Annotated in this window: 55 protein-coding genes, 1 tRNA gene and 2 pseudogenes (1 of these 58 running past the window's edge); 28 read left to right on the plus strand and 30 right to left on the minus strand. The window is 51.8% G+C overall.

Annotation, left to right across the window (positions count from 1 at the left end; all coding sequences use genetic code 11):
• The 4 genes from DXA66_RS14470 to DXA66_RS09130 all read left to right on the plus strand — a co-directional run.
• On the plus strand, positions 1-198 hold a 198-nt coding region (locus DXA66_RS14470), incomplete at its 5' end, for a hypothetical protein (protein ID WP_207664067.1).
• A 402-nt stretch (positions 199-600) separates the two neighbouring features.
• Positions 601-2772 (plus strand): anaerobic ribonucleoside-triphosphate reductase, encoded by a 2172-nt coding sequence (gene nrdD / locus DXA66_RS09120; protein WP_118528344.1) that lies wholly within the window; start codon positions 601-603, stop codon positions 2770-2772.
• 178 nt (positions 2773-2950) lie between these two features.
• On the plus strand, positions 2951-3508 hold the full coding sequence (gene nrdG, locus DXA66_RS09125) for an anaerobic ribonucleoside-triphosphate reductase activating protein (protein WP_118528346.1): 558 nt from the start codon (positions 2951-2953) through the stop codon (positions 3506-3508).
• 117 nt (positions 3509-3625) lie between these two features.
• Positions 3626-3874 (plus strand): DUF6061 family protein, encoded by a 249-nt coding sequence (locus tag DXA66_RS09130; RefSeq protein WP_118528348.1) that lies wholly within the window; start codon positions 3626-3628, stop codon positions 3872-3874.
• Between the two features lie 125 nt (positions 3875-3999).
• On the opposite strand, the gene DXA66_RS09135 is transcribed toward DXA66_RS09130, so the two are convergent.
• The gene (locus DXA66_RS09135; protein WP_147365169.1) at positions 4000-4455 is read right to left on the minus strand and encodes a hypothetical protein; all 456 of its coding nucleotides are present in this window, start codon (positions 4453-4455) and stop codon (positions 4000-4002) included.
• A gap of 181 nt (positions 4456-4636) precedes the next feature.
• Entirely contained in the window at positions 4637-4840 is a 204-nt protein-coding gene (locus DXA66_RS09145) for a DUF4367 domain-containing protein (protein WP_256372188.1), read from the minus strand.
• Between the two features lie 151 nt (positions 4841-4991).
• Between DXA66_RS09145 and DXA66_RS09150 the strand changes: the two genes are divergently transcribed.
• From DXA66_RS09150 to DXA66_RS14295, 6 genes and pseudogenes are all read left to right on the plus strand, one after another.
• On the plus strand, positions 4992-5132 hold the full coding sequence (locus DXA66_RS09150; protein WP_118528354.1) for a Maff2 family mobile element protein: 141 nt from the start codon (positions 4992-4994) through the stop codon (positions 5130-5132).
• 277 nt (positions 5133-5409) lie between these two features.
• Positions 5410-6768 carry an MATE family efflux transporter gene (locus DXA66_RS09155; protein WP_118528356.1) on the plus strand — a complete coding sequence of 453 codons (1359 nt, stop codon included), beginning with the start codon at positions 5410-5412 and terminating at the stop codon, positions 6766-6768.
• 3 nt (positions 6769-6771) lie between these two features.
• Complete coding sequence (locus tag DXA66_RS09160; protein ID WP_118528358.1) at positions 6772-7599, plus strand: MerR family transcriptional regulator; 828 nt, start codon at positions 6772-6774, stop codon at positions 7597-7599.
• A gap of 12 nt (positions 7600-7611) precedes the next feature.
• Positions 7612-7863, plus strand: coding sequence for a hypothetical protein (locus DXA66_RS14405; protein ID WP_165852921.1), 252 nt, complete (start codon positions 7612-7614; stop codon positions 7861-7863).
• A gap of 480 nt (positions 7864-8343) precedes the next feature.
• On the plus strand, positions 8344-9684 hold the full coding sequence (locus DXA66_RS09170) for an MATE family efflux transporter (protein WP_118528360.1): 1341 nt from the start codon (positions 8344-8346) through the stop codon (positions 9682-9684).
• 67 nt (positions 9685-9751) lie between these two features.
• Positions 9752-9853, plus strand: a pseudogene (locus DXA66_RS14295) (DUF6061 family protein); the annotation flags it as partial.
• Between the two features lie 395 nt (positions 9854-10248).
• On the opposite strand, the gene DXA66_RS09175 reads toward DXA66_RS14295, so the two are convergent.
• Together DXA66_RS09175 and DXA66_RS09180 are read right to left on the minus strand one after the other, a co-directional pair.
• On the minus strand, positions 10249-10947 hold the full coding sequence (locus DXA66_RS09175) for a DUF4367 domain-containing protein (RefSeq protein WP_118528362.1): 699 nt from the start codon (positions 10945-10947) through the stop codon (positions 10249-10251).
• Positions 10940-11479, minus strand: a complete 540-nt coding sequence (locus DXA66_RS09180; RefSeq protein WP_243089077.1) for an RNA polymerase sigma factor — start codon at positions 11477-11479, stop codon at positions 10940-10942. Before DXA66_RS09180 ends, DXA66_RS09175 begins: the two co-directional genes overlap by 8 nt.
• Positions 11480-11876: 397 nt before the next feature.
• On the opposite strand from DXA66_RS09180, the gene DXA66_RS14300 reads away from it, so the two are divergent.
• The 5 genes and pseudogenes from DXA66_RS14300 (at position 11877) to DXA66_RS09200 (ending at position 16555) form a co-directional block, all read left to right on the plus strand.
• Positions 11877-12041: a hypothetical protein gene (locus DXA66_RS14300; RefSeq protein ID WP_158576366.1), complete on the plus strand. Its 165-nt coding sequence runs from the start codon at positions 11877-11879 to the stop codon at positions 12039-12041.
• 258 nt (positions 12042-12299) lie between these two features.
• Positions 12300-12626, plus strand: coding sequence for a hypothetical protein (locus DXA66_RS09190; protein WP_118528368.1), 327 nt, complete (start codon positions 12300-12302; stop codon positions 12624-12626).
• Between the two features lie 639 nt (positions 12627-13265).
• Positions 13266-14451 (plus strand): annotated as a pseudogene (locus tag DXA66_RS09195) (VapE domain-containing protein).
• Positions 14452-14662: 211 nt separating this feature from the next.
• A complete protein-coding gene (locus DXA66_RS14410; RefSeq protein ID WP_165852955.1) occupies positions 14663-14827 on the plus strand; it encodes a hypothetical protein in 165 nt (54 codons plus the stop codon).
• Positions 14828-14911: 84 nt separating this feature from the next.
• Positions 14912-16555 (plus strand): recombinase family protein, encoded by a 1644-nt coding sequence (locus DXA66_RS09200; protein ID WP_118528370.1) that lies wholly within the window; start codon positions 14912-14914, stop codon positions 16553-16555.
• A gap of 174 nt (positions 16556-16729) precedes the next feature.
• Here the strand turns inward: DXA66_RS09200 and DXA66_RS09205 are convergent, their stop codons facing one another.
• On the minus strand, positions 16730-18307 hold the full coding sequence (locus tag DXA66_RS09205) for a RecQ family ATP-dependent DNA helicase (protein WP_118528372.1): 1578 nt from the start codon (positions 18305-18307) through the stop codon (positions 16730-16732).
• 248 nt (positions 18308-18555) lie between these two features.
• Here DXA66_RS09205 and DXA66_RS09210 point away from each other — a divergent pair, with 248 nt between their 5' ends.
• The 4 genes from DXA66_RS09210 (at position 18556) to DXA66_RS09225 (ending at position 22525) form a co-directional block, all read left to right on the plus strand.
• A complete protein-coding gene (locus DXA66_RS09210; protein WP_118528374.1) occupies positions 18556-19584 on the plus strand; it encodes a glycosyltransferase family 2 protein in 1029 nt (342 codons plus the stop codon).
• A gap of 311 nt (positions 19585-19895) precedes the next feature.
• A complete protein-coding gene (locus tag DXA66_RS09215; protein WP_243089078.1) occupies positions 19896-21173 on the plus strand; it encodes a cation:proton antiporter in 1278 nt (425 codons plus the stop codon).
• Between the two features lie 146 nt (positions 21174-21319).
• Positions 21320-21571: an AbrB/MazE/SpoVT family DNA-binding domain-containing protein gene (locus DXA66_RS09220; RefSeq protein ID WP_118528378.1), complete on the plus strand. Its 252-nt coding sequence runs from the start codon at positions 21320-21322 to the stop codon at positions 21569-21571.
• Positions 21572-21595: 24 nt separating this feature from the next.
• A complete protein-coding gene (locus DXA66_RS09225; protein WP_118528380.1) occupies positions 21596-22525 on the plus strand; it encodes an alpha/beta fold hydrolase in 930 nt (309 codons plus the stop codon).
• 181 nt (positions 22526-22706) lie between these two features.
• On the opposite strand, the gene DXA66_RS09230 is transcribed toward DXA66_RS09225, so the two are convergent.
• From DXA66_RS09230 to DXA66_RS09255, 6 genes are all read right to left on the minus strand, one after another.
• A complete protein-coding gene (locus DXA66_RS09230; protein ID WP_118528382.1) occupies positions 22707-24197 on the minus strand; it encodes a lipopolysaccharide biosynthesis protein in 1491 nt (496 codons plus the stop codon).
• Positions 24198-24273: 76 nt separating this feature from the next.
• On the minus strand, positions 24274-24828 hold the full coding sequence (locus DXA66_RS09235) for a M48 family metallopeptidase (RefSeq protein ID WP_097780774.1): 555 nt from the start codon (positions 24826-24828) through the stop codon (positions 24274-24276).
• A gap of 4 nt (positions 24829-24832) precedes the next feature.
• The gene (locus tag DXA66_RS09240; RefSeq protein ID WP_118528384.1) at positions 24833-25753 is read right to left on the minus strand and encodes a DMT family transporter; all 921 of its coding nucleotides are present in this window, start codon (positions 25751-25753) and stop codon (positions 24833-24835) included.
• Positions 25753-26286 (minus strand): hypothetical protein, encoded by a 534-nt coding sequence (locus tag DXA66_RS09245; RefSeq protein WP_243089079.1) that lies wholly within the window; start codon positions 26284-26286, stop codon positions 25753-25755. The genes DXA66_RS09240 and DXA66_RS09245 overlap by 1 nt, the downstream gene beginning before the upstream one ends.
• Positions 26287-26476: 190 nt before the next feature.
• A complete protein-coding gene (locus tag DXA66_RS09250) occupies positions 26477-27769 on the minus strand; it encodes a glycoside hydrolase family 10 protein (RefSeq protein WP_118528388.1) in 1293 nt (430 codons plus the stop codon).
• Positions 27766-28266: a conjugal transfer protein TraD gene (locus tag DXA66_RS09255; protein ID WP_097776283.1), complete on the minus strand. Its 501-nt coding sequence runs from the start codon at positions 28264-28266 to the stop codon at positions 27766-27768. The genes DXA66_RS09250 and DXA66_RS09255 overlap by 4 nt, the downstream gene beginning before the upstream one ends.
• Positions 28267-28389: 123 nt before the next feature.
• On the opposite strand from DXA66_RS09255, the gene DXA66_RS09260 reads away from it, so the two are divergent.
• The 7 genes from DXA66_RS09260 (at position 28390) to DXA66_RS09290 (ending at position 34113) form a co-directional block, all read left to right on the plus strand.
• Complete coding sequence (locus tag DXA66_RS09260) at positions 28390-28809, plus strand: hypothetical protein (protein WP_044953353.1); 420 nt, start codon at positions 28390-28392, stop codon at positions 28807-28809.
• 245 nt (positions 28810-29054) lie between these two features.
• Positions 29055-29131 (plus strand) — tRNA-Ile (locus DXA66_RS09265).
• Positions 29132-29387: 256 nt separating this feature from the next.
• A complete protein-coding gene (locus tag DXA66_RS09270; protein ID WP_118528390.1) occupies positions 29388-30302 on the plus strand; it encodes an AraC family transcriptional regulator in 915 nt (304 codons plus the stop codon).
• A gap of 135 nt (positions 30303-30437) precedes the next feature.
• Positions 30438-31052 (plus strand): HD domain-containing protein, encoded by a 615-nt coding sequence (locus DXA66_RS09275; RefSeq protein ID WP_055186271.1) that lies wholly within the window; start codon positions 30438-30440, stop codon positions 31050-31052.
• The gene (locus DXA66_RS09280) at positions 31049-31819 is read left to right on the plus strand and encodes a Cof-type HAD-IIB family hydrolase (protein WP_118528392.1); all 771 of its coding nucleotides are present in this window, start codon (positions 31049-31051) and stop codon (positions 31817-31819) included. Before DXA66_RS09275 ends, DXA66_RS09280 begins: the two co-directional genes overlap by 4 nt.
• A 373-nt stretch (positions 31820-32192) precedes the next feature.
• Positions 32193-33737 carry a recombinase family protein gene (locus DXA66_RS09285; protein WP_118528394.1) on the plus strand — a complete coding sequence of 515 codons (1545 nt, stop codon included), beginning with the start codon at positions 32193-32195 and terminating at the stop codon, positions 33735-33737.
• A gap of 127 nt (positions 33738-33864) precedes the next feature.
• Entirely contained in the window at positions 33865-34113 is a 249-nt protein-coding gene (locus DXA66_RS09290) for a DUF6061 family protein (protein ID WP_118528396.1), read from the plus strand.
• Between the two features lie 246 nt (positions 34114-34359).
• On the opposite strand, the gene DXA66_RS09295 is transcribed toward DXA66_RS09290, so the two are convergent.
• From DXA66_RS09295 to DXA66_RS14570, 7 genes are all read right to left on the minus strand, one after another.
• Entirely contained in the window at positions 34360-34944 is a 585-nt protein-coding gene (locus DXA66_RS09295; protein ID WP_118528398.1) for a hypothetical protein, read from the minus strand.
• Between the two features lie 45 nt (positions 34945-34989).
• On the minus strand, positions 34990-35940 hold the full coding sequence (locus DXA66_RS09300) for a DUF3883 domain-containing protein (RefSeq protein ID WP_118528400.1): 951 nt from the start codon (positions 35938-35940) through the stop codon (positions 34990-34992).
• A complete protein-coding gene (locus DXA66_RS09305; protein ID WP_118528402.1) occupies positions 35915-37897 on the minus strand; it encodes a DEAD/DEAH box helicase in 1983 nt (660 codons plus the stop codon). Before DXA66_RS09305 ends, DXA66_RS09300 begins: the two co-directional genes overlap by 26 nt.
• Positions 37898-37902: 5 nt before the next feature.
• Complete coding sequence (locus tag DXA66_RS09310; RefSeq protein ID WP_118528404.1) at positions 37903-39198, minus strand: hypothetical protein; 1296 nt, start codon at positions 39196-39198, stop codon at positions 37903-37905.
• Positions 39198-40814: a DNA cytosine methyltransferase gene (locus tag DXA66_RS09315; RefSeq protein ID WP_118528406.1), complete on the minus strand. Its 1617-nt coding sequence runs from the start codon at positions 40812-40814 to the stop codon at positions 39198-39200. The genes DXA66_RS09310 and DXA66_RS09315 overlap by 1 nt, the downstream gene beginning before the upstream one ends.
• Before the next feature lie 31 nt (positions 40815-40845).
• Positions 40846-41040 (minus strand): DNA-binding protein, encoded by a 195-nt coding sequence (locus DXA66_RS09320; RefSeq protein WP_118528408.1) that lies wholly within the window; start codon positions 41038-41040, stop codon positions 40846-40848.
• A 371-nt stretch (positions 41041-41411) separates the two neighbouring features.
• Positions 41412-41705 carry a hypothetical protein gene (locus DXA66_RS14570; protein ID WP_243089086.1) on the minus strand — a complete coding sequence of 98 codons (294 nt, stop codon included), beginning with the start codon at positions 41703-41705 and terminating at the stop codon, positions 41412-41414.
• 521 nt (positions 41706-42226) lie between these two features.
• Here DXA66_RS14570 and DXA66_RS09330 point away from each other — a divergent pair.
• Both DXA66_RS09330 and DXA66_RS09335 read left to right on the plus strand, forming a co-directional pair.
• On the plus strand, positions 42227-42673 hold the full coding sequence (locus DXA66_RS09330) for a hypothetical protein (protein WP_118528410.1): 447 nt from the start codon (positions 42227-42229) through the stop codon (positions 42671-42673).
• 18 nt (positions 42674-42691) lie between these two features.
• Entirely contained in the window at positions 42692-43453 is a 762-nt protein-coding gene (locus tag DXA66_RS09335; protein WP_118528412.1) for a DUF1829 domain-containing protein, read from the plus strand.
• A gap of 578 nt (positions 43454-44031) precedes the next feature.
• On the opposite strand, the gene DXA66_RS09340 is transcribed toward DXA66_RS09335, so the two are convergent.
• The 12 genes from DXA66_RS09340 to DXA66_RS09395 form a co-directional block, all read right to left on the minus strand.
• The gene (locus DXA66_RS09340; protein WP_118528414.1) at positions 44032-44964 is read right to left on the minus strand and encodes an ABC transporter ATP-binding protein; all 933 of its coding nucleotides are present in this window, start codon (positions 44962-44964) and stop codon (positions 44032-44034) included.
• A complete protein-coding gene (locus DXA66_RS09345) occupies positions 44965-46062 on the minus strand; it encodes an ABC transporter ATP-binding protein (protein ID WP_097777037.1) in 1098 nt (365 codons plus the stop codon). It lies immediately after the preceding gene.
• A 13-nt stretch (positions 46063-46075) separates the two neighbouring features.
• Positions 46076-47179 (minus strand): ABC transporter permease, encoded by a 1104-nt coding sequence (locus DXA66_RS09350; protein WP_118528416.1) that lies wholly within the window; start codon positions 47177-47179, stop codon positions 46076-46078.
• A 1-nt stretch (position 47180) separates the two neighbouring features.
• On the minus strand, positions 47181-48116 hold the full coding sequence (locus DXA66_RS09355) for an ABC transporter permease (protein WP_005936865.1): 936 nt from the start codon (positions 48114-48116) through the stop codon (positions 47181-47183).
• A gap of 163 nt (positions 48117-48279) precedes the next feature.
• A complete protein-coding gene (locus DXA66_RS09360; RefSeq protein WP_118528418.1) occupies positions 48280-49977 on the minus strand; it encodes a peptide ABC transporter substrate-binding protein in 1698 nt (565 codons plus the stop codon).
• Between the two features lie 430 nt (positions 49978-50407).
• Complete coding sequence (locus tag DXA66_RS09365) at positions 50408-50926, minus strand: hypothetical protein (protein ID WP_118528420.1); 519 nt, start codon at positions 50924-50926, stop codon at positions 50408-50410.
• A 112-nt stretch (positions 50927-51038) separates the two neighbouring features.
• Positions 51039-52610: a ribonuclease Y gene (gene rny, locus DXA66_RS09370; protein WP_118528422.1), complete on the minus strand. Its 1572-nt coding sequence runs from the start codon at positions 52608-52610 to the stop codon at positions 51039-51041.
• A gap of 380 nt (positions 52611-52990) precedes the next feature.
• Positions 52991-54757 (minus strand): tyrosine-protein phosphatase, encoded by a 1767-nt coding sequence (locus DXA66_RS09375; protein ID WP_118528424.1) that lies wholly within the window; start codon positions 54755-54757, stop codon positions 52991-52993.
• A gap of 125 nt (positions 54758-54882) precedes the next feature.
• Positions 54883-55611: a glucosamine-6-phosphate deaminase gene (gene nagB, locus DXA66_RS09380; protein WP_118528426.1), complete on the minus strand. Its 729-nt coding sequence runs from the start codon at positions 55609-55611 to the stop codon at positions 54883-54885.
• Positions 55612-55843: 232 nt separating this feature from the next.
• The gene (gene sdaAA, locus DXA66_RS09385) at positions 55844-56719 is read right to left on the minus strand and encodes an L-serine ammonia-lyase, iron-sulfur-dependent, subunit alpha (protein ID WP_118528591.1); all 876 of its coding nucleotides are present in this window, start codon (positions 56717-56719) and stop codon (positions 55844-55846) included.
• A gap of 19 nt (positions 56720-56738) precedes the next feature.
• Positions 56739-57407, minus strand: a complete 669-nt coding sequence (gene sdaAB, locus DXA66_RS09390; protein ID WP_118528428.1) for an L-serine ammonia-lyase, iron-sulfur-dependent subunit beta — start codon at positions 57405-57407, stop codon at positions 56739-56741.
• Between the two features lie 41 nt (positions 57408-57448).
• Positions 57449-57671: the 3' end of a dicarboxylate/amino acid:cation symporter gene (locus tag DXA66_RS09395; protein ID WP_118528430.1), read on the minus strand. It continues 998 nt past the right edge of the window; 223 of the gene's 1221 nt are visible here — the last part of the coding sequence; its start codon lies beyond the right edge, outside the window; the stop codon is at positions 57449-57451.

A 57671-nucleotide genomic window follows, 5' to 3' on the forward strand; every position in this document is an offset into this window, starting at 1 on the left:
AAGCCTTATTTTTTAGAAGCTTTTGAACTTTCTGAACTTGGCCCGCTAAGAAGTTTCTCAGAACAAACCGGAACTTTTCAGCGTCTATTGGTTCTTTTCATGGGCTTCCTGCTGAGGCTTTGGAAGTCATTCTTTTACCTCAGCGCTTGGCGCTCAAGTATAATACCATACCCCCGCCTTCTTGTCAACACTTTTTGACAACTTTTTTCCATTCTTTTTTGCGCACGACCGGAAACGGCATCTGACCGTGAGGTATATGCGCCGCAGCTGCTTTGGTACAGCTTGGCACAAATGCCTTTTCTTTTTGCTTATATAATGTATTATAAGCTTTCGCCGTATAATATTTTGCGATATTACACCTCGGAAACGGGTGTGCGTTGTCAAGAGGTCTTGGCTCAGATTTTATCCTGAAAATTATCCATGAATTTTGGCTAAAACTCCAAAACGCAAAATGTAGTGGTATTTTCCTTGACTTGCCACTAGATAGTGATAGAATAGAGCTATATTCAGTTTGTTGGATATCGTGTGCGCAAAACGGGTATCTCTTATTGTAAGAGATACCCGTTCACACTGTGCTTTATTTGTTAAGGAGGAGAGCCGATGAAGATCATCAAACGCAACGGTGCAGAGGTCCCCTTTGATATCACCAAAATCATCACCGCTGTTACCAAGGCCAGCGATTCTGTGAGCGGCCAGAGCCGTCTAACCAAGGACCAGATCACCCAAATTGCCGCTGCTGTTACCGACCAGTGTCAGGCGCTGAACCGCGCCGTCAGCGTGGAAGAAGTGCAGGATATGGTGGAGAACCAGCTCATGGACATCAAGGCACATGATGTGGCCCGGCACTACATCACCTACCGCTATGTGCAGAGCCTGAAGCGCCAGACCAACACCACCGATGAGCGCATCCTGAGCCTGATCGAGTGCCAGAACGAAGAGGTCAAGCAGGAGAACGCCAACAAGAACCCCACCGTGAACAGCGTACAGCGCGACTATATGGCCGGTGAGATCTCCAAAGATCTGACCGCCCGTCTGCTGCTGGACCCGGAGATCGTCAAGGCCCATCAGGAGGGTTTGATCCATTTCCACGATTCCGACTACTTTGCCCAGCACATGCACAACTGCGATCTGGTGAATCTGGAGGACATGCTGCAGAACGGCACCGTCATTTCCGGCACCTATATTGAAAAGCCTCACAGCTTCTCCACCGCCTGCAACATCGCCACCCAGATCATTGCACAGGTGGCATCCAACCAGTACGGCGGCCAGAGCATCAGCCTGACCCACCTCGCCCCCTTTGTGGATGTCTCCCGCAAGAAGATCGCCGCTGAGGTAGAAGTGGAAATGGCCGGTCTGGACGTTTCTGCCGAGCGCAAGAAGGAAATCGTAGAGCGCCGCCTGCGCAGCGAGATCAACCGCGGTGTGCAGACCATCCAGTATCAGGTGGTCACGCTGATGACCACCAATGGTCAGGCCCCCTTTATCACCGTGTTCATGTATCTGGGTGAGGCGCGCAATCCGCAGGAGAAGGCAGACCTTGCCATCATCATTGAGGAGACCATCCGCCAGCGCTATCAGGGCGTGAAGAACGAGGCCGGTGTGTGGATCACCCCCGCCTTCCCCAAGCTGATCTATGTGCTGGAAGAGGACAACATCCGCCCCGGCACTCCCTACTATTATCTGACCGAGCTGGCCGCAAAGTGCACCGCAAAGCGCATGGTGCCCGACTATATCTCCGAGAAGAAGATGCTGGAGCTCAAGGTGGACAAAAACGGCGAAGGCCACTGCTACACCTGCATGGGCTGCCGCAGTTTCCTGACCCCCTATGTGGACCCCGAGACCGGCAAGCCCAAATACTACGGTCGGTTCAATCAGGGCGTTGTCACCATCAATCTGGTGGATGTGGCACTCTCCTCCAAGGGCAACTTTGAGAAGTTCTGGAAGATCTTCGACGAGCGTCTGGCCCTGTGCCACCGCGCACTGCAGGCACGGCACAAGCGACTGCTGGGCACTCCCAGCGATGCCGCTCCCATTCTGTGGCAGTATGGTGCACTGGCTCGCCTGAAAAAGGGGGAAAAGATCGACAAGCTGCTGTTCGGCGGCTACTCCACCATCAGTCTGGGCTATGCCGGTCTGTATGAGTGCGTGAAGTATATGACCGGCAAGAGCCACACCGATGCCGGTGCAAAGCCCTTTGCTTTGAGCGTGATGCAGCACATGAACGACAAGTGCAACGCATGGAAAAAGGCCGAGAACATCGACTACTCCCTCTACGGCACCCCGCTGGAATCCACCACCTACAAGTTCGCCAAGTGCCTGCAGAAGCGGTTTGGCATCGTGCCCGGGATTACCGACAAGAACTATATCACCAACAGCTACCATGTGCATGTGTCGGAGCAGATCGATGCCTTCACCAAGCTGAAGTTTGAATCCGACTTCCAGCGCCTGTCCCCGGGCGGTGCCATCAGCTATGTGGAAGTGCCCAACATGCAGGACAATCTGGAAGCCGTCATGAGCGTGCTGCAGTTCATCTACGACAACATCATGTATGCGGAGTTGAACACCAAGTCGGATTACTGTCAGGTGTGCGGCTATGACGGCGAGATCAAGATCGTGGAGGATGACGGCAAGCTGGTGTGGGAGTGCCCCAAGTGCGGCAACCGCGACCAGAACAAGCTGAACGTTGCCCGCCGCACCTGTGGCTATATCGGCACCCAATTCTGGAATCAGGGCCGCACGCAGGAGATCAAGGACCGCGTGCTGCATCTGTAATTTTTGCATAAAGGAAAGCGCCCTCGCCCTCTCAGTCAAAACCTTGCGGTTTTGCCAGCTCCCCCAAAGTGGGAGCCTTTGGCAGTACGGCAAACTTTGCCGATTTGCCAAGGCCTCTCCCTTTGGGAGAGGTGGCACCGCAGGTGACGGAGAGGGCGAGCCAGCTTGAAATGAAGCTATGAACTATGCAACCATCAAATACTATGACATTGCCAACGGCCCGGGGGTGCGCACCAGCGTGTTCGTGTCTGGCTGCCGCCACCACTGCCCGGGGTGCTTCAACGCCGTGGCGTGGGACTTTGACTATGGCCAGCCCTTCGACAAACCCACCCGCAACGAAGTGTTTGCATCCTGCCAGCCGGACTATATCGCGGGCCTATCGCTGCTGGGCGGCGAACCCATGGAGCCGGAAAATCAGCGGGAGCTGCTGCCCTTCGTGCGCAACTTCAAGGCCCTGTACCCGAATAAAACGGTATGGTGCTATTCCGGCTACACCTGGGAACAGCTGACTGGCAAAGAGCCAAGCCTTGCCCGGTGTGAAGCCACCGACGAGCTGCTGAGCCTGCTGGATGTGCTGGTGGACGGCGAGTTCGTGCAGGCAAAGCACGATATCTCCCTGCGGTTCCGCGGCAGCAGCAACCAGCGTCTGCTGGATGTGAAAAAGACCCTTGCCGCCGGGGAGCCCGTGTGGTGGGAGGACGAAAAGGTGTTCGCCACCCATACTATGGAAAAATAAACATAACAGAAAAGATGTGCCATAATTACTCGTGATGAATTCAGTTGCCCTAAATTCACACGAGCAGGGACACGACCAACTGGATTTGAACAACGAATACATACAGGAGGTTTTCGCATGAACAAACTGCTTTCCTGCCGCTACAATATGGACACCAACCGGGTGGAAGCCCGGTTCGCAGATGGCACTACCCTTTCCATTGATTGTATCGCCATTGAGGACGAGTACGGCAACACTCCGGCACAGCGGGCAGAACTGGACTGGCTACTATACAACAAGCCCTTGGAGTACGCCCAGCTTGTGCTGGGTGGTGAAATCGAGCATTACCTATCACTTGGCTGTGACCATGGCAGATTAAAAGATTGATCTTTAATTAAAATATCCAAACCAAAACAACAGTCCTCTACTTGCAATTGTTGCAAATAGAGGACTGTTAGTCATTAGCGATTCAAGTTGTCAAGATAATAAATTCAAACTATGTAAAAAAAGTCCTATCCTTCAACGCTCTCTGACATTATCGATTCATATAGAGATGTACTCAACGTCTCTATATCATCGGAAAGAGGTTTTCCAAGATTGTAAATAAAACTTTGAAACAGTTCAATGGTCTGTTCACTAAATGCCGGACGTGACTCAACATTCTTCGATATTTCAATCAATTTGTTGGCAATATCGTTAAAATGAGGAATTTCATCATAGGATGTTACTTGAAGCAAAACGCTAAGTTCATCTGCATGCTCTTTGGTCTCGCCCAAATCAATGGGGTCGGAATAGTACAAGTCTGAAAAAAGCATGGACATCAAAACAGATACTTGTGTATCGATCTGTTCTTGGTTGAATTGAAGCTTTTGGTAATCTTTGTACATATTGCTAAATTTCATTCCACATAGAATTATAAGCACTGCAACGACACCTATAAAACCATAACGAACAATCCTTACTTTCATTGACGGCCTCATTTATACACCTCCGTTTTTTTGCTCCTAACAAGAGCCTTTGTATAATCAACGCAATTCGCATTCGCTTCGTTTCAATTTTCAGGAGAAATTTTTTCAAATTTTCCATCTTTGTAAGTTCAGACAAAAAGAAAGCCGGACATTTGTGTACTCTCACAAATGTCCGGCTTTCTTAACGGATACCTTCCGCAATTTTCATAATCTCATCGTATGGAATGTTTCCCATAACGGTATGTGTAATCCCCTGATATTCCCAACTTAGAGTATAAACATTCTTTCCATGTTCATCCGTACTAGTTCCAAGTACGCCATCTGCTTCTCCGACCTTTACGGTTTCGTACACTGTATGCTCATTATCAAATAGATGCCGATTCACTCCCGCCCGCCTGATAAGACGAGCGGTTATTTTTTACCCATTGACCCAACAGGTACACCGGAAAATCAGCCTTCGCCGTGGTTTTCGGCTTTTTGCAAACGGATTTCAGGTGTGTGCAGGGTCACTTTTTCAAAATAAAGGAGATTTTTCTATGGAATTCTTTAACAGCGCAGTGGACGTTCTGAAGACTCTGGTTGTGGCATTGGGTGCCGGTCTGGGCGTGTGGGGTGCCGTCAACCTGATGGAGGGTTACGGCGGCGATAACCCCTCCGCAAATGCTCATGTGCCATAAAGAAACACGCAAGAATTTGATTGACAGCATCCACTATTCCATAGCAACAGCGAGTTGCTTGTTAAAATAAGGTTTGCAGTTTTATAATAAATAATAACATATTCCTTAGGAGGGACAGACATGGAAACACGAGATATTCTCAAGAATTTGCGTGAAAAAAATAAACTTACAAAAAGTCATTTGAACGGTACTACAAAATGAGAAAAAGCGCTTGACTCTACATCTGTTGTAGATATTATAATATTGGTAGTTTAACAAAAAAGAAGGATTAGGCAATATGGAAAAAAACCTTACTACCGGCAGTGTGTTCAAAAATGTTGTATTATTCTCATTGCCGTATCTGCTCTCGTATTTTCTTCAAACGCTCTATGGCATGGCTGACCTATTAATCATCGGACAGTTCGAGGGTGTAGCCAGTACTACCGCTGTTTCTATCGGCTCACAAGTGATGCACATGCTTACGGTTATGATTGTAGGGTTATCGATGGGAACAACCGTCAGCGTCGGCCAGGCGGTGGGGGCAGGAGATCGAAAACAGGCAGCGCATAACATCGGGAATACGGTAATATTGTTTCTGGTGGTTTCCATTGCACTTACGGCCATCCTGTTATCCCTTGTTCATCCCATTGTCGTTGCCATATCTACGCCAACGGATGCGGTGAGTGGTACGGTCACCTATTTGACCATCTGCTTTATCGGGATTCCGTTTATTACATCCTACAACATTATCAGTTCTATTTTTCGAGGGTTGGGCGACAGCAAAAGCCCGATGTGCTTTATTGCCACAGCCTGTGCTGCCAACATCGCTTTAGACTATCTTTTTATGGGTGTGCTGCACCTTGGGCCTGCGGGCGCAGCCCTTGGTACAACTCTCTCTCAGGCAATCAGTGTAGTTGTTTCCCTGACCGTTATTTTGAAACGCAGGAGCATCGTTCTGAAAAAAAGCGACTTCAAGCCTTGCCGTGCGGTCATGGGGAAAATTTTGGGGATCGGCATCCCGATTGCGTTTCAGGACGGCCTGATTCAAGTTGCTTTTATTATTATCACGATTATTGCCAATCAGCGTGGACTGAATGACGCAGCGGCAGTCGGGATTGTGGAGAAAGTGATCAGTTTTCTCTTTTTGGTCCCCTCCTCTATGCTGTCTACCGTTTCTGCCTTGGGAGCGCAAAATATCGGTGCGGGCAAACCGGAGCGGGCCATTCAAACGCTGCGCTATGCGGTGATGCTCGCCGCAGGCTTTGGCGTGCTTGCTTCTATCGCGATCCAGTTTACAGCGGAAGGCATCGTTTCGCTGTTCACTGATCCCAGCACTGCGGACGGAGCGGCGGTGGTCCGTTTCGGCGGCCAGTATCTGCGTGGTTACATTTTTGACTGTATTTTTGCTGGCATTCATTTTAGTTTTAGCGGCTTTTTTTGCGCATGCAGGAAATCCGGCCTGTCGTTTTTACACAATATTCTCGCCATTGTATTGATGCGTGTGCCTGGCGTTTATGTGACCTCAAAATTATTCCCGGCAACGCTTCTCCCGATGGGACTGGCTACCGCGGCAGGCTCACTGCTATCGGTCGTGATCTGCCTAATCGCCTTTGGAGTCATACGGCGCAAATCAACGCTTGTTCTGGTGGAGGAGTAAGATATGGATCGGAAAAATCTTTTCCCAATAGGTGAAGTGTCAAAATTGTTTCATATCAGTGTTAGTAGTTTGCGGCACTATGAACATATCGGTTTGCTTACACCAGAATACATTTCCTCAGATTCTGGCTATCGTTACTATGGCACCGAACAATTTGAAGTACTCAACACAATCAGGTATTTGCGGGCATTGGATATGCCTTTGGCCGAGATTGAGGACTTTCTCAAAAATAAGGATATCAGCCGTATTGAGGAAAAGTTGTTACAGCAAAAGCATGCAGTCCTGAAAAAGCAACAAGAATTACAACGTATAGAACAAAAGATTAATCACCGCTTAAATTGGCTGCGAGACGCACAAAGTGTGCCTTTGGATACCGTTTCCTTAATAGAGCTTCCGTCCTGTCGCATTGTTTGGGTAGATGCTCCACTGAAAGTAGATGGCTCTCTTGATATGGAAGTGCCGATTAGAAAGCTGGATCAATCTGATGCCGAAGCCGTTGTATTTCTTGGAAAGGTCGGACTTGGCATTTCCGCGGAACATTTGCAGCAATCAATAGTAAATCGTTATGACAGCATTTTTCTAATACTGGATCAAGAGGACATTTATACAGGTGAAACCATTACTCTTCCCAAAACACTTTGTGTACGGCTGCGTTTTCGAGGCAGTCATATAGAAGCTCCAGCGCACTATGAAAAGCTCCTTGACTACATCACAAAAGAACAGATACAGATTGTTGGCTTTTCGCGAGAAATCACGCTCATAGACTATGGCATTACTAATGACAGTGAAAAATTTGTGACTGAAATATGTATTCCGGTCAAGTGCAGATAAGAAGGGCATAAAATGAGATTTGTTGTTAAAAAAGAAATTTTTGAAGAACTGCCGAGTGCCTGTTTTGGTGTTGTTATGGCAAAAGGCATTGATAATAATAACGCATACCCAGAGATTGAACAATTTTTAGATGAAAGTATCCAAGCTGCAATGCAGCGTTTTGAGGGAAGAAAAGTCAAGGAAGATCCGGATATTTTACCATATCGAGAAGCATTCCGAGCCTTGAATATCCTATCCAATATCGTACTGAATGAATTGGACTGATGGGTGGCCTCCCCATGGGAGAACATGCCCACTCACTACGAGTACAAAACCAGACAGAATTTCTCATGTGCCATAAAGTAACACAAAAAACAACAGACAGCCGCCACAATTCCGTAATGATTGATGCTTGACAGACTCCTTCAAGTTCGCTATAATAATAAACGCAAAACTTTAGTGGACTTTTCCGGATTCGGTCATCTTTTTGCCACACAGCTATCTTGTGATAGTTGTGTGGCTTTTTTGTTGCCTGTATCTCAGAAGTATTAGCAGAATGGAGGACTATATCTGTATGGGAAAAAATTTTTTTGTCTCTTATCAAGACGTGCCGTAGTGTACGGGCTTATAAATCGGAATCGGTCCCTTCCAAGGCTTTGGACGCTGTACTGGAAGCAGGGACTTATCCGGCCCAGGAAGTCGGTCAGCCCGCAGCACGCAAACAAAACTATATTGTTCGGACAATTTGTGGAGAAGAGGGAAAGCATGCAGACCAATAACAAAATGGCGGTCGCGCCCGTTGGAAAGCTCATCTGGCAAATGTCGATACCGCCGCTGATTTCCATGTTCCTGCAATATTCCTATAACCTGATAGACAGCGCGTTTGTGGCACGGTTGAGTGAGAATGCACTGATCGCTGTTTCTCTGGCATTCCCGATTACAACATTGATGAATGCGGCGTCTATCTGGATCGGTGTCGGCGTGAATGTGCTGATAGCAGGATATCTTGGACAGAAAAAGCAGGATGATGCAAATACAACCGTCACACATGGATTGTTACTGGCCTTTGGAATTGGTGCTTTGCTCAATCTTCTGGCATTACTGATTATGAAACCCTATTTTCGGGCATTCACCAATAATGAAGAAATTTATCAGCTGAGCATCGCCTATATGAGTGTGTGCTCCTTCATGCAAATTCCCAATATGGTGCATATCGCCATCCAGAAGATGATACAGGCCACCGGGAACATGGTCGCTCCCATGTGGTTCCAGATTGCAGGAGTGGTCGTTAATTTTGTATTTGACCCACTCCTAATTTTTGGCATTGGTGTTTTCCCACCTATGGGAATCCGCGGCGCTGCGGTGGCTACTGTTGCGGGCTATTCAGTATCCATGATTTTGGCATTTGCTTTGCTGCTGGGCAAAAAGCAGAAAGTGCAGGTAAAAATCAAAGGCTTTCATTTGCAAAAGCAGATGATCCGCCGTATTTTTGCCTTTGGCCTGCCATCTTTTATTATGAACGCCCTCAGTTCGTTTATGGTGACGTTCGTCAATCTGTTCCTGGTGGCGTATTCCGATACGGCGATTGCTTTCTTCGGTGCGTATTTTAAGGTGCAGCAGCTGATCGTTATGACAGTAAACGGCTTGATTCAGGGCTGTTTGCCTATTATGCGGTTTAACTACGGCGCAGGCAACAGCGAACGGCTGCATTCCGCTTTCCGATATGGAACTGTTTTGGTCACCGGCATGATGATACTGGGGACGTTGGCTGTCCTCCTCTTTCCGACGCAGATCCTGGGATTGTTTACGGCGTCGGAAGCTATGCGTTCCTTTGGCATCTCCGCCATGCGGATCATGGCGGCAAGCTATCTGTTTTGCGGTCTCTCTACTATGGTTTCCACCTATTTTCAGGCTACGGAAAAAGTAAGTTCCAGCATGGCAATCCAATTATGCAGGCAGATGCTTTTCCTTGTTCCCGCCTTATGGTGTCTGGACAAATTGTTCCATCTGAACGGAATCTGGCTTGCATTTCCGGTTGCCGAAACTGCCACTTTGCTCGTTGCTCTCGTGATGATGGCATGGCATCGCCGCAAAAATATCTCATAACGTGTTCCAGGGAGGAAAAATGATGAACGACACTTTCATGAAAGAGAAACCGGTATTACCGCTGATTTTACTATACAACAAGCCCTTGGAGTACGCCCAGCTTGTGCTGGGTGGTGAAATCGAGCATTACCTATCACTTGGCTGTGACCATGGCAGATTAAAAGATTGATCTTTAATTAAAATATCCAAACCAAAACAACAGTCCTCTACTTGCAATTGTTGCAAATAGAGGACTGTTAGTCATTAGCGATTCAAGTTGTCAAGATAATAAATTCAAACTATGTAAAAAAAGTCCTATCCTTCAACGCTCTCTGACATTATCGATTCATATAGAGATGTACTCAACGTCTCTATATCATCGGAAAGAGGTTTTCCAAGATTGTAAATAGATAATGTACCTCCAATTTTTTGCTCCCAATAGGAGCTTTTGCTTAGTCAACGTAATTCGCCTTGTGTTTGTGACAGCTTTTTTGAAAAATTTTCTAGGTTTTGTTGTATTTGTATACTTATACAAAAAAACTCCATGCTATTTATGAGTTCCAACAAATAACATGGAGTTTCATATTAAAATACGTTTTCAGCGATTTTCACGATCTCATCTCGTGAGATGTTTCCCATAATCGTATTTGAAACGCCTCCTTGCTCCCAGCTTAAAATATAAACAGTGTCTCCGTTTTCTCCTACGCTCGTTCCCAAAGTTGCGTCTGCATCTCCAACTTTTACATTCTCATAAGTTGTATGCTCATTGTCAAACGAGGACTGTTGCCCCGGCTGTATAATGGAGCAGCGAACAGTATATCCTTTGCCGCTTTCTTTTGACGAGTAAACGTGCAAAAAGTTTTCTGCGCTTTCAAATTCCTGCTCACGATCTCGTTCAAATCCGTCCGGCACATAATGATCGCTGTATCCATCTGGCAATCGCTCCAGCGGCTCGCCATCCACTTGATACGTCAACTGCATCTCAATGGGCAGAAATTTTTGAATCATCGTATAGACTGCTTTACGGAAATCTGCGCTGACCGCAAGCGCGCCAATGGCTAGCAACACCAGCGTCAATGCTGTAACCAGCAGTTGTTTCAGCACTGGACGATGCTTTTTCTTCTGTTGTAAGGCTGCTGCCATTCGTTCGTCCCATCGGGAGGTATCCGGGTAGCGTTCTTTAAGCTGTGCCGAAGTTGGCAGCTCGTCCAGTTCTTTCTGTGCATCTGCACGGAGTGCCATCATCAAAGCTGCATCAAAAGAGATCTCTGTCCGCTCACTCACGGCTGTTCAGCTCCTTCCACAATAGTTTTCTTCCACGGAAAAGCCGCATCCGAACCACTTCATCCGTCAGTCCAAGCGATTCGGCAATCTCCCGGTTGGTGTAGCCCATTGCCAAAAGGCGAAGAGGATCACGGTACATCGGTTTCATCTGTCTAATCAGTTCTGTCAGATGTTGGATGTTATCAGTACTGACTGCTGCATCATCCGGCACCGGGGCTCCATCTGGTGCGTCCGGGATTTCTTCCAGCAGTTCTTCCCGCTGCTTGCGAAGCATATCGTAAGCACGGCTTCTACTACAACTAACGAGATAAGCAGCGAGTTCGTGACAGTTTTCTCGATGAATTTTAGAAAAATTTTTGGCAACGTACAAAAACACCTCTTGCAGTACATCTTCTGCCAGATACGAATCGCCCATAATTTTGTAAGCGGTATGGTAGACCAGCCGTTTGTAGGTATTATATACATCTATAAATTGCTCTTCTTTGCTTTGATCGTCAAGAACAGCTAAGTACAGGGAAAGCAACCCAACCACCTCCAACTGATTCGTGTGGATTGGATGTAGTGTACCATGAACCAGCAAAAATGTCGAATATTATAACTCAAAATTGCGGAAGTCTTTTTGAGTTTTTCTCGAATCATGTCAAGAGGGCTGGCATCGTCCAGCCCTCTCTCTTTTTGCCAAAGTTTTTGATGCATTTTCTTGCATTCTGCCGAAAGTAACGTATTCTCGGATTTTTTTGTTGACAAAGCTCGATTTTTGTGGTAATCTATCCCAACAATTTAATATAACATATTTACTTAGAGTTCCAGCTCGGCTCCCGAAGGAGCCGGAGCAAGTTTTTGACTTTCTTATCGCTACATAACGAACCCGAACCAAGGCCATCCCGGAAGGGATGGTCAGGTTCAGGTTGTTGTGTGGCGATTTTTTATTGCCAAATCTGGCACTGGACCTTGAAAACCGCATGACCGTCTGCATGGGATACCCGGCAATGACCCCCAAGTGGGAGAGCCGGAAAACGCCGCTGGAAGGGGGCAGGAAATCCACGCAGGGAGAACGGCACCCCCAATATCAACTGGTCAAAATGGCCAGTTGATCTGGTGAATGACACAAAGCGTCATTCACCAGATCAACCTTATGCGTCACGGATGACCTCGACTTAACATTATGTCAAGCCACGGTGAAAAGTGCTGGGTTACGAAAACCGCAAATCACCACTCAGCCATAACAGAGAAGGTTTAGTTGGTGATCATTTTGATCACCAACCAGACAATCGTAACGCTTTATTGTGTAAAAGTGGTGGTTCCCATTTTGATAACCACCATATATCCGTAACAGCCAAAGGAGGATACCTATGACAACAGAACAATGGGAACGTGAAAATCAGGACACCCTGATGGAATATTTCATTGATGGCGACCCCAGTGTGCGCAGAATCCAATGTGAATATTGCCGCAAGGTCATCTACACCCAGACCCGAAACCGCAAATATTGCAGCTTTCAGACCTGCGGCCACAAGATGCTGAATCTGCGGAAAAGCCTTAAAAAGCGTGCCGAACGTGGAACGTATACCTGCGCTTGCTGTGGGGAGCAGTTCTTGCCGATCCGGGCAGATGCCAGATATTGCAGCAATGGCTGTCGGCAGAAAGGCTACCGCCAGCGTAAAGCGAATGCCGGATAAGTATTGATGCTGCTTTTATTTAGTAAAGTGGCACTTCCCATTTTGGGAAGTACCAAAATACCGTAACGCCTAATTGCTCACTCCCAAATCCCCACAGTGGGAATTTGGGCTGTCCTCTGAAATCAAGTTCCGCTTTCCGTAACTTGATTTTAGCCGTAACGAAGCCACCGGAGTTATCATTTTGAAAACTTCGGTTTTTCTGTAACACGCCACCCCGCTCCGTAAAAATCAGGTGATCAAAATGAGCACTTGATTCTACCTGTAACGCCTCAAGGTCGTTGAAAATCAGGTGCCGCCATCCGGCACTTGATTTCACCCGTAACGGATTCAGTGGGTCAAAATGGCCCACTGAAAAAGCCGGACGAGCTGGTGGGCAGGGATTCGCAAATCTTTGACCGCCAGCTTGCCAAAATCAACGGGCCAAAATGGCCCGTTGAAGGGAGTCAAGGGGGAACGCCTTGCCCAGTGATATGATGCCGTGCGTCATATCCTACTGGGTATTATCTGGCGCACCGCGGGCGGCAGATTCAGCAGCAAAGTTGCTGCGCACCCACCCCACCAAGACGTTGAAATGGAGGGATCGACATTGTAAAGCCTGTGGGCTGGCCCCGTTCCGGTAAAACGCTGAACGACACGGACATGAAGTATATCCTGCGGAGGATGGAGAAATACGGCATTTCCAGCGAAAAGAAAATCGAATCTGCCATCCGCATTGTTGCCAACGAGAACCGCTATCACCCCATCCGGGATTACCTGAACGGTCTGCAATGGGACGGCACAGAACGGATCTCCCACGTCCTATACCATTTTCTCGGTGCTGCGGAGGATGAGTACACTTGCGAAGCCATGAAGATCTTCCTGCTGGGAGCCATCAAGCGGGTATTCCAGCCGGGATGTAAATTTGAGACCATGCTCTGTCTGGTAGGCGGGCAGGGGTGCGGGTCGCCAGTGGCGACCTCAAAATGCTGTAAGCATTTTGAAGCACCGACCGAGCCGACAGGCGAGACCGGGGAAGTCTACCTTCTTCCGTCTGCTGGCAGTCAAGGACGAGTGGTTCTCGGACGACCTGCGGCGGCTGGACGACGACAATGTGTACCGAAAGCTGCAAGGCCACTGGATCATCGAAATGTCGGAGATGATCGCCACCGCCAATGCCAAGAGTATCGAGGAGATCAAAAGTTTTCTTAGTAAACAGAAGGAAACCTATAAAGTCCCCTACGAGACCCATCCTGCCGACCGTCTGCGCCAGTGCATCTTTGCTGGCACGACCAATCGGCAGGATTTTTTGCCCCGTGACCGCACGGGCAACCGCCGCTTTATCCCCATCCCGGTGGATGCGGAACTGGCTGAGACCCACATTTTGGACAACGAGGAGGAATCTCGCGCCTATATCAATCAGCTCTGGGCAGAAGCCATGACGATTTACAACAGCGGCGACTACAGGTTGGCGTTCAGCCACGCCATGCAGGAAACGTTGCAAGCCCATCAACAGGACTTCATGCAGGAGGACGCGCAGGCGGGCATGATCTATGCCTTTCTGGAGGACTACACGGGTGACCGGGTGTGTTCCAAGCAGCTCTATGCGGAGGCACTGGGCAACACCAACATCCCGGCAGAGTGGGAGACCCGCGCTATCTGCGAGATCATGAACACAGGAATTTCGCGCGGCGATATCCAAGGCTGGCAGGCGCACAAGATCGCCAAGCGTTACCCGAAGTACGGCGTTCAGAAAGGCTGGGAGCGCGTAACCAGCCCCGAAACCGGGGCCGAAGATTTCTCCGAAATAACAGACGCGGAGGCCAAGCAGATGGGCTTCCCCTTCTGATGGACAACGGTTACACGTCTGGTTACAGATTCGGTTACGTTCCAGTTACAGTGCAAAAGCCGCATGGCTGCTGCGTTTTCCTCTTTCTGTAACCATGTAACCTTAAAAGAATAAGAAAAAATATAAAGTGCATCGGACGCCTGCGTGCAGAAAAAGAGAGTTTTCCTGCCCGGTTACAGGCGTTCGGTTACAAGGAATTGGAGGTCTGCCTATGAGCAATACGCCTGCGCACACCACGAAGCAGCAGACGAAGAAGAAATTTATTGTTTCCCGTGAGTTTTCTGGAAACCAATCTATGAAAGAAGCCTTTGAACAGCTTATCGAGCGTCAGACGCACTCGCAGTTCGAGGAATGGCTTGAAAGAAAAGCCGGATAAACCCAATTTGACCGTTGAAAGGCTCGCAGGGACATGGTATTATAATGGTGTCGTGTCCCTGCTCATAGAATAGGAGAAAGAACTATGAGCAGAAAGAAACAGAATATCCAGAAAACCACAGCCCTCTATTGCCGTCTTTCCTTGGAAGATGGGCGCGAGAATGAGAGCATGAGCATCAGCAACCAGAAGTTGATGCTGAAAGACTTTGCGGAAAAGAACGGAATGTTCCGCTACGAATACTATGTGGACGATGGCTACACTGGGCGTAATTTCAATCGTCCGGCGTTCCAGCGGATGATTGCCGACATTGAAGCCGGAAAAATCGACTGTGTTATCACGAAAGACCTTTCCCGTCTTGGCCGCAACTATATCGAAGCTGGCAGTTATATCGAGATTTTCTTTCCTAAGCACCATGTCCGGTATATCGCCATCACGGACGGTGTGGACAGTCTGACCCGGCAGGAAATGGACATTACCCCGTTCAAGAACATCTTGAACGATATGTACAGCCGTGATATTTCCAAGAAAGTTCTGGCTGGCGTTATGACCCGTTCCCGGCAGGGCAAGTTCTGCGGCGGCACTCCGCCCTATGGTTTGATGCGTGACCCGAAAGACAACGGACATCTTATCATCGACCCGGATGCAGCACCCGTTATCCGCAAAATTTACGACTACGCCCTTGACGGGATGGGCAATATGAGAATTGCCAAGAAGCTGCTGGAAGAGAAAATCCCCATTACCCGTGTGAAAGCAAATACAGCACTGGATGCCAACTACTACACATGGGGTACAGCAAGAATCGGCCACATCCTCCGTAACCCGTTTTACAAGGGCGCACACCTTGTGTGCCGGACACACCAAACGGGCATCCGTTCCGGTTCGTTCAAGTTCATCCCCCGTGAGGAATGGGAAATTATCGAAAATTGCCATGAAGCAATTGTGACCCCGGAAGAATGGGCGAAGGTACAAGAACTGATCGACCGCCGCCCGACCATTATGACGGGCAATGACTGCCCATACTACAACATCTTCCACGGCATCATTTACTGCGCCACCTGTGGGAAATCCATGCAGGCACGGTATGAAAAAGTCGGCAGAAAGGATGTCAACCGAACTACCAAGAAGAAGCGTGAACCCATCGACAAAGCATTTTTTACCTGTCAGACCTATAACCGAATCGGCTGCAAAGTATGTTCCAGCCACAAAATCGAAGCCCGTGACCTGCATGAGCTGGTTCTGAATGATATTCAAGAGTTGGCTGCACAGGCCATGAAAGATTCGGATGCTTTTTATCAGCGGTTGAGCCGCCGCATGGAGAACCAATACCGCACGGATACTTCTGCGGTTCGGACAGAGATTCGCCGTTTGGAAGAACGGAATCAGGAAATTGATGATGTGTTTCTGAATCTTTACACGGATAAGAGCAAAGGCATCATCTCGGAACAGCGTTTTCTGAAACTGACGGATGCTATGGAACAGGAGCAGAACAGCAACAAGGCGCGTTTAAGCGAATTGAATCTTCTTCTGCACCAGTCGGATGAACAGGAAAGCGATGTTCATGCCTTTATCGAGGAAATCCGCAAGTATGCCGCCATCAAGGAGCTGGACGAAGTTGTACTGAACCGTCTTATCAAGAAAATCATGATTGGCGAGGTTCAGAAGGTCGATGGGCAGAAAATTCAGGAAGTCAAAATCATCTACAATTTTGTTGGAGAAATTTCCGCCTAATCTAAAATTGAAAATTCGCACGATATAACATTGATTATAGTGACCCTTCTCGTTTTTTTGACGAGAAGGGTCTTTTCTTTTGCGAATTCATCACTTGACTTTACGGCAGGGAGCGTCCGGTTTTCCACTTCCTGAACGGAACGTGTGGAAAACTGGACGCTTTCTTTTTTTGTTTTACTCTCTGCTGCCCACGGCATCCTCGATGATGCGCAGGAAGGCATTGCCGTAGCGGGCGGCTTTCTTCTCGCCCACACCGCTGATATTCAGCAGTTCATCGGTGCTCAGCGGCTTCTTCTCCACCATTTCCCGCAGGGTGGCATCGCTGAACACCATAAAGGCCGGGATATTCTGCTTTCCGGCCAGCCGCTTGCGCTGCGCATAGAGGGCATTCAGCAGCTTTTCGTCAAACTCGCTCAGCTCGCCTGCCACCGCCTTTGTGCGGCGCGGCTTCTCGGTCAGGCGGCGGGCATTATCCGCCGCGCGCCGCCGGGAATACTCCACCTGCAGCTGCGCTTCCTGCTCTGCGGCCAGACAGCAGGAGCAGCTGCCGCATTTCTTTGGTGCAGCTTCGCCGAAGTAATGCAGCAGAAAGCCACGCAGACAGTCCTGCGTGGTGGAATAAAATGTCATGTACTTGAGCCGTTCCTCGGCCTTGCGGGCAGCTTCGGCCTTTACATCGGCGGGCAGGCCGTTGTCTGCCTCCATCTCCTTTTCAATAAAGAAGCGGATGGTGCGCACATCGGTGCCGGAATAGAGCAGCGTGCACCGCGCAGGCTGTCCATCGCGGCCTGCACGGCCTGCTTCCTGATAATAACTTTCCACATCCTTGGGCATATTGTAGTGGATCACGAATCGTACGTTGGGCTTGTCGATGCCCATGCCGAAGGCATTGGTGGCTACCATGATCTGCACCCGGTCATAGAGGAAATCGTCCTGATTCTTCCGCCGGGTCTCCGCATCCAGCTTAGCGTGGTAGGCAGCGGCGCGGATGCCGCGGCTCTGCAGCAGACGGGCAGTCTCATCCACCTGCTTTGTGGTGCTGCAGTAGACGATGCCCGCGTTGTCGCCCTCTTTCAGCACAAGGTCCAGCAGCTCCTTCGGCTTCTGGCTGGGCAGAGCGCGCCGGGTCTCAAAATAGAGGTTGGGACGGTCAAAGCTGGTGGTCACCTCATAGGGCTTCTGCAAGGCCAGCTGTTCCCGGATATCGTCCCGCACATGGGCGGTGGCCGTGGCCGTGAACGCGCCCACCACCGGACGGCTGGGCAGGCTGTCCACAAAGGCTTTGATGCGCAGGTAGCTGGGCCGGAAGTCCTGTCCCCACTGGCTGATGCAGTGGGCCTCGTCCACCGTCACCATGCTGATCTCCCGCTCCTGTGCAAACCGCTGGAAGCCTGGCATCTCCAGCCGTTCCGGTGCCACATAGATGATCTTGTACCAGCCCTCCCGGGCGCGGTGCAGCATCAGGGCCTTCTGGTTGTCGGTGAGGCTGTTGTTCAGAAACGCCGCCGCCACGCCCGCCTGCACCAGCGCCCCCACCTGATCCTTCATCAGGCTGACCAGCGGCGACACCACGATGGTAATGCCCGGTAGCAGCAGCGCCGGCACCTGATAGCAGATGGATTTACCCGCACCGGTGGGCATCACGGCCAGCACATCCTGCCCGGCCAGCAGGCGGCTGACGATTTCCTCCTGCCCGGGGCGGAAGCTGTCGTAGCCGAATACCTTTTTTAAGATCGAGTGCGGGTTTTCCATGGGTCCCTCCGTATCATAGAATAGGTTTTTTCTGCGCAATGTCTTCAAAACCCTATCAGTATACCACAAAAGCCGGGCTTTTGCGCAGGTGCAGAGCCGTTTTTTCGGCAAAAAGCACGAAATGTCAAAAGGATTTTTTTACAAACGATAGCTTTTCAGGTGCGAAAATGATATAATAGGAGCACATAACTCCATGTCCGGCGGTTTTTTGTGCGCCGACTATTGATAGAAAAAGGAGCAATCATCTTATGCAGCAGAAACTCATCACCTTTGCCGTTCCGTGCTACAACTCGGCGGCATATATGCGTCATTGTGTCGAGACCCTGCTTTCTGCCGGAGAGCAGGCCGAGATCATTCTGGTGGACGACGGTTCCGTAAAGGACGACACCCCGGCCATCTGTGATGAATATGCCGCCAAGTACCCCACCATCGTCAAGGCCATCCATCAGGAAAACGGCGGCCACGGCGAGGGTGTGAATCAGGGCATCCGCAACGCCACCGGTCTGTACTACAAAGTCGTGGACAGTGACGACTGGCTGGACATCGATGCCCTCAAAAAGGTGCTTGCCAAGCTGACCACTCTGGTGGCCCGCGGCACCGCGCCGGACATGATGATCTGCAACTATGTGTACGAGCATGTGGAGGACAACACCACCCTGACCGTGCGCTACACCAACGTGTTCCCTCAGAACCGCCTGTTCAACTGGACCCATGTGGGCCACTTCCGCCCGGATCAGAACATCCTGATGCACTCGGTGATGTATCGCACCGAGGTGCTGCGCAAGTGCGGCATGGTGCTGCCCAAGCACACCTTCTATGTGGACAACATTTTTGTCTACCAGCCCCTGCCCTATGTCAAGAGCATGTACTACATGGATCTGGATCTGTACCGCTACTTCATCGGCCGTGCCGACCAGAGCGTGAACGAGAGCATCATGGTCAAGCGGGTGGATCAGCAGCTGCGGGTCACCAAACACATGATCGACTGTCAGGATCTGGATGAACTGAAGGATCAGAAACGTCTGCACGCCTACATGGTGCACTATCTGTCCGTGATGATGGCCGTGAGTGACATCTTCCTGCTGCTGGACGGCAGCGACGAGGCAAAGGCCAAGCGCACCGGGCTGTGGCAGTACCTCAAGGATCACGTAAGCACCGGCGTTTACCGCGCCGTGCGCTACAATCTGGGCGGTCTGACCGACCTGAAGTTCCCCGGCGGCGACAAGCTCACGCTGGGCGTGTACCGCCAGCTGCGCAAGATCTTCAAGTTCAACTGATTCTTTGGAATTTACTCCTTCCGTCACGTCTTACGCCGTGCCCGTTCCCTCAAAGAGGAGGTGGCATCGCACAGCGATGACGGAAGGAGTTTCTTTTTGTCACACGGCAAAAAATCTTTGCCAAAATGCCGTATTCCGGTTGCTTTTTGTCTGGGCGGATAGTATACTGGACGTGTATGCGTTTTTTCTGGCTGCGCTGCGTTTCCCCTTTTCATTCTTCCCTTTCGCACGCAGCCGCTGTATTTTTTATAAGGAGGAATGGGCACCGCCTGCGGTTTTGTGCGGTTCCCACACAACCAAATATGGAGCAAATGCTGATCTGTCTGTCCCTTGCGCTGATCGCGGGCCTGCTGATGTCTCGCGCGGCAAAGGCATTCAACCTGCCGGCCGTCACCTCGTATCTGCTGGCCGGTCTGCTGCTTGGCCCCTTCTTTCTGGGGCGGCTGGGCCTGAGCGGGCTGGGCTTCGGCTTTGGCAGCCTTGCTCAGGTGGAGGGCTACAGCATCCTCACACAGGTGGCGCTGGGCTTCATCGCCTTTGTCATCGGCAACGAGTTCCGGCTCAGCGCCCTCAAACGGATGGGTCGGCAGGCCGTTGCGGTGGGCATTGCGCAGGCTGCCATCACCACGGCACTGGTGGATGCGGCGCTGATCTTGCTGCATTTCCTGCATCCGGGTGTGATCTCTCTGGCATCGGCCATTACGCTGGGTTCCATTGCCGCCGCCACCGCGCCTGCCGCCACCCTGATGGTGGTCAAGCAGTACAAGGCTTCCGGCCCGCTGACCCACCTGCTGCTGATGGTGGTTGCCATCGATGATGCTGTGGGTCTGGTGCTGTTCTCGGCCTCCTACGGTGTGGCAAACGCTCTGGAGCAGGGCCGCATCGACCCGCTAAGTGTCATTGTGGAGCCGCTGCTGGAGATCCTGCTCTCGCTGGCGCTGGGCGCTGCCGCCGGTTATCTGCTGAACCTGCTGGAAGTCTACTTTCACTCCCGTTCCAAGCGCATGAGCCTCTCGGTGGCTTTTGTGCTGCTGACGGTAGGCATTTCCATGACCGAATTCGAGCTGGGCGGCACCCGCTGCGGCTTCTCCCTGTTGCTGGTGTGCATGATGACCGGCACCGTGTTCTGCAACATCTGCCCCACCTCGGAGGAGCTGATGGATCGTCTGGACCGCTGGGTATCCCCCATCAACATCCTGTTTTTTGTGCTGTCCGGCGCAGAGCTGGACCTGACCATCCTCGCCGATCCCTTTGTGCTGCTCATCGGCGTGGTGTATATCGTTGCCCGCTCTGCCGGTAAGATCGCTGGCTCCTACGCCAGCAGCCGCGCGGCCCGCTGCAGTGATAATATCCAGAAGTACCTCGGCATCACCCTGCTGCCGCAGGCCGGTGTGGCACTGGGCATGGCTGCCACAGCCGCCCAGCTCTCGGACGGCCACATGGTGCGCAACGTGGTGCTGTTCTCGGTGCTGGTGTATGAGCTGGTAGGCCCCACGCTGACCAAGATCGCACTGACTGCCGCTGGAGAGATCCGTCCCGAGGGACGCACCAGCGCCCGTGTGGAGAACAAGCCGGAAGAAGTTGCATAAAAGGGTGTTTTTTTGTCGAAATGTCACGCAATCATTGACGAACGCTGTTATTTTTTGTATACTGAGCATATCGAGATTGGAACAATTTTCCTGTTGTGTCATGGATTGGCTGCTGCAGGAAAATGAATGAAGGAGATTGGTATACTATGAAAAGTACCGGTATCGTCCGCGGCATCGACGCGCTGGGCCGCATCGTTCTGCCCAAGGAGCTGCGCACCAATATGCATCTGGACACTGACACCAAGCTGGAGATCTTTGTGGATGGCGACTCCATCGTGCTCAAAAAGCATCGGCCCGCCGGCAGCTGCGATTTCTGCGGCGAGGTGGATGAGTCTTCGGTGCAGTTTGCGGGCTACTGCATCTGCCCGGCCTGCCGCCGCAAGATCGGTGCACTGTAAAACACACAAAAAGGAGGCTCTGCTATGAGCCAGATGATCGATTTCACCGTCCCGTCCACTGTGCCGGGGCGGACTTTGCATGCCTTCCGCTGTGTGCCGGAGGGTGAAGTAAAGGCGGTTCTGCAGCTGTCCCACGGCATGGTGGAATTTATTGACCGCTACAAGCCGCTGGCGGAATATCTGACCGGGCGGGGCATCCTTGTTACCGGCCACGACCATTTGGGCCACGGCGGCTCCATCCGCACCAAAGCGGACTACGGCTACTTTGCCGAGCCGGACGGCAACCGCGCCGTTCTGGACGACCTGCACGCCATGACCGTGCGCACCAAAGAGCTGTACCCGGGCGTGCCTTATTTTCTGCTGGGGCACAGCATGGGTTCCTTTTATGCCCGGCAGTATTTGTGCGAATACGGCCATGAGCTGGATGGAACCATCATCATGGGCACCGGCTTCCAGCCCAAAGCGCTGGTACAGTTTGCCAAGACCCTCTGCCGGGTGCTGGCGGTCTTTCATGGCTGGCAGTACCGCAGCAAGTTCGTGGCCAACATGTCCTTTATGGGCTACAACAAAGGGCTGGAGGGCCGCACCACCCACGACTGGCTCAACCGCGATCAGGCCGAGGTGGACAAATATCTGGCCGACGAACGCTGCACCTTTACCTTTACGCTGAACGCCTACTACAGCATGTTCAGCGGCATCCTGCGCCTGCACGACCCGGCCTTCCTTGCAAAAATGCCCAAAGACCTGCCGCTGCTCTTCCTTGCCGGTGATGCCGACCCGGTGGGCGAACAGGGCAAGGGCGTGCAGCGCGCCATCCAGAGCCTGAAAGATGCCGGTGTGCAGAACATTGAATGCAAGCTGTACCCCGGTGCCCGGCATGAACTGCTGGTGGAAACGAACCATCAGGAAGTGTTTGAAGATATCGGCAGCTGGCTGGAAAAGCACCTGGCCTGATCTGCCGCATCCGTTTTACCGTCATTCTGAGGAATGGCGGTATTTTTTGCCCTAATGGCTGGCGGCGCTTTTGTCAGCCTGACCGGCAAAAATGCCCGGCACTGAAAGTTTTCCCGATTGCTGAAAAAGTCCCCGGAACCAGCGTTCCGGGGACTTTCTGCGTTTATTTTCAGTTATGCTGTTATGCTTTCTTGGGTGCGATCCAGCCGTCGATCACATTTACCAGTGCCTTGCCGCGGCGGCCAAGGAGTTTGGGCAGCAGGACACGGGCCATGGCCCACACACCGGCAAAGTTGTACAGGATGATCAGCGCCGTGATGATGCCAGTCCACAGGCCGTAGAGCGGCGTTTCGGCCAGCAGCACAAAGGCTTCGATCACCAGCGCAGCCGCATTCACCAGCACGCGGCCCGGATGTACCTGCATCCCGATCATGCGGTGGGCATCGATGGCACGCAGGGTGAACACCAGCGCAAGGCCAAGGAAGGACGCATAGGTAGCACCCACAGGCCCCCACCACTTGATGAAGAAGTAGTTCATGATGCAGTTGCTCACAGCGCCCGCCATCATGGTGATCATGCTGCGGGTGGACTTTTTATTCACCACATACACGCTGTTCATGAACTGGTTGAAGCAGCTGCAGGTGGAAGCCAGCACAAGGAAGGGCACAAAGTGCCATGCGTAGTAGTAGTTGGACTTCATAATGTGCATCACCGGGCGGCACAGCCAGATGATACCGGCTGCGCAGCAGAACAGCACACTGGAATAGGTGCGGAAAATTTTGGTAAAGAACTTTGCGCGGCCCTCTTCCTCGGTCACAGCGGAGAGCTGCCATGCATCGTAGAAGATCAGGCCCAGCGTAGTAAGGATGGTGGGCAGGAAATAGCCGGTGGAAAGCAGGCCGCTCCATGCATTGCCGTCGCGGCCGTCCAGGCCGTTGCACATCTCACGCACAAAGAACAGGTCGGATGCGTTGATGATCCAGAAGCTGATCTGTGCCGGGATCATGGGCAGCGAGAAACGCAGCATCTGCTTCCACAGATCCTTGTTGATGCCCTTCAGCTCCACATAGTTCCACAGCTTGCCGGTGAACATCAGGAACAGCACACTGGCAAGGTCGCCGCTGATGATGGCCAGCAGGTAGCCGTTGGCACCCCACTTGAAGCCCACCAGATACAGCACGTAGAAAGCCATGGTGGCCACGGTGCACAGCACGCCGTCTACGGCCACCAGCTTGTTCCACTGGCGGCTGCGCACGAACTGGGTGCACAGGGTGCGCAGGCAGCTCATGAGCACATAGATGTAGATGAGCAGGCCGTACTGTGCCATATCGGGCAGAAACTGCGCAATGGGCCAGCACAGCACCAGAATGCCAAAGCCGCTCAGAATGGTCAGCAGGCCGTTGGTGAACACCTGTTTTTCGCTGTTGCCCTTGTCCAGACCAAAGCGGATGATGGCGTTGGACATGCCCATGGACACGAACGGGATGAGCAGGTTCGCGTACTGGCTCAGGATCTTGGAAAGGCCCAGATCGGAGATCTCCGCCATTGCATAGGTCAGGAACGGCTGGACGATCAGGGTGAGCAGCTTTGACGAAAAGCTGGAAATTGCAAAGATCAATGTGTTGCCGGCCAGCTTTGAATATTTATCGCCGGACTTTTTTTCGTTTTCCAAGGGAACTTCCCTCCTGTTTTACAATTCGGATGCGGGCCGGTCTGTGACCGCCCGCATCCGCTTTTCCACTATTTAGTCACTTTAAAAGCGCCCGCCGGGCTTTCCAGTCCGGCAGCAGCTTTGCCACCTCGGCCCAGAACGCCGGGCTGTGGTTGGGCTGCAAAAAGTGGCAGTACTCATGCACTACCACATAGATCTGCGCCGCCGGGGGCATATGATACAGCTGCAGCGCAAAGGTGATCTGCCGCTTTGCCATAAAGCACACGCCCCACCGGCTGGTCATGCTGCGCACTTTGATAACAGGCTTGTGCCCGCCCAGCACTCCGGCAAAGGCCGGGTAGACCTTATCGCTCATGGCCGTAAAATAGGCCAGCGCTGTTTCCTTATCCGGCAGAGGCCGCGCTTCCTGCGCTGCGCGCCGCATGGCACGTTCCCGGGCCTGCTGCACCCAGTCGGCGCGTGCGGCCACAAAACGGTCTGCCGCTTCTGCACTTGTCCGCAGGGGGATGCTCACCGCCACGGTGCCATCCTCCCGCACACGGATGTTCAGGTTCTTGACCCGTTTGCGGGTCAGCTCGTATTGGATGCCGCCTGCCGTGCGCAGCTGTGTCTCCTGCTTTCTGCCCGCCATGAGGTCAGGTAGTCTTTTTTGCCCGGTGCAGCATTTCCAGCGGCAGCTGGGCCAGCACCACGGCTGCAAAGATCAGCGCACAGCCAAAGACTTCCCGCGCGGAAAGGCTCTGGCCGAGCAGCAGCCAGCCGCCCAGTGCGCTGAACACGCTTTCCAGACACATGATCAGGCTGGCAATGGCAGGGTTCAGATCCCGCTGGCCCAGGATCTGCAGGGTGTAGGCCACGCCGCTGGACATGATGCCGCAGTAGAAAATGGGCAGCGCGTTCTCGGCAAACTGTGCCGTAGTGGGCGCTTCAAACACAAAGGCTGCAATGGTGCTTTCCACCGACACCACCAGAAACTCGGCAAGGCTCAGCCGCACGCCGTCCACCTGCGGAGCAAAGTGATCCACCGCCATGATCTGGAAGCTGAACAGCACTGCGCAGCTCAGCAGGATCCAGTCGCTGGATTCAATGCTGCCAAAGCCGTTTTTCATGCACAGCAGGTACAGGCCCAACACGGCCACCACCATGCTGACCCGCAACTGCGCGCTTCCCTTGCGGCCCAGAAACAGGCCGAACACCGGCACCAGCACCACGTACATGGCGGTCAGGAAGCCAGCCTTTGCCGTGGACGGATTGATGGTAATGCCGATCTGCTGTGCAGCGGAAGCAGCAAACAGAAGGGTGCCGCACACAAAGCCTGCCGCCAGCAGCTTTTTCTTCTCGGCAGCAGTTTTGGGCTTTGCATCGGTGCCGCTTTTGCGGCGGATGGCATCAAACACCATCACCGTGGGGATCAGCACCAGTACAGCCAGCCAGCTGCGCCCGGCCAGAAAGCTGTAGGCTCCCATGCCGGAACCGGCGCTCTGGGCCACAAAGGCTGTGCCCCAAATAAAGGAGCACAGCAGCAAAAGCAGAGAGTTCTTGGTTTGTGTGTTCATCAGCCAATGCCCTCCACCTTCAGCAGGCCGTACAGGTAGTACTTGCTGGAGTCATAGGAGATGGTCACACGGTACTGCGCCGCCGGATCCAGCCCGGAGATGGTGCAGCGGTAGTTGGTGCCGTCGGTGCAGATATAATAGGTGCTGTCGGCTACATACTCTGCGCCGCCGTCCACCTTTTTCCACACGGCCACCTTGAACCGCTGGGTGCCCTCAGCCGTGCCGCAGCCCATAATGCTCAGCGTGCCGGAAGGCACAGTAAAGTAGCTGGTCTGGCGGCTCCAGATGCCGTTGAACACCGCATACAGGCAGCCATCCGCCGTGGCCGTGGCAAACTTGGCCGAGGGGTCTGCAATGCCCTGAATGATCAGCGGATCACTGGTCTGGTCGGCCCAGCGGGTAGTGTCCTCTTCCTGCACTTCGTCCGAAGTGCCCGCTGCCTTGTGCACGATGCTCTTCAGGGTGTCCTTGCAGCCGGTCAGGCCCACTGCAAGCACCAGCACCATCAGCAGCACAACGATCCTTTTTTTCATCTTCATACGTTTCCTCACGAAGCAATGCGCTTCTCTTTGTTTTTTTCATCCCTCCGCCCTGTTCTTGTACAGAGCAGATACAGATATAGTATACCGCATTTTTCGGCGCTGTACAAGTCGTTTATCCTGTGCCGTACTGCAAGAAAAGCCCCGGCGGGGCTTTTCTTTTTGTGCGGTTTGCCGCCTGATTTTACGTTTCTTTGCCAGTGACCGCCCGCAGGGCAGCACACTCGACAGCGGCCTGCTCCGGCGCACCTGCACCAAACAGACTGCCGTATCGGTACAGCGCCCAGCCGCCCGCGTTCTGACTGCGCAGGTCCTGCACCTGCCGGGCCAGCACATCGCCGGTGCTCCAGCCGCTCACGTTGTCCGGGTTCGCGCCGCCGTCACCTGCGCCCACGCGGTACGCGCCCAGCCCGAAGTATAGGGCCACGCCCTCTGCGCGCGGGTACGCCAGCCACGCGGGCACGATGTTCTCAAAGGCAAAGCGGGTGCTGCCGCTCTGCAGCGTGTAGCCATAGCCCCAGTAGATCTGCGGGCAGAGATAATCCACCACCTGTTCTTCCCCGCCTGCGGCCAGCCACGCCGTCACATCGCTGTACTGGCTGTTGAGGTCGTTGTCGGGATTCCCCTGCGGAGCGATGCCAAAGCGCAGCGTCGGGTCTGCAGTCTTCACCGTGTCGTGCACCTTCTTGACCAGAGCGGTCACGTTCTGCCGCCGCCATGCTGCAAGGTCTGCCGCACCGCTGGCCGCAAACTGCGCCGCATCGATGCTTTCTTCGGTCGCAGGGTAAAAATAATCGTCAAAGTGGATGCCGTCCACCGCGTAGTTCTGCAAAAGCTCGGCCACGCCCTGCACCACATAGTCCGCCGCTGCAGGCTCGGCCGGGTTCAGATACAGCCCGTCGCCCACTGCACACACCCATTCCGGGTGGGTGTTGGCAAGGTTGTTCTCTGCCAGATTCGGCGGCATGGCTGCAGAGGACCGCAGCCGGTAGGGATTCAGCCACGCTTCCACCGAAAGGCCGCGCCCGTGGGCCTCCTGCAAAAGGATGTCCAGCGGGTCAAAACCGGGGTCCTGCCCCTGCACGCCGGTGCACAGGTGGCTCCACGGGAACAGCTGGCTTTTGTAAAGTGCATCCCCGAAGGGCCGCACCTGCGCAAGCACCGTGTTCAGCCCAAGGCCCGCGCAGTTTTCCAGCATTTGCACGCACCCGGCGCGGAAGGCATCCGCCGAGGAAAAATCCATTGCTGCCCATTCCAGATAGCTCACCCATACGGCCCGCCACTCGCCTGCAGGCAGGGCAGGGTTCTCAACAGACTGTTTTTCCGCTTTCGTTTTGTCCCGTTTGGAAAACATTTTTCTGCGCAGCCACAGCCCCGCACCCACACAGGCAGCAGCACCGGCCCCCGCCAGAAAGGTGCGCCGGTTCACACGGCGCGGTTCCGCTTCCGTTTTTTTGGACTTGCGCCGCTGGGTCACAGGGTCTCCTCCTGGGTCTTATACAGCATCAGCGCTGCCCAGCCCCGGGCACAGGCCAGCAGCACGAACATGATGTTCGTCCAGAAGGCAAGGGCGCTCATGCCCGCATACTTCGTCAGCAGCCAGAACAAAAGCCGCAGCGCTTCCGAGATGCACACCAGCTGCAGCGGGCGCTGGATGGGCCTGCCGTGGCCGTACTCGATGGCAAGCAGGCCCGGCCACACCAGTGCCGAGCACAGGTCGCCCGCCCAGCCGCCTGCAGCCAGCTTGCTGAGCATCAGCAGCACGAACACCAGCGTGTAGCTGCGCTTATCCTTGGCGGGAGCACCCTTCTGTGCGGCCAAAAACAGCACTGCAATGCCGGTGATGCAGAACACGATCAGTTCCAGCCCCGAAAAATCCATGCCGCCCAGCACGGCAAAGCCGCCCAGCATGGACATTGCCGCTGCCGCCAGCAGGAAAAAGTACCAGGTCTTGCGTGTAAATTTGAGCTTCATTGTGTTCCTCCCGCCTGCAGCAGTGCGCAGGCTCCTGACAAAATTTTCAAAGAATTAAAAATATTATAGCACAAAAGTATGCGGGTTGTGTTACAATAAGAAAAACTCTTCAGGAGGATCTTCATGAACGCCGCAGTTTCCATTGTCCTGCTTGCCGCCGTGCTTGGCGTGATCGTTTTTCTTTTGTCCCGGCGCGAGAATACCCGCCGCAGCCAGTACGGCCCCGCCGGCCTTTCGGAGTTCCGCACCGACCTGCCGCTGGACGAGTGCTTCGACCGGCTGGACGAGCACAGGGACGCCGACGAGTTCGTGTACGAGTGCCGCCGGGAAAAGGACGGCGGCTTTCTGCTGCATCTCACCCTGCACCAGCCCACCCAGCAGCCGCTGGACACCCTGTATACCCTCCGGCTGGACCCCGGTCGTCAGACCGTAGTGACCCTGATCTTCATCCGCGAGGCCTTTGGCTACAAGGAGCCGCTGTTCCCGCAGGAAATGCTTGATCGTTTTATGCAGCAGAAGCTGGATGCCCACCGCACCAAATAAAGTTTTGTGTAAATGCTTTTCATTTTGCGCTGTTTTTGGTATACTTGTAAGTGCTGCAGCGCAGAATATGCGGGCTAGTAGCTCAGTTGGTCAGAGCTGGCGGCTCATAACCGCTTGGTCTTACCACCTCGCATTCAAAAGTTATCGAGTTATCGCATTTTTTCAAAAACCACTTTTTAACGATCTATTTTTTGGCGTTAAAGAGGCATTTAGCCATTATCCCATGGCGTTATTCCCAATTATTGGGGCCAGTAGTTCAGTCGGTTAGAACTCCCCGCTCATAACGGGGCTATCGCGGGTTCAAGTCCTGCCTGGCCCACCATACAGTTCGTACTCGAACCCGATTCTTTATGAAAAAGGGTTCGGGTACGTTTTTTGTTTATCGGAGGTTCTGCGGAAGGACTACTCGGAACGGTAAACGAGCAAAGGCAGGGTATCATCGTGGTGATGGTATCCTGCCTTTTGTTTTGCGGGATCAAGGTCGCTTTGTGCGAACTTGGTCGTCATATCAGGGATGTTCTTTCATTGGCGGGTATGGTATACTCGGCTTAATAAACTGGAATGAAGTGGTGCACCACATGAAAGACGTACATTGTATAGAATTCCATACAGGCAGCAGAGAAGAGCGCATCCCGGAGCTTGCAAAGGACTTTCCATATACTGCCTCAAGAGCCACGTTGGATCGCTACATCGGCAGCACTGTGCCATGGCACTGGCATCAGGCGGTAGAGCTTTTCTACATGGAAAGCGGCTGCGTTGAATACACCACACCAGGTGGAAAACTTGTATTCCCGGCGGGAAGCGGTGGTTTTGTCAATTCCAACGTACTTCACACCACAAGGGCGATTTCTCAGACGGAAGAGAACGTGCAGCTTCTTCATATTTTCGATGTTTCTCTGCTGGCAGGGGAACGAGGAAGCCGAATCGAGCAAAAATACATTCTGCCCATTACATCCGACCCACAACTTGAGATCCTTCCTCTTTTACCGGATCATGCGGCAGGGCGAGAAATCCTGAAACGACTCAAAGAATCTTTTTGTTTGTCTTGTGATACATTCGGGTATGAGTTGAAACTGCGAGAGATCCTGACCGAGCTATGGTTAATGCTAGTGGAGCAATCGCATTCTGTAAGCTCTTCCAATCGGAACTCTGCCGGAGGCAACGATAAAATAAAGCTGATGTTGATTTATATCCATGAGCACTACCCGGAAAACCTCTCAGTCAAGGAGTTGGCAGCAGCAGCCTACACAAGTGAACGAGAGTGCTATCGCATTTTTCGTGAACACCTTCATACGACCCCGATTGCTTACCTGACCGCATACCGCATTCAGATCGCCTGCCAGATGTTGGCGGAAAGCAAGGCTTCTATTACAGAGGTCGGGACTGCTTGCGGTATAGGAAATTCAAGCTATTTCGGAAAAGTTTTTCGGGAGGTTGTCGGCTGCACGCCACGTCAGTACCGATACAAACGGCAGAATAACAACACCATCTGACAGCATCAAGATATTATTTTTAGGCTGTAGGCGTTATAATGATAGTAGCAGAAGTGCACGATCCGTAAGTGCATATCATATTTGAAAACCTTTGATCTTCGGATGCGTTTTGCTATGAGAGAAAGGACGGTCCCCTTGGAGCTGAATTGCAATACAGCAGAAGCCGCTCTGGCTTGGGCAGGGCAGCAGAATCCCGGAAATTGGATCGGACATTCCCGTTTTGTAGCCCTTGCCTGTAAAAATATAGCAGCCAAATGCAACAATATGGATGCAGATCAGGCATACTGCTTTGGGCTGCTGCATGATATCGGGCGTTATGCAGGGGTAAGTTCTGAACGTCATTTGATCGACGGATACCGTTTCTGTATGGAACGAGGATGGAAAAAGGCTGGACAGATCTGTATTTCTCATGCTTTTATGATCCAGGATATCCACACTTCTATCGGAACCTTTGACGTTTCAAAAGAAGATTTCCGTTTTATGGAAAAATTCATTCAAACCGCTGTCTATGATGATTACGACCGTTTGGTACAGCTATGCGATGCCTTGGCGCTGCCCACCGGATTTTGTCTTTTGGAAAAACGTTTTGTAGATGTAACGCTTCGGTACGGTGTCCATCCGGCAACGATAGACCGATGGAAGAAAACGCTTGAGCTAAAAAATCTGTTTGAAAAACGAATCGGAGGATCGGTTTATACCCTGCTCCCCGGCGTTCTGGAAAATAGTTTTTCGCTGGAGGTAACCGTATGATAAAAATCGCTTTTTTTGATGTAGACGGAACTTTGCTCAAGTTGGGCAGTAAGGTGCCGTCATTCCAAACCGTACAGACCTTACAGCAGTTGCAGGCAAAAGGGATCTTACTGTGCATGGCGACAGGCAGAGGCTACCTCTCCGTCCCACATTTTGAAGGCGTTGATTTTGATCTCTGGCTGACCTTCAACGGCTCTTATGTCCGTAGCAAGGATGCAGTGATCTCGAAGAACCCACTGGACGCTGACGACAAGCGCAGAATTTTGCATAATCTGAAGCAAATGCACCGGGCGGCTGCCATCAGCAACGAACACTTTATCGTGACAAATGGGACAGACCCGGACTTGGAGCAGTATTTTTCCTTCGGCAACGAGAAGCTGATGATCTCCGAGCATTTCGACAAGCTCTGTGAGGAGGATATCTATCAGATCATGTGTTCCTGCAGCCCTTCTGAATACGAACGCATCCTGTTGGGAACCCACGCCACACAGATAACCGCATGGTGGGACAAGGCAGTGGATATCATTCCGCTGTCCTGCGGAAAGGGAAATGCTGTAAGAGCTGTTTTGGCGCATTACGGCTTTTCAAAAGCAGAAGCAATCGCCTTTGGGGACGGCCGAAACGACATTGAAATGCTGGAAGCAGTCGGCACAGGCGTTGCCATGGGAAACGCCCTCGATGAAGTCAAGGCAAGGGCAACAGATTGCTGCCGTTCTGTGGATGAGGAAGGCATCTATCATTATTGCCTTGAAAAACACCTCATCTAAAGGAGCTGTAGGAGCTGTTTTCTGGGTTTTTGTATCCGTCTACAGCAGGGTTTGGGGCAGGCACGCCCCAACAAGAAGCAGTCCCGAAGTGGCGAGAATTTTCAAGAATTGAAAATTTGTGGCCACGGGACGATTCTTGCTCTCAGCTAATTCGCTCAAAACAGCTTTTGCGCAATTGTTTCCAAATTGTTAAGACGCATAAAGCAAGCAAAGAACCTTTTTCTTCTGAAGTGGTGGTGTTCACGGTGAGCACCACCACTTTTCTGTTTTGTTTTTCTTGCAAACGGGTGCGAAATATGGTATATAGGTTATACGAAACATTGCTTCGATTGAATAACCTGACATTCAATGATGTGTAAAGAGAGGTGCAGCCATGACCGCCGTAATCTACGCCCGCTATTCATCCGATAGCCAGCGCGAAGCGTCCATTGAGGGACAGCTGCGCGACTGCAAGGACTACGCCGAGAAGAACGGTATCACCGTGGTCGGCACCTACATCGACCGTGCCTACTCTGCCAAGACGGATGACCGCCCGGACTTCCAGCGGATGATAAAGGATAGCGGAAAGAAAATCTTCGATGTGGTTCTGGTCTGGAAGCTCGACCGCTTTGCCCGGAACCGCTACGATGCCGTGAACTACAAGTACCAGCTGGAAAAGAACGGTGTCCATCTGGTGTCTGCCATGGAACCCATTTCGCAGGGACCTGAAGGCATTATGGTGGAGAGTATGCTGATCGGCATGGCAGAATATTATTCCGCCGAACTTGCCCTGAAAGTAGCGCGCGGTGAGCGCGAAAATGCCCTCCAGTGCAAGTACAACGGCGGTATCGTTCCGCTGGGCTTCACCATTGGCAAGGAGGACAGGCTGTACCATATCGACCCGGAAACGGCTCCCATTGTGCAGGAGATATTCACTCGGTATGCCGATGGCGAACCAGCCGAGAAAATCGCAGCATCCCTGAACGAGCGCGGTCTGCGCACCCGTACCGGCAAGCCCTTTGTCAAGAACAGCTTCTTCCAGATTTTCCGGAACCGCCGCTACATAGGCGAATACCGCTATAAGGACATCGTGACACCGGGCGGCATTCCCGCCATCGTGGACGAGGACTTGTTCAACCGGGTGCAGCAGCGTTTCGAGCAAAACAAGATCGCCCACGGTCGCCCCGCAAAAGAGGATGTGAGTTATCTGCTGACCACCAAGCTGTTCTGCGGCAAGTGCGGCACCCTGATGGGCGGTGAGAGCGGCACCAGCCACATGGGAAACACCTACTATTACTACAAGTGCGGCAACGCCAAACGCCACGGCAAGGCGCACTGCGACCTGAAAGCCATCCGCAAAGAGCCTCTGGAACGGTTCGTGGTGGAAACTGCTATTAAGGTGATTTTCAGCGATGAAATCATCGAACGGCTGATAGATTTGATTATGGAAGCCCAGCAGCAGGAGAACACTCGCCTGCCTGTCCTGAAAGACCAGCTCCGGGATACGGAGAAGCGGCTGGCAAATCTTCTGGAAGCCATTGAACAGGGCATCCTGACTCCGACCACTAAGCAGCGGCTGGACGAGCTGGAAGCCCGGAAAGAAGCCCTGAACACCAGCATTCTGGAAGAAGAGCTGAAAAAGCCCGTCCTGACCCGTGAGTGGATTCGGTTCTGGCTTGAAAAATTCCGCAAGGGTGACGTGGGCAGCACGGAACACCAGCGGCAGATCATTGATACCTTTGTCAACTCGGTCTACGTCTTTGACGACCGGGTCGTGCTCAATTTCAACTTCACGGATGATTCCAAAACCATCTCCCGTGAAGAGGTTTTAGGTTCGAGTGCTGTGGACAATGCTCCACCATTAAAAGATTATCCGAACCTTCGACCAATCGGTCAAGGGTTCGGTTTTCTTTTGTTCATCGAAGATATCATCTTATAGTCATCCGTCCTTCTATTTCGCGTTCTGCGGTTCAAAATAGGAGTAACTACCGTTTTGGAAAACAAAATTCCGCAGTCGACAAATTATACCACCAGCAGTATTGGGATGATTTTAGGAGGTATTTGACATGAATGGAATGGTATCCTGTGAGTATAACATGGACAGCGGCTGTATAGAACTCAAATTCGTTGACGGTACGGAAATCGCTATTGACTGTACCGCCGTAGAAAACCTTACAGCCAACAATATGTATGAGCGTTTTGAGCTTGATTATCTAATCTACAATGCCCCGCTCGCTTATGCGGACTTGATCCTGAATGGCAACCCGGAAACATATCTGAAAGCCGTTATAGTATGTAAACCATTTGAGAACTAAAAAGAACAGGGCGAGGTCGGAATTGCTTCCAGCTTCGCCCTTTCCATTACACCGCTTTGCGGTTTTGGCGTCTTGTGTCTTACGTTTGTATTTTAATAATACACGAGACCCGTCAATGTGTCAAAAAAACAATCTCCCGCTAAAAACCGCTAAGTTGGCAATTCAACAGGTATGTCTTTAGGAATTGGTGTAAATCTTATCTGCTTGCCTAATACACAAAGTGGCGACTCAGATTTTGGTTAAATATCATTCATAACGTTCAAATAAGACCTCAACAACATCAAAGATGTCCTCTGTGTCCCTTATAAGCCTCATGCCTTTGCTAATTACTCCAATTTCTTTTGTTGCACCAATCACCAAACTTGGAATCCCAGAACTCAAATCCGGAGCTTTATCATCAAAACTGATTTTGATCGGTTCAAGAGTGATAGTCGAATCCTTTTTTGAAAAAGGATATCTATAGTGGGTGGATGAAAAGTCTTTTTTGTCAATCTTTGAGAGAACTCGCATACAGAGCTGACGGTCAGAATCATCCATCTGAAGTTTATGTTCTTGGCATAACTGTTGATAGTATTCCCAAAGAGCTTTTACGGAATGGACAGTATTCATTTTCCCAACTGGCGTTTTAATCTCGCTGATTTTAAGAAAGCTATTATCTTTTCTCAACTCGCAAACGATAAGCCCTTTCAGCTGAAGTTCTATGGTATGGCGTAATAAATAAGAAATCGGATTGTATAAATATGGTGCACTCACGATTTGCGTCCATAGAGTTACTGCAGCAATATGGTATTCGAAAGCCATATCGTAAAAAGCCTTTACTTGCTTATGCAACACAAGCTCCTTTCAGACACTATCTTTCCTGGAGTATACTCCCCGTCAACAGTCAACTTTTTGAATATGATATGACTGTGGTTCAATAAGCCATTGGCAATTCTCCATAATTTCCTGTGCAGGATTGTTTACAATCTCTGGGGAGTAGCCATTATCAGAGATTTTCGTCAAATCAACCAAGTATAAATAGTAATTGGTTCCCAACAATTTCGCTACCGCATATTCGTTTTTAGACCAGAAAAATCCTGTTGTAGATATAGCTTTGACCTCGATAAAACGATTGGATACCACCGCCTCAGGGGTGTTGACTGACACAATATCATATCCGGCGGATACATCAATATCAGATATCCGCTTTACCTTTGTACCATCGGCGATTCCAAGCCTTCTCTTCTCATATTCTACAACAAACAACTCAGCTATTTCTCCAGCACGCTCATTGTTTTCAAGCTGTTCTTTTAGTTTTTCTAACGACATTAGCTTCCGTTTTGCTTTACAGTGTTTGGCAATCAAAAATTCATAATCTGAGGAAATATAAAACCGAGAACCTCGCGCATCCCTTAGTGGAAGAAGAAAATGCTGGCTTATCAAGACATTCCGAACGCTTGACAGCGAAAGAGGAAACAGTTCGTTTTTGAAAGAAAAACTGCATTGGAGCGAATCATAGGAAAACATTGTTGAGTCAAAAACGCCTTCAGAAAAGAGTAAATCAACCGAAGACATAACCAATTTCGTGTTCAATACGTCTTTATCGTGTAACATTTCCCCTATGGAGGGTACAACGGAAATGGCATCCTCCTCCAAATGAATCCACCCAAAAGCGAGACAATATTCGATCAAATCCCTGACAGACAGATAACGTTTTCCTGGGGCATGGGCGCATATTACTTCTGCGTCATGAATCTTAATTTGACTATTGCCAATTACATCACACAGAAAGAACAGCACCCCATCCTTGCCACCGTGATAGTTAAGATTTTTTAGTTCGTCTAACATAATCTCTTATCAACGCCTTTATATCTTCCTCACCCAAATCTTCAGAAATATTGTTAAAGAGCGGAATTGGCATACTCTCCATGATTTCGGTCATTCTCATTTCTTTTTCTGTTAATCTGGCATCAATGGTTTCATCTATCGTGTCTTGGGATAAAACATAGTAGTAGTTGGTAACCGTTCCAGCCATTAAGCCATATCGGTGAATTCGATCCTTTGACTGAACAAAGTGTGCCGCATTAAACGACCTCTCAATGTATATCGCATTATGACAAGCTTTGTGCAGGGAAATCGATTCAGCTACAGCAAAGGGATTTGCAATAATGACTTTGAACGGACAATCAGGCTCTTGGAATGCTTTTACTATTTTCTCCCTCGTGAGAATGAATTCGTCTTCATCAATTCCGTCACGCTCAACAGGAGTTGCTCCGTACAATTCCTGACATAATATCCCCTCATTTTCAAGGAAGCGTTTCAGCCTGTGTATTGTATGAATAAATGATGCCCAAATAACTACTTTCCCGTTTTCTGCAAGTATACTATCAACGATTTTTTTAACAGCTATATATTTTGCCGGTGTTTCACTATCCTCATAATCAAGGATTGATTTTAGCACAGCAGAATCATCAATTGCCTGATATGCCTCTGCCGGAAGATCTTCATTTTCAAAGAAGTCCCGTAAAGGTGCACGAAGCATTGCAGGATCTGAAGCGGCTTGCATCAATCGGATAGTACGCGCTTGAGCTAATGCTGCTTTGAAACGAGATGTCGTATCCATCGCACCGTCAGCCATAAACTCATCCATATACTTTTTTTCAATGAAATCATATATGCGCTGCTGTAATGGCCCCATTGGAACAGATACCGGGGGATGAATAGTGGCCGGAGGGATATTCAAATCACTTTTCCGAATGCGAATAAAGAAAGGCGAAATATTGTCGATTAGGCGAGCCACCCTTGCCGTGTCTCCTGTTGCAGTAATGTCTCGCAGCTGATTGACTTCAAATCCCATGACATTTTTGTTAGGCCAAATGAACTTGAACATATTATAAATATCCTCATATCCATTTGGAGCGGGAGTACCAGTCAATACGATTCGAGATTTGCTGTATTTTGACATCTCCAATACTGCCTGAGCAATGATGCCTCCTGATGAATTTTTGGCTTTATGAGCCTCATCCAAAACAACCATGACCCGATTTGTTCTCAAGAAAAATCCAATTTCTTTCTGAAGAGAAATCAATGAAGCATAGGAAATCAAGGTTAATTCAAAGGGGTGTTTCGAAATCAAATAATCTTGCTTATCAGCCTTATCTACACCGCCAACCAGTCGTTTTGAGTGTGGAGCTCTTCCAAAGCATTCTTCAAATTCTGTTTCCCATGGGCCAAATGAACTTAATGGCCCAACAATAAGGAGCTGATTAACATGCTTCGGATTATCTTCAGGCAAGTTGTGTAAATAAGCATAAGCTCCATATACAATGCTTGTCTTTCCCGCTCCAGGGACCGAAAAATTGCAAGCATTCTGGGAAAAAGCCATATGATATGCGGAGAGCAACTGTAACGGATATAAAGACCGCGAAGGTAAGTTCTCAGCAACAGATTTTGTGAACTCCGCAAATTCCTCTGTATCACACTCGTTATTTCGAATATTCAGAGCCTTTTCAGAGAATTCTTTAAAGCGACGCTCCTCTTCATAATAATCTATAACTACTTGTTCGGTGCTCTTGCTCTGGTCTTCGATGAATCCATATTTAGCTAACATGGAACTGATATTTGACATCACCGCGTATGGTTCGTTGTCTCCAACGGGAATGACTATCCGTTCAGCCTCCACGGTCGGATTCAAATAATCCCGCGCATATCTCCAAGCAAAGCGATGCTTTTGTAATGCCTTTATATCTCCAAGAAGATATATTTCATTTTTTGAAGGGTCGAAATCGATAGAGATATTCGCCATGATGCTCATCTCCGCTCCAGTTTTTTCTTCATCTCCCAAGTGATTTTATTGATTTCTTTCACCATCTCTTCGATGTGAGGATCGTCTGTAAAACTATCCTGATTACAGTCTACAGCTCTAAGAGCACTAAGCGCTCGTTCAATAAGATCAGCTGGTTTGTTTGCGTCACGTTTATCTTCTAAACGCCGTGAGAAACGGCTCAGATTGCCTTTCAGATGCCCTTTAGCCTGATCAACCCATTCGTTATCTCTTTGCTTGAGCAAGAGGCTCAAATCTTCACCGGGGCAACGTTGCCGTAATTCATCAACTGTTTCCTCGTCAGTTGGTGTATTCTCTTGATGCTGTTTTAAGAAGTCACTCCAAAGATCTTTAAAGAAGAATATGCTTCCTTCTTTTCCTGTCTTTGCAATATCACGGAATTCCTTTCCTTCGTAGCGTGCTCTTATGTAATCAAAACAAACCAACTTAAGGTCTGATATATCGGAATCTGTATAATTCCAATCCACATTGCGAACATTAGTTCCACGTTTAGAATAGGAATCCAAATAGTTTTCCAAGTCGACGAATGGGCCTTCTGTTTTTTCAAGACGCGTATAAATCCCATCATAATCATATTCTTGTAGATACTCTTCCATAAGCGTTAGAATTTCAAGCCATTGTTTTATCTGACTTTCTTTTTCGCTCATAAATTCTGCAATCTGCTTTTCTGTAAACCCAAGATGCTTCAGTTCTTTGCACTTTAAATACTTTTCTATCGGATTATAATCCAACTTATCATCCTCTCCCATTTGATAGATAGTCTCAAGCTGTTGAATGTCTTTTTCTTCTGCATCATCCGGGAGAATAATCGCAAGGAAATATTGGCATTTTTCAACTTCAGCATAAGAATAGCCGTATTCTTCATGCTTATGGAACAACCGATTCAAAAGCATGGCTCGACGGTTGCCATCGACAATAATACCGTCCGATGTCACAATACCGTACCTCTGCTGGCCAATTTTCAATAAGCTTTCCATTGTAGTTTTATTGCGATCGACCTTTGATTCGTACAAGAAGGTTTCAATGATTTCCCGATCGGAATCTAATTCCGCATTCAATTCACCATTCTGTTTCTCATACGAAAGAACATCGGAGCCGATTCTGCCGTTGTACTTGTTATAAATGAGATAATCTAAAGGAATTCTCCATACGATTTCTGTCCTCGTAGTTCCTTTATAGCGCAGGGGTATTCCTGTCATAGCTTGATTCAACTGATTGGTCTTTATTTCTTCCAGTTTTGCTTTTCTTGTAGCAGCATCCATTATTTCGACCCTCCCATAAAATCAACCATGGCTGTTAGAATGTAGTAGCCAATTACAATAGCAAGTGGTAAAGAAAAAGGTTCCTCTCCAATGACGACCACTTCCGTTTGTTCTTTTGGCGTAAGTAGCATATCAATATATTCTCTAATACTATCTAAAAGTTCGTATGGGCCTTCCCAGGGAGTGGGTTTTCTCTGCTCGGATGTCATACAATACACTTTTTGGAATGAATCCATGTCAGTGACGGTCGGTTTTATTCTTGACAAATAATCCCGAATGCTCTCATGGTACTTCTCTGGAATTTCTTTTATTTTCAGAGCAGGGGTGTATTTTTTAGCTTTCTCTTTCCCTTGACTATAGTGTATTTCAGCATCCCACTTAAAAATCTTCTGAGTAAAGTCAGAATGATAATTTGTTAATTCCACACGGTATGCATCTATTATCAAATACGGAATATGATACTTGAATTTTGCAACATCGCGCCGTGGTTTTTCAGCTCGGACAGCAAATTTTCTACCATTCAAATCGACAAATTTAATATCCTTATCATGCTTAATCTGAGGGTAATGATTTGGTATAGGTATTTGCTCTGCTTTAGCTATAGCTTTTGCAAGTGCATAGGACATTTTAGGTGGCACCGCATTACCAACAAGAGTATGCTTGATTCCTTTTGATTCGCCATAAAACCAATAGTCAATGGGAAAGCTCATCATGCAAGCTGCTTCTCTTACTGTTGGCAAGCGATAACTGTTTTCCCCATATCCAAGTATCATTGCTTCCCGTGCGCTGGCGGTCATAGTTGCCATAACAGTCCTTGCGGGTTTATTTAGGTTTTCAGGGAAAGACATTTTTCCCATATACCCTTTATCTTGTTTTAACCGTTTGGCTGTTTTACACTCAAACTCAGCAAGCTCATAGATATAATGCTGATCTGTTACTTGCTGTGCTTCCAGCTTAAGGTCTGGATAATTGATATCTGTAATCAGATTGTTATCTGTTCTCAATGGGTTTCCAAGCGAATCAAGAACTTGTTTCAAGGTTGTCACATTGTTATCGTTTTTTACTCTAATAGGCTCTGGAAATTCTCCACAGAGGTAGCGTTCCCTATTTGTAGGAGCTCCAAAATATTTTGCATTATATTTTCCCGATGCACCATCATGAGGTCTTAAAACGAAATCGCCTTCAAGTCCTAAGTCAGCAGCAGAATACTCTTCTTTAATATACTGCTTTACCGCTGGCACATTTTCCAGTATCCAATATTTTAAGACTGATTCTTGTTTGAATTTTTTACGGGCGATTATTCTTAAGTAGGCTTCAATTAGCTGAATACCAATTGATTTATCAGCATTTCCAGACTTATTGGAATGGGAAAATGACTGACACGGTGGCGATCCGATAATAACCTCACTATCAGGCACTAACGCTTCAAATTCGTCATCTGGAAGTTCAGATATCCGAATAACATCGTCTTGTATTACATTGACACTGGGCTTATTGCCTTTGTATGTTTTTACGGCAGGTCCCCATTTATCGACAGCAAATACTATTTCAAATCCGGCTTGACGGAATCCCTCTGAAAAGCCACCGCCGCCACAGAAAAAGTCAGCAACTCTCATTTCATAGACCTCTTTATCTTTAGCTCAATTCTTAATCATTAGGTTGTTTTCTATATTTTCTACTCTTTATTCGAGCGTCAACCGGCTTTTTCGCCTCTTCAAGTATCAACCACATATTTCCGGCTCGTTGAACATTTGGGATACGCCCCTCAGCACAAAGTGTTCCTATTCTCCCGGTCGAGATATTCCATTTTTTACCAATCTCTGTTGTAGAGACATATTTCATCTAAACATCCTCCGTCAAAACCACGGTATAACAGGATATAACTATTCATTTATATCATATCCCACAACCGGAATAATATCAAGATGGCAAATGTCATAAATCGACATAAAATTAAGCTTTTTCGCATCTTTCCTGGTCAAAGGATGAGCAGGCGAAATGTGAGTTCATACTTATTTGGCAAACCTGCTAACGAGTGTCAATAGGCTGAACAAAAAAATCATTGCCGGGTGCAGTTAAGCATCCGGCAACTTTAATAAGCCGACAGCACCGCTTGTCAGATGAAAATCATCGTAATAGTCCATCAGAAATCATCAACCGGCATCAGAAGATGGCTGAGGGCGCAGAAATTCGGTAACACGAGTGCAATAGATTCATAGGAACTTGGCACTTCCTGCGACGGTATAAACGTAATAATGCTTTCCCTCGGAACGCTTTTTGTCCATGAAGCAGTAAACAGCATTTTTGTTCTGTTTTTCAGTCGCGGCCTTTTCTGCTTTCGGCGGACGACCACGGCGCAGCTTTTTCGACTCCTCCGTATTGGTGGGCTGCGGTGTTTCTCCAGAAACTGCCACCTCCGGCATTTCGGGAGTTTCCGCCTTTTCGACTTCGGCGCAGGTGTTCTGTCTCTTTTCCACCATAAGCTCATTGATTTTGTCAAAGGACACAACCACATCGCTGGGCGCAGGTATGGCAGGCCCGGTCTGTTCCTACCGGGGCTCAGACGCTGCGGCCTGTTCGGGTGTAGCGATAGGCTCGGCGGCCTTCGGGGAAGTATTCTCCGCAGGGCCCGTATTCAATTTTTCATCGGCCATTTACACCCCCTTCGTTAAAGTTGCACAAATTTGAATGCTAAGATTTTGTAGTTTTTTGTGTTCCCTTTCCGTCTATCCACGTAAAAAAGCCGCCCGTTCTTCATGCCGGACGGCTTTTTTCGTAATGTGATAAATCAAATATTTTTTCTGGTTTGCAGGCTCCGAAAGGCCTTGTATTTACAGTGTTCCTAATAGGAAGCAATCATATGACTTTGATGTCTCCACCAAGCAAGAGAAGTCCGAGTCTGCTTCTGATTGAAGATGGGTTTGGACTTTTCGTTTTCTTAGGGTAAAAAACAGAAGGAACGATAAATCGCTTATTGAAAAGTGTGCTAAAGAATGGTACAATCCGTTATAGAGAGGAGGCAAGTTCAATGGGACAAGGAACTATAACAGATGACGAAGCCAGAAAGATGCTTGAGATGCTCAAAAGTCTTTTTGAAGACGAATTGAACTTTCCTCTACCCGGAAAGAAGTTGGAATTCGAAGCAGTTGGCGAAAACAAGCGGGATTTGTTTGTTGTATCTATCTTTCGTGGAAAGATTCAATCAGCAAAGGTCAACATAGGAGCTAGGATAAAGGTCAATGGAGTAATGCTCCTAGAACTTCATCTTAATCCCACAAATGTACATCAGAATCCCGATGGCAGGAAAATTACTGGAAGCCACTGGCATATATATACGGAAGAGTATGGTCGTTCCATGGCCTATGAAGCCGAAGATATAAAGTCAGATAATTTTGTCGAGAATACCTTGGCATTTTTGAAACGTTTTAACGTTGTCAAAATGCCAACAATAAGTTATCAACTAGAGTTGTGTTAAAGAAAGGAGGAATAATCTTTGGATATTCAAAAATTGATTAACGACTATGCGCAATGGTTAAAGAATGAAATTACATTTTCGAAGATTGGCGAATATTACGAGATTACTACTCCGTATTTAGATAATGCAAATGATTATTTGCAAATTTACGTTCGTCAAGATGGAAATGACATTCTCTTTTCGGACGATTCGGCAACTATCAGCAATTTGAAAGCTACGGGTTTTCAATTTACACCCAATCGAAAAAAACATCTTCAGCGCATTTTAGCACAATTCGGCGTTAATTGTGAAGGAGATGAGTTGACCGCAAAAGCTCCTATTCAGGAATTTGCAAAGAAAAAGCACCTGTTTATTCAAGCAATTTTGAGAGTAGATGATATGTTTGCGCTCTCAAAATCGAAAACAGCGTCGTTGTTTACTGATGATATTCAGCAGTTCTTTGATTCGAGAGATATATTTTATTCGGACAATGTTCAATTTACTGGAACATCAGGTTTTACTCATAGCTATGATTTTCTGTTCCAAAGAACTAAAACACAGCCAGAGCGTCTCTGTCAGGCAGTGAACAATCCAAACAAATCCAGTGTTGGCAATATCTTGTTTGCGTGGAACGACACAAAGCTCGTCCGAAAAAATAATAGCCAGTTAATTGTAATTCTCAATGATCAAAACAATGTTTCCCGTGGAATCGAGGAAGCCTTTACAAACTATGATGTGAAGGTCGTTCCTTGGAGCCAGCGCAATGCCTCTGAGAATCTTGCATTGTTCGCTGCCGGCTAAACTATTTATATATAGCAGGGCATTTCTAGCAATGGGAATGTCCTGCTGTTTTTATATGGCAAATGCAAGTGCTTGTAGTTGCGTTAAATGGTAACAGTAAGTGTCAAGTTTCGTACCCAAAAATTCTTGGGTACGGTTCTGGGTACAAAGAGCCATTTTAGACACGAAAAGATACCAAAAGCTACGTCAAAGTACACAAAGACACTTTTATGAAATTGTCAGATAGTCACAAGATTTCACAAGAAAAACGGGATTTCAAAATTAGCGACGTTCTCATAACCGCTTGGTCCCGGGTTCAAGTCCTGGCTGGCCCATAGAGAAAAGGCACCCCTAGGGGTGCCTTTTCTCTATATTCAGGGCCGCTAGGACTTGAACAGCACGGCACCGCCATGGGCGGGACAAACAACAGCCCGGTGGGCTGTTGTTTAGTGCGCGGGTCCCAGCGCATAGGAATGTCAAAAAGTGTCGGATGCCGTTCTGAGGGCCAGCCAGGACTTGAACCCAAAACTTATTCAAGTAATGATAATAAAATAAAGAAGGAGCGTTTCCATGCGGGAACGCTCCTTCTTTGTTTACTCTCATTTACACCATTTTGCAAACTCTTCGTCGGTGCACTTGACATAGTGGCTGCCGCTCACATGGTGATCGGTGCCCTTGTTGTAATCGATGCCGGAAGTGGCGTAGTCGTAGGTCTCAGCCACGCGGCGTTTTTCCACCACCGGATTCGGCAGCGGGATGGCCGACAGCAGGCTGCGGGTGTAGGGGTGGATGGGATTCTCGAAGATCTCTTCGGTCGTACCCGTCTCCAGCAGGTGGCCCAGATGCAGCACGCCGATGCGGTCCGAAATGTACTTGACCATGGAAAGGTCATGCGCAATGAACAGGTAGGCCGTGCCGGTCTCCTGCTGGATATCCTTCATCAGGTTGACCACCTGTGCCTGAATGGACACATCCAGCGCCGAGATGCACTCATCTGCGATGATGAGCTTGGGGTTCATGATGAGGGCGCGGGCAATGCCCACGCGCTGGCGCTGACCGCCGGAGAACTGGTGGGGATAACGCTCAGCATGTTCGGGCGCAAGGCCTACCTTGGCCAGAATTTTCTCCACCTTTTCGCGGCGCTCTTCGCGGGTCTTGTACATGTGGTGGATGTCCAGACCCTCGCCGATGATATCCTCCACCTTCTTGCGGGGGTTCAGGGATGCCATAGGGTCCTGAAAGATCATCTGCATCTGGGTGCGCAGGGTGTTGTTCTGGCTGTGGTTCAGCTTGCCGCTGATATCCTGCCCATCAAAGGTGATCTTGCCGGCAGTGGGGTCATACAGGCGGATGACGCTGCGGCCGATGGTGGACTTGCCGGAACCGGACTCGCCCACCAGACCATAGGTCTCGCCGGGATAGATCTCAAAGCTGACGTTGTCCACAGCCTTGACGGTATAGCTCTTGCTCACGCGGAAATACTGCTTCAGGCCCTCGACCTTCAGCAGCGGAGCAGCGTTCTGTCCTGCCATTTATTCCGCCTCCTTGATCTTTTCTGCCTCGGCACGCATGCGGGCAATGCGCTGAGCAAGCTCAGGCGGCATGTCCACCTTGGGTGCGCGGGGGTCCAGCAGCCATGTAGCTGCATAGTGGGTGTCGCTGATCTTGAACATGGGCGGGTCCACTTCGTCGTCGATGTTCAGGGCAAAATGGTTGCGCGGCGCAAAGGCATCGCCCTGCTTCTCATGCAGCAGGTTCGGCGGCGAACCCGGAATGGTGTACAGACGGTCGTCTGCGGTGTCCAGATCGGGCATGGCGGAAAGCAGGCCCCATGTGTAGGGGTGGCGCGGCTCGTAGAAGATCTCGTCGATGGTGCCGGTCTCCACGATCTTGCCTGCGTACATCACGTCCACATAATCGGCCACCTTTGCCACAACGCCCAGATCATGGGTGATGTAAATGACAGAGATGCCGCGCTCACGCTGGATGCTGCGGATCAGCTCCAGGATCTTGGCCTGAATGGTCACATCCAGTGCCGTGGTGGGCTCGTCACAGATCAGCAGGTCGGGGTCGCAGGCCAGTGCAATGGCAATGACCACACGCTGGCGCATACCGCCGGACAGCTGGTGCGGGTAGCTCTTCATGCGCTTTTCGGCATCGGTGATGCCCACCTCTTCCAGCAGCTGCACAGCCTTTTTGTAGGCGGCATCCTTGGGCATCTTGTAGTGCCACAGCATGCCCTCCATGATCTGCTTGCCGATGGGCATGGTGGGGTCAAGGCTGGTCATGGGGTCCTGAAACACCATGGCGATGCGCTTGCCGTTGATGTGGCGGCGGATCCACTTTTTGTCCTTCTGCAGCAGGTCCACCGTCTCGGGGCTGCCGTCGGCGTGATGGTAGCTGAACTGGATGGAGCCGCTGTTCACAATGGCGTTCTGTGCCAGAATGCCCATGGCGGCCTTCATGGTAACGGACTTGCCGGAGCCGGATTCGCCCACCAGCGCCACCGTTTCGCCCTTGTACAGGTCGATGTTCACGCCGCGGATGGCGTGCACCGGGCCTGCGGTGGTCTTAAAGGTGATATCAAGGTCTCGCACCGACAAGACCTGTTCTTTTTTGTTTTCAGGCATGGGGTGTTCCTCCTTACATACTCTTCATCTTGGGGTCCAGAGCCTCGCGCAGGCCGTCGGCCACGAGGTTGAAGCTCATCATCAGCAGGCTCATAACCACCATCGGCGGGATGATCTGATAAGGATGGGTGGTGAAGCTGTTGTACAGCTCGCTGATCAGAGAACCCAGCGAGCACTGCGGCACCGGGATGCCCAGACCCACAAAGGACAGGAATGCCTCGGTGAAAATTGCGGTGGGGATGCTGAACATGACCTGCGTGATGATGGGTCCGATGATGTTGGGCAGCACTTCCTTGAAGATGATGAAGAAGCTGCCTGCGCCCAGCGTGCGGGAGGCCAGCACGAACTCCTGATCCTTCAGCTTGAGCATCTCAGCGCGGGCAATGCGGCTCATACCCACCCACTCGGTGAGCATCAGGGCAAAGATAATGGTGATCATGCCGGGCTTGAGCACCAGCAGAAGCAGCGTGACGATCACCAGACGGGGGATGCCGTTGGCAACTTCCAGAAAACGCTGCATCACCATATCCACCTTGCCGCCAAAGTAGCCGGAGATCAGGCCGTAGCTCATGCCGATGACCATATCGATGATGGCAGCGGCAACCGCGATGATCAGGGACACGCGGGCACCCTCCCAGGTACGGGTCCAGATATCGCGGCCATAGGTGTCGCTGCCGAACCAGTAGTAGACATCCTCCTTGCCCTTTTCCACATAGGCATTCACTGTCTTGGAACCGGTGGTGGTGCTCATTTTCTCGTCACCGTTGAAGATGCCGAAGTTCTCCAGCACCTGCACGCGGGGCGCAAAGTTTTTCTGGCTCAGCTCCTGACCGGAGTAGGTATACTCGTTCATGCCGGGGCCAAATGCCGCCAGCAGCACGATAAAGACAACGAGGATCAGGCCGAGCACCGCGCTCTTTTTGCGGAAGAAGCGCACCCGCACATCCTTCCAGAAGCTCTGTGCGGCAAAGTTCGAGTCCATTGCGATCTCTGCGTCGTTATGCTTGAGCACAAAGTCCTTCTCGTTGAAGGTGTGCTCGGAATACATGGTATCCACTGCGCTGACGATGGCATCAGCCGTGGCTTCGCCGCCCAGGCGAATCGCTTTTTCTGCCATATCAGTCGTCCCCCTTTGCCAAGCGGATGCGCGGGTCGATGATGCCGTACAGCAGGTCAACGACCAGCATGATGCCAATGTACATGGCACTGTAGATGAAGCTCAGGCTGATGACCACATTGTAGTCGTTGGACTGGATGGCCGTCACCAGCAGGCTGCCCACGCCGGGAATGGCGAAGATCTTCTCCACCACCAGCGAGCCGGTCATCAAGTCCACGATCAGCGGGGCCAGCACGGTGATAATGGGGATCAGCGCATTGCGCAGCGCGTGGCGGAAGATCAGCGCCGGGCCGGAAATGCCCTTGCTCTCGGCCAGCAGCATATAATCGGAGTCCAGAACTTCGATCATTTCACTGCGGGTAAAGCGGGCAATGGAAGCCATGGTGAACATGGACAGCGAGATGCTGGGCAGCACACTGGAGCCGAACACGTCCTTTGCGCTGAACAGCATGGGGAACCACTTGAGCTTGAAGCCAAAGGTATAGCTCAGGGCCAGTGCGATCACGTAAGACGGCACCGACACGCCGATGACCGAGATGATGGTGGCCAGAGTGTCGAAGATGGTGTCCCGCTTGAGGGCTGCAATGATGCCGAGCACAAGGCCCACGATGGCACCCAGTGTGACAGCCATGCCGCCCACACGGATGGAAATGGGCAGACGGGACTGGATCAGCTGGGAGATGGGCGTGTTCTTGGAGATATTGTAGCTTACGCCGAAGTCACCGCGCAGCATGTTGGTCACATAGCGGAAGAACTGCACATAGATGGGCTGATCCAGACCGTACTTTGCGTACAGGGATGCGCGCATTTCCGGCGTCAGCTTTTCATCGTTGAAGGGCGAACCGGGCATCAGCTGCATGAGGATGAACAACACCAGCAGGATGGCCAGCAGCGTAAACAACGAAGTGATGATACGCTTGAGCGTGTATTTTTTCACGTTGGGTAGACCCCCTTAAAGTTTCTTCTCCGCCCTGCACGGGGCAGAACGGCTCCCGCCTGCCGCGGTCAGCCGTGCACCGCACGCGGACAGTGCAAAAGCCAAAAAGTCGCACAGCGGCATTTTCGCTGCCACTGTGCGGCATTTCAGTTCTCGATCAGGATCAGACGCTCTTCTTTGCGTCCTTGTAGACGCGGTTCAGAGCAACCGGGTGGAAGTCCACGCCGGTCACGGCAGAAGAGATCATCTCGGCGTTGCACTGACCATACAGCGGGAAGATGGCGGCCTGCTCCAGCACGATGGACTCAGCGTCATACATGGCTTCCCAGCGACCCTCGGGATCGGTGCACAGATCACCGGTAGTGCACTCTGCGATGATGGCATCGTAGTCAGCGTCGCTCCACAGACCGTAGTTGTTGGAGTTGCCGGTGACCCACATGCCCAGATAGGTCATGGGATCGGCGTAGTCGGGGCCCCAGCGGGTCAGGCCGATCTCAAAGTTGCCGTCCTGCATATCCTGCACGCGCTGCTTCTTGGGCTCTACCTTCAGCTCCAGAGTAAAGCCGGGCAGAGTGGTCTGCAGCTGCTCCTGAACGACCTGAGCGACCTTCTGAGGAGCATCGTCGGCATCGACGACCATGGTGAAGGAGAAGGAATCCTTGCCCAGCTCAGCCTTGGCCTGCTCGTAGTACTCTGCAGCCTTGTCGGGATCGTATGCGCAGAACTCTGCAAACTTGGTCTGGTCGGCGCTGAAATCGCTGCCGTCCGGGCCGGTGGCGAACTGTGCGGGCACTGCGGTGTAGGCGGGAGAAGAGCCGTCCTTCAGCACGTCATTGGTGATGGAATCACGATCCAGTGCAAAGGTGATGGCACGGCGCAGGTTCAGGTTTGCCAGCTCCGGCACAGCGTCCATGTTGGGGCTGATGTACCACAGGTAGCCGGCGCCCACGCTGGTGAACTCGGGGTCGTCCTTGACCTGCTCCACCTGCTCGCCGTTCAGCAGGGTGATATCCAGATCGCCGTTCTGATAGCTCATCAGAGCCTGCTGGCTGTCCTTGATGACCTGATAGTTCAGGCCGTCCAGCGCAATGCGGTCGGCATCGTAGTAATCGGCGTTCTTCACCAGCTCAAAAGCGGTGGCGGCCGGCTCATAGCTGGTCAGCACGAATGCACCATTGGACAGCACGGTGTCTGCGCTGGTGCCGTAGGTATCGCCGCAGCTCTCAAAGAACTTCTGGTTCATGGGGTAGAAGGTGGGGAAGTACATCAGGCTCAGGAAGTAGCTGACCGGAACATTCAGCTCCACCTTCAGGGTCTTGTCATCCATAGCGGTGATGCCCAGATCGGTGACGGGCTTGTCGCCTGCAATGATCTCGGCGGCGTTGACCACCTGACCGATATCGCTCAGCATGTAGGCATACTCGGATGCGTTTGCGGGGTCAACAGCACGCTGCCAGCCAAACACGAAGTCTGCTGCGGTAACGGCATCGCCATTGGACCACTTTGCGTCCTTCAGGTGGAAGGTGTAGGTCTTGCCGTCCTCGCTCAGCTCATAGCTCTCTGCCAGAGCCTCCACGGCTGCACCGTTCGCATCCATCTGCATCAGGCCGTCGGTGTAGCATGCGATGACCTCAAAGGAGGTGCCATCGGTAGCCAGCTGGGGGTCCAGAGACTGGACTTCGGTCTCCAGCATGACGTTCAGCACACCGCCCTCAGCAGAGGCGGCTGCACCAGAAGCAGCGGTGGAGCCGGAAGCAGCGGTGCTGGAAGAGCCGCCGCAGGCAGTCAGAGCCAGTGCAGCAGCCGATACGCCTGCAGCAGCCAGGAAGCTGCGGCGAGAAATACGACGATCGAATTTCATATTTTTTCCCTCTCTCTTGCCTCAATGCTTTATTAAAGTAAAGCATTGAATGGTGAAAAATGCACAAAGGTTTTTTGCTCCTCCTCTGGAGCACTGCACACCTTTGTGCGATATCCGCATTATACGCTGTTCCACCTAAAAAAGAAAGGCTTCCGGCTGTTTTTCTGTGCTTTGACCAATGGTCAGTGAAAAATATGTTTTTATTTTTGTGCAGATTTGAAGATGTACTGTATTTTCGCAAAATACAGTTTCACGAAAACATGAGTTTTTTGTGTTTTTCCCGGAAACAGATGAAGAGATTTCACCTGTTTATTTTCATTTTTTGTGCATAAGTCGTACTTTCAACCCGTTTTTTGTGCACATACCAGACTCAAAAAATCCCTGCTGAAAACGCACCGTTCTCAGCAGGGAAACACCGTTTTTTCGTTTTTCAGGCAAACATCGCCACTACGTAAATCTCGCCGCCGTATTCAATGAACACCGCGCCCATCTGTGTGCGGCCTGCCGCATAGCTGCGCAGTGCACTGCCCGCCTCGCTCAGCGGCGGAGCATACAGGTAGCCGGTAAAGCCCCATTCGTTGTTCATTGCAAGGCCGATCACCACGCCTCTGGGCAGGAACAGAAAGCTGGTGGAATGATCGATAAAATCGTACACATTCTTGTCCAGCATGGCACCGGAGCCGGTGGTCATGGGCACCTTGCGTGTCAGCAGGCCGGACTGGGTGGTCAGCTGGGTGGAGTCCTCCACCAGCCAGTCTGCCAGACGGCTGGCTGCATCTTCCAGATCGGTATTATAGGTCAGGCTGGGGTCTACCTCTTTCATCAGGGCCTTGGCCTGTTCTGTATCCTTCTGCACCGTGCCGTCCATCAGTGCACTGCATCCGGCCAGCACCGCCAGTGCCAGTGCACCCGCCAGCAGGCAGGCCAGCCATTTTCTTGCATGTTTCATAGAGTGGTTCTCCCCTTTCGGTCTGTTTTTCTCCATGATACCTTTTTTGCCGCCGGATTACAAGCAGAAAAAAGCTGCTGTGCATCTGCACGGCAGCTTTTTGGGCAAAACTTTATTTTGCGTACTCCACAGCGCGGCTCTCGCGGATCACATTGACCTTGATCTGGCCGGGGTAATCCAGCGTGTCCTCGATCTTCTTGGCAATGGAGCGTGCCAGCAGGATCACCTGATCGTCGCTGATGACATCGGGCTTGACCATGATGCGCACTTCGCGGCCTGCCTGCACGGCAAAGGCCTGCTCCACGCCCTCGAAGCTGGAAGAGATCTCCTCCAGATTTTCCAGACGCTTGACGTAGCTTTCCACGTTCTCGCGGCGGGCACCCGGGCGTGCAGCGCTGATGGCGTCGGCAGCCTGAATGATGAAGGCCAGCGGAGTCTTAGGCTCCACGTCGCCGTGGTGAGCCTCGATGGCATGGATGATCTGGGTGTTTTCCTTGTACTTGCGGCAGATGTCCACACCGATCTGCACATGGCTGCCCTCGATCTCGTGATCCAGCGCCTTGCCGATATCATGCAGCAGGCCGGCACGGCGTGCCATGGTCACATTCACACCCATCTCGCCTGCCAGCAGACCGGCCACCCATGCCACCTCCATGCTGTGGTTCAGAGCGTTCTGGCCAAAGCTGGTGCGGTACTTGAGCCGGCCGATCAGTTTGATGAGGTCCGGGTGCAGGCCGTGGATGCCCAGCTCCATCACGGCACGCTCGCCCTCGCGCTTCATCTGCAGCTCCAGCTCGTGGCGGCACTTTTCCACCGTCTCCTCGATGCGGGCGGGGTGGATGCGGCCATCACCGATCAGGCGTTCCAGCGTCATGCGGGCCACCTCGCGGCGGGTCTGGTCGAAGGAGGACAGCGTAATGGCCTCCGGGGTATCGTCGATGATCAGGTCCACGCCGGTCGCGGTCTCCAGAGCGCGGATGTTGCGGCCTTCGCGGCCGATGATGCGGCCCTTCATTTCGTCGCTGGGCAGCGGCACCACGCTCACGGTGGTCTCGCTGCAGTGGTCGGCAGCGCAGCGGCTGACGGCCTGACCGATCAGGTTGCGGGCAATGTTGTCGCAGTTTTCCTTCAGGTCGGTCTCATAGGCGGCAACGCGCACAGCCTTTTCGTGGGTCAGTTCCTCGTCCACCTTGTGCAGCAGCACTTCGCGGGCATCCTCCTGACTCAGACCGGCCAGCGTTTCCAGCCGCTCCATCTCCTTGGCGCGCAGAGCATCGATCTCGGCCAGACGCTCCTCGGCCTCAGCGGCGCGCTTTTTCAGCTCCTCTTCCTTCTTTTCCAGTACCTCGGTCTTGCGGTCGAGGGCGGTTTCCTTCTGGTCGATGCGGTTCTCCTGACGGCTGATCTCCGCACGGCGCTGCTTGATCTCCTTATCGGCTTCTGCCTTCTGGGCATCCACCTCGGCCTTCAGCTTGAAGGCCTCGTCCTTTGCTTCCAGAACCGCTTCCTTGCGCTTCTGTTCTGCGGTCTTGATCGCTTCGTTCACAAGGCGGGTCGCCTCGGCTTCTGCGCTGCCGATCTGGGCTTCGGCGGTCTTTTTACGGTTGTTGTAGCCAATAAAATAGCCCGCACCAACGCCGATCACAGCAACGATCAGGGCCACGATCACTCCAATCGCGGTCATCGCGTTTCACTCTCCTTTGTTAGAATTCAAAATTCTGAATCATAAGCAGGAGACGCTGTAGGGCAGGTGTAGGCTGCAAACATTTTTATAAGCGAGCTTTCAATGCAAAAAGTGGCAACAAAACCACACGCACGGCCAATGCCGCACGGACAGGCTGCAAGCTTTTCTATCTACGGTTCTATCTTATATAAAAACAGGCAGGCTCTGCCTGTAAGGGACACGGGTCACGGGAACGACCTGCACACAGCGTCTTTTATTCCATACTACTAATTATAGTACGAAACATTTGCCCGCTTGTCAAGAGGAAAACCCTGCCCCGCAGAACATTTTGTGCAGAAAACAGGGACAGTATCCGCACCGGATGCCGTCCCCGTTCCCGTTTATTCCAGATACATCCTGCGCAGGCGCATCAGGCGCGCAGGGGTCAGGCCGTATTCGGCTTCCAGATAGTTCTCGGCGCTGCCGTATTTTGCGCGGATGGTGCGCAGCACAAAGGGTGCGGCTGCCGGGTCCACGCCCGCCTTGCGGTAATAGCGCATCCGGCAGGCCGGGTTTGCCGCGATCTCTTCGGCGTGCTCCGCCAGCACTGCGTCGATCTCAGCCTTGCGGCAGAGGTTCGTGCGCTCATAGTCCGCACAGATCGTCTCATCCGAAGCGCCCAGTGCCAGCAGAATGAGCATGGCCGCCACGCCGGTGCGGTCCTTGCCGGCCGAGCAGTGGAACAGGATGGGGGTCTCGCCTGCTTCCAGCGCACGGAACAGCTCCTTGAACGCCTTGTTGCCAAACAGCATCCGCTCGTACATCGCCTGCATGAAGGTGCTACCGTCGGCGCTTTCTTCATGGCCCTTCATCAGGGCGGCGATACCATCCGGCGCAAAGGAGATCTCGTGGCCGTCCTCGGCGCACAGGCCGCAGATCTGCACCAGACGTGCACCGTCCGGTACGTAGTCCGGTTCTTTCTGCACTTCCCCGCTGCTGCGCAGATCAAGGATCAGGCGCAGGCCCAGCGCGTCCAGCTTCGCGCGGTCGGCTTCACCGGTGAGCTTGCAGGTAGGGATGCCGCGCCAGATCTGGCCCCACTTGATATGCTTGCCCTCGTCGGCTTCGTAACCGCCCAGCTCCCGGAAGTTGGTGCCGCCGGCAAAATCCAGCTGGGTGCCGGGCACCGGGTGGGCCGGTGCAGCCTTTGCCGCAGCACTGGACAGCACCGGGAAATTGTAGAACGGCTTTGCGGGCCGTCCGCGGCGAGGCGGCAGGCTGGCCGAACCGCCCAGCACCTCCATCAAGTAGCTGCGCAGCAGGTCGATGTAGGCAGAGGAATGATCCCGCCGCTGCACCAGTGAGACGCACAGCGGGGGCAGATCTTCCAGCAGCACATCCCGCACACGGTCCAGTTCCCGTCTGGCTCCCGGTTCATAGCGGGTCAGACAGGTGCAAAGCTGCTCCTGCACAAGATAATAGGCCTGATAAAAGCTGGGGCCGATCTCCGCATTCGGCGCAAAGCCCGACCGGGCGCAGGCCGACCACAGCGGGCTGAACAGATCCTGCCGCAAGCTGGGCAGCAGCACCCGCTGACCGCGCAACTCTGCCAGCGGGATGCTCTCCTTATCCCAGAACGCGTGCCCCCGAGGCACCAGCAGGCAGGCAGGGTCCGCCCGCAGGGTGGTGCGGGCCAGTACCGGCGCAGCACAGCCCAGATCGATGACCAGACCCGCGTCCAGCTCCCCCTGCTCCACATCGTCCGCCACCGCATCGTTGTCCATCATGCGGAAGCGCATCTCCACATGGGGGTACTGCTGGCGGAACTTGTCCAGCTGGGTCTCCAGCCCGGGCAGGTAGTCCGGCACCAGCGACACGCTGATGCCGATGCGCACCGGCTGCGCCGACTGGATCTCGGCCCGCAGGGATGCCTGCATCTGCTGGAACTGCTCCACTACCGGCGCGGCATGGCGCTGCAGGCTCATGCCGCGGTCGGTAAGGGTGAGCTTGTGGTGGGCGCTGAGGAACAGCGGCCCGCACAGCTCGGCCTCCAGCGCAGAGATGCTCTGCCGCAGTGCCTGCCGTGACAAAAACAGCCGCTGTGCCGCGCGGCTGTAATTCATTTCATCGCACAATACCAGAAAGTAGTGCAGCTGGCGGATATCCATGGTTTCCTCCCTGAGAAAAGTGTCATATATAAAAGAATACCGCCTTTTTGCGCGATTGTAAAGCCGTTGGCAGCAAAAAACTGCCGCACAGCATTGCACCGTGCGGCAGTCAGAGCGCGGAACGATCAGATCAGGCTCAGAGCTTCCTCGTCGCCCACCAGCGTGAAATCCGGATGCATCTGCAGGATGCTTGCGGGCACCTCCGGAGTGACGGGGCCGAAGAATGCCTTCTTGACGATCTCGGCCTTGCCTGCGCCGTTTGCCACCATGAGCACCTTGCGTGCCTGCATGATGGTCTTGATGCCCATGGTATAAGCCTGCTTGGGCACCAGATCCACATTGCCGTCAAAGAAGCGCTTGTTTGCCTCAATGGTCTCGGCGGTCAGGTCCACACAGTGGGTCTCCAGCTCAAAGGCTTCGCCCGGCTCGTTGAAGCCGATGTGACCGTCGTGGCCGATGCCCAGCAGCTGCAGGTCGATGCCGCCCACAGCGTGGATGATCTGGTTGTACTTTGCGCAGGCATCCTCTGCATCGGGGTTGGTGCCGTCCGGCAGGTTGATCTTTGCAGGGTCGATGTTCACCTTGTCGAACAGGTTGCGGTGCATGAAGCTCCAGTAGCTTTCTGGGTGCTCCTTGGGCAGGCCGCGGTACTCGTCCAGATTGACGGTGGTCACCTCAGAAAAATCGATGTCGCCCTTGTTGTACCAGTCCACCAGCTGTGCATACGCGCCCACAGGGGTGCCGCCGGTCGCCAGACCCAGCACGCAGTTGGGCTTCATAATGACCTGTGCCGAAATGATATTGGCTGCCTTGCGGGACATATCCGCATAATCCTTTGCACGAATGATCTTCATTACAAACGACCTCACTTATCATCTTTTTTTGCCGCTCTGCACGGGCTGCGCAGAGCACTTCTGCATTTAGTTTATCACATTTCGCAGACAAGCGCCAGTCATCCCGGCCATCTTTTCGGCGTGTTTGCACAAAAAGATGCAAAGTCCCGACGTTCGGGCCGGCATTTCCGGTCATAAACGCGCAAAAACGCCGCCGGGCGTTTCCACACCGGCGGCGCTGCATGTTGAAAGATCAGTTCCCGCTGCACAGGCCGCAGACGGAACAGGCGGCGGGGGTGGCGGCACAGCCGCCAAGGGCGGTCTCGCGCAGCTCGGCGGGCAGGCGCTTGCCCACGGCGTACATGGCATCCAGCATCTGGTCGAAGGGGATCAGCTGGCGGATGCCGCTCAGGGACAGTTCTGCTGCAATAAGGGCGTTGGCCACACCGGCAGCGTTGCGGTTCTGGCAGGGATACTCCACCAGCCCGCCTACGGGGTCGCACACAAGGCCCAGCATGTTCATCAGCACGGTGGAAGCTGCATCCAGACACTGCTGCGGGTCGCCGCCCATCAGCTCCACGGCGGCAGAAGCAGCCATGGCAGACGCAATGCCCACCTCGGCCTGACAGCCGCCCACGGCACCGGCCACGGTGGCGTTGCGCATGGCAAGATAGCCCACGGCACCGGCGTTGAACAGGGCATCCACGATGCGCTGGTCGGAGATGCGGTAGCACTCCTGCAGGGCCAGCATCATGCCCGGCACCACGCCTGCAGAGCCTGCGGTGGGTGCAGCCACGATCAGGCCCATGGAAGCGTTCACTTCCAGCACGGCCATGGCGTAGGTCATGGCCTTCTGCAGCACATCGCCGCAGATGTTTTTCTTCTTATTATAATGTGTTTCCAGCTTTTTGGCCTCGCCGCCGATCAGGCCGCCCATGGATTTGATGGGCTTTTTCAGCGGCTGGGTGGCAGAAGCGCGCATGATCTCCCATGCCTTTGCCATGCGGTGATCCACAGCATCCCGGGGCGTTTCGCCCAGAATGCATTCCCGCTGGCGCATCACTTCCGAAATGGGCAGTTGGTTTTCCTCGCACAGGTCCAGCAGCTCCTTGGCGGACTTGAAATCCATGTTCATCGCTCGTCCCTCCTTACGGCTGCACGACCATTACATCGTTGATGTTCGGGTTTGCCAGCAGCAGCTGATCCACACCCTCGGGCAGGCGCTCATCCGACTCCACGATGGTGTAAGCCGTGTGCCCCTTTTCCTCGCGGAACAGACGCATGAACGCGATGTTCACGCTGCGGTCGCTGAGGATCTTGGTGATGTGGGCCACCACGCCGGGCTTGTCCTTCTGCACCACGATGAGGGCGTTGTACTCGCCGGTAAAGTCCACCTCCACGCCGTTGATCCGCACGATGCGCACCTTGCCGCCGCCAAGCGATTCACCGCGCACGGTCATCACCTGACCGGCCGCATTCTCCATGCGGATATCCACCGTGTTGGGGTAGATGTCGGTCTCCACCTCATTGGGGGTGAAGCTGTAGCCAAGGCCGCGGTCGGTGGCAATGGCAAAGGAATCCCGGATGCGGGTATCATCGGCCGAAAAGCCCATGATGCCGCCCAGCAGGGCGCGGTCGGTGCCGTGGCCGTGGTAGGTCTTGGCAAAGGAGCCGTAGAGGGTAAAGTCCACCCGCTTCAGCGGCGGGGCGATCATCTTCTGTGCCAGAAAGGCGATGATCTCCGCACCTGCGGTGTGGGAGCTGGAAGGGCCGATCATGTTCGGGCCCAGAACATCAAAAACACTGATAAATGCCATGGGGTGTCACTCCTGTCAGGTCAAGAACCGCGCAGGGCGCATCAGACGCTTGCGCTGCTCTTGTTGATGAACTTCTGGTAGATGGTCTCCACGATGACACCGATGGCGTTGTCGCCGGAGACGTTGCAGGCAGTGCCGAAAGAGTCCTGGGTGATGTACAGAGCCACCATGATGGCGCAGATGGAGCCATTGGGGTCGCCGGCCTCAGCGCCGAAGATCATGTACAGAAAGGGCAGAGCGGTCATGATGGAACCGCCGGGAGCA

The sequence above is a fragment of the Faecalibacterium sp. OF03-6AC genome (assembly GCF_003478175.1).
Taxonomy (GTDB): Bacteria; Bacillota; Clostridia; order Oscillospirales; family Ruminococcaceae; genus Faecalibacterium; species Faecalibacterium taiwanense.

Excerpts from the sequence above, each read along its gene's own strand:
- DXA66_RS09215 (WP_243089078.1), top strand. The coding sequence starts at position 19,896 with ATGCTGATCTGTCTGTCCCTTGCGCTGATCGCGGGCCTGCTGATGTCT.
- DXA66_RS09270 (WP_118528390.1), top strand. The coding sequence starts at position 29,388 with ATGAAAGACGTACATTGTATAGAATTCCATACAGGCAGCAGAGAAGAG.
- DXA66_RS09155 (WP_118528356.1), top strand. The coding sequence starts at position 5,410 with ATGGAAAAAAACCTTACTACCGGCAGTGTGTTCAAAAATGTTGTATTA.
- DXA66_RS09310 (WP_118528404.1), bottom strand. The coding sequence starts at position 39,198 with ATGGATGCTGCTACAAGAAAAGCAAAACTGGAAGAAATAAAGACCAAT.
- DXA66_RS09200 (WP_118528370.1), top strand. The coding sequence starts at position 14,912 with ATGAGCAGAAAGAAACAGAATATCCAGAAAACCACAGCCCTCTATTGC.
- DXA66_RS14405 (WP_165852921.1), top strand. The coding sequence starts at position 7,612 with ATGAGATTTGTTGTTAAAAAAGAAATTTTTGAAGAACTGCCGAGTGCC.
- DXA66_RS09245 (WP_243089079.1), bottom strand. The coding sequence starts at position 26,286 with ATGAAAAAAAGGATCGTTGTGCTGCTGATGGTGCTGGTGCTTGCAGTG.
- DXA66_RS09210 (WP_118528374.1), top strand. The coding sequence starts at position 18,556 with ATGCAGCAGAAACTCATCACCTTTGCCGTTCCGTGCTACAACTCGGCG.
- nrdD (WP_118528344.1), top strand. The coding sequence starts at position 601 with ATGAAGATCATCAAACGCAACGGTGCAGAGGTCCCCTTTGATATCACC.
- DXA66_RS09365 (WP_118528420.1), bottom strand. The coding sequence starts at position 50,926 with ATGAAACATGCAAGAAAATGGCTGGCCTGCCTGCTGGCGGGTGCACTG.
- rny (WP_118528422.1), bottom strand. The coding sequence starts at position 52,610 with ATGACCGCGATTGGAGTGATCGTGGCCCTGATCGTTGCTGTGATCGGC.
- DXA66_RS09360 (WP_118528418.1), bottom strand. The coding sequence starts at position 49,977 with ATGAAATTCGATCGTCGTATTTCTCGCCGCAGCTTCCTGGCTGCTGCA.
- DXA66_RS09345 (WP_097777037.1), bottom strand. The coding sequence starts at position 46,062 with ATGCCTGAAAACAAAAAAGAACAGGTCTTGTCGGTGCGAGACCTTGAT.
- DXA66_RS09315 (WP_118528406.1), bottom strand. The coding sequence starts at position 40,814 with ATGAGAGTTGCTGACTTTTTCTGTGGCGGCGGTGGCTTTTCAGAGGGA.
- DXA66_RS09235 (WP_097780774.1), bottom strand. The coding sequence starts at position 24,828 with ATGGCGGGCAGAAAGCAGGAGACACAGCTGCGCACGGCAGGCGGCATC.
- nagB (WP_118528426.1), bottom strand. The coding sequence starts at position 55,611 with ATGAAGATCATTCGTGCAAAGGATTATGCGGATATGTCCCGCAAGGCA.
- DXA66_RS09320 (WP_118528408.1), bottom strand. The coding sequence starts at position 41,040 with ATGAAATATGTCTCTACAACAGAGATTGGTAAAAAATGGAATATCTCG.
- DXA66_RS09300 (WP_118528400.1), bottom strand. The coding sequence starts at position 35,940 with ATGTTAGACGAACTAAAAAATCTTAACTATCACGGTGGCAAGGATGGG.
- DXA66_RS09240 (WP_118528384.1), bottom strand. The coding sequence starts at position 25,753 with ATGAACACACAAACCAAGAACTCTCTGCTTTTGCTGCTGTGCTCCTTT.
- DXA66_RS09130 (WP_118528348.1), top strand. The coding sequence starts at position 3,626 with ATGAACAAACTGCTTTCCTGCCGCTACAATATGGACACCAACCGGGTG.
- DXA66_RS09350 (WP_118528416.1), bottom strand. The coding sequence starts at position 47,179 with ATGGCAGAAAAAGCGATTCGCCTGGGCGGCGAAGCCACGGCTGATGCC.
- DXA66_RS09280 (WP_118528392.1), top strand. The coding sequence starts at position 31,049 with ATGATAAAAATCGCTTTTTTTGATGTAGACGGAACTTTGCTCAAGTTG.
- DXA66_RS09220 (WP_118528378.1), top strand. The coding sequence starts at position 21,320 with ATGAAAAGTACCGGTATCGTCCGCGGCATCGACGCGCTGGGCCGCATC.
- DXA66_RS14410 (WP_165852955.1), top strand. The coding sequence starts at position 14,663 with ATGAGCAATACGCCTGCGCACACCACGAAGCAGCAGACGAAGAAGAAA.
- DXA66_RS09135 (WP_147365169.1), bottom strand. The coding sequence starts at position 4,455 with ATGAAAGTAAGGATTGTTCGTTATGGTTTTATAGGTGTCGTTGCAGTG.
- DXA66_RS09260 (WP_044953353.1), top strand. The coding sequence starts at position 28,390 with ATGAACGCCGCAGTTTCCATTGTCCTGCTTGCCGCCGTGCTTGGCGTG.
- DXA66_RS09170 (WP_118528360.1), top strand. The coding sequence starts at position 8,344 with ATGCAGACCAATAACAAAATGGCGGTCGCGCCCGTTGGAAAGCTCATC.
- DXA66_RS09190 (WP_118528368.1), top strand. The coding sequence starts at position 12,300 with ATGACAACAGAACAATGGGAACGTGAAAATCAGGACACCCTGATGGAA.
- DXA66_RS09150 (WP_118528354.1), top strand. The coding sequence starts at position 4,992 with ATGGAATTCTTTAACAGCGCAGTGGACGTTCTGAAGACTCTGGTTGTG.
- DXA66_RS09225 (WP_118528380.1), top strand. The coding sequence starts at position 21,596 with ATGAGCCAGATGATCGATTTCACCGTCCCGTCCACTGTGCCGGGGCGG.
- DXA66_RS09290 (WP_118528396.1), top strand. The coding sequence starts at position 33,865 with ATGAATGGAATGGTATCCTGTGAGTATAACATGGACAGCGGCTGTATA.
- DXA66_RS09255 (WP_097776283.1), bottom strand. The coding sequence starts at position 28,266 with ATGAAGCTCAAATTTACACGCAAGACCTGGTACTTTTTCCTGCTGGCG.
- sdaAB (WP_118528428.1), bottom strand. The coding sequence starts at position 57,407 with ATGGCATTTATCAGTGTTTTTGATGTTCTGGGCCCGAACATGATCGGC.
- DXA66_RS09285 (WP_118528394.1), top strand. The coding sequence starts at position 32,193 with ATGACCGCCGTAATCTACGCCCGCTATTCATCCGATAGCCAGCGCGAA.
- nrdG (WP_118528346.1), top strand. The coding sequence starts at position 2,951 with ATGAACTATGCAACCATCAAATACTATGACATTGCCAACGGCCCGGGG.
- sdaAA (WP_118528591.1), bottom strand. The coding sequence starts at position 56,719 with ATGGATTTCAAGTCCGCCAAGGAGCTGCTGGACCTGTGCGAGGAAAAC.
- DXA66_RS09160 (WP_118528358.1), top strand. The coding sequence starts at position 6,772 with ATGGATCGGAAAAATCTTTTCCCAATAGGTGAAGTGTCAAAATTGTTT.
- DXA66_RS09375 (WP_118528424.1), bottom strand. The coding sequence starts at position 54,757 with ATGGATATCCGCCAGCTGCACTACTTTCTGGTATTGTGCGATGAAATG.
- DXA66_RS09305 (WP_118528402.1), bottom strand. The coding sequence starts at position 37,897 with ATGGCGAATATCTCTATCGATTTCGACCCTTCAAAAAATGAAATATAT.
- DXA66_RS09340 (WP_118528414.1), bottom strand. The coding sequence starts at position 44,964 with ATGGCAGGACAGAACGCTGCTCCGCTGCTGAAGGTCGAGGGCCTGAAG.
- DXA66_RS09205 (WP_118528372.1), bottom strand. The coding sequence starts at position 18,307 with ATGGAAAACCCGCACTCGATCTTAAAAAAGGTATTCGGCTACGACAGC.
- DXA66_RS09330 (WP_118528410.1), top strand. The coding sequence starts at position 42,227 with ATGGGACAAGGAACTATAACAGATGACGAAGCCAGAAAGATGCTTGAG.